Annotated in this window: 57 protein-coding genes and 1 tRNA gene (2 of these 58 cut by a window edge); 32 read left to right on the forward strand and 26 right to left on the reverse strand. The window is 53.3% G+C overall.

The window, feature by feature from the left end; all coding sequences use genetic code 11:
* Positions 1-660, forward strand: the 3' portion of a protein-coding gene (locus tag HB631_RS11370; protein WP_213991274.1) for an aldehyde dehydrogenase family protein. Its footprint begins 879 nt before the window's first position; the window shows 660 of its 1539 coding nt (coding positions 880-1539); the start codon falls outside the window, past its left edge; the stop codon is at positions 658-660.
* A 121-nt stretch (positions 661-781) separates the two neighbouring features.
* Here the strand turns inward: HB631_RS11370 and HB631_RS11375 are convergent, their stop codons facing one another.
* Positions 782-2026, reverse strand: a complete 1245-nt coding sequence (locus HB631_RS11375) for an MFS transporter (protein WP_213991275.1) — start codon at positions 2024-2026, stop codon at positions 782-784.
* A 271-nt stretch (positions 2027-2297) separates the two neighbouring features.
* Here HB631_RS11375 and HB631_RS11380 point away from each other — a divergent pair, with 271 nt between their 5' ends.
* Entirely contained in the window at positions 2298-3308 is a 1011-nt protein-coding gene (locus HB631_RS11380; protein WP_213991276.1) for an acyltransferase, read from the forward strand.
* Positions 3309-3319: 11 nt separating this feature from the next.
* Here HB631_RS11380 and HB631_RS11385 read toward each other — a convergent pair whose 3' ends face one another.
* From HB631_RS11385 to HB631_RS11395, 3 genes are all read right to left on the reverse strand, one after another.
* Positions 3320-4234 carry a helix-turn-helix domain-containing protein gene (locus HB631_RS11385; RefSeq protein WP_213991277.1) on the reverse strand — a complete coding sequence of 305 codons (915 nt, stop codon included), beginning with the start codon at positions 4232-4234 and terminating at the stop codon, positions 3320-3322.
* A 23-nt stretch (positions 4235-4257) separates the two neighbouring features.
* Positions 4258-4809, reverse strand: coding sequence for an isochorismatase family protein (locus HB631_RS11390; protein ID WP_213991278.1), 552 nt, complete (start codon positions 4807-4809; stop codon positions 4258-4260).
* A 304-nt stretch (positions 4810-5113) separates the two neighbouring features.
* Positions 5114-5470 (reverse strand): VOC family protein, encoded by a 357-nt coding sequence (locus tag HB631_RS11395; RefSeq protein ID WP_213991279.1) that lies wholly within the window; start codon positions 5468-5470, stop codon positions 5114-5116.
* 371 nt (positions 5471-5841) lie between these two features.
* Between HB631_RS11395 and HB631_RS11400 the strand changes: the two genes are divergently transcribed.
* Positions 5842-6237 (forward strand): hypothetical protein, encoded by a 396-nt coding sequence (locus HB631_RS11400; protein WP_213991280.1) that lies wholly within the window; start codon positions 5842-5844, stop codon positions 6235-6237.
* Positions 6238-6738: 501 nt separating this feature from the next.
* Positions 6739-7596, forward strand: a complete 858-nt coding sequence (locus HB631_RS11405; protein ID WP_213991281.1) for a hypothetical protein — start codon at positions 6739-6741, stop codon at positions 7594-7596.
* Between the two features lie 38 nt (positions 7597-7634).
* Here HB631_RS11405 and HB631_RS11410 read toward each other — a convergent pair whose 3' ends face one another.
* The 3 genes from HB631_RS11410 to HB631_RS11420 form a co-directional block, all read right to left on the reverse strand.
* Positions 7635-7964: a hypothetical protein gene (locus tag HB631_RS11410; protein WP_213991282.1), complete on the reverse strand. Its 330-nt coding sequence runs from the start codon at positions 7962-7964 to the stop codon at positions 7635-7637.
* Positions 7965-8125: 161 nt separating this feature from the next.
* A complete protein-coding gene (locus HB631_RS11415) occupies positions 8126-8521 on the reverse strand; it encodes a VOC family protein (protein WP_213991283.1) in 396 nt (131 codons plus the stop codon).
* A 202-nt stretch (positions 8522-8723) separates the two neighbouring features.
* Positions 8724-9242, reverse strand: a complete 519-nt coding sequence (locus tag HB631_RS11420) for a cupin domain-containing protein (protein WP_345945708.1) — start codon at positions 9240-9242, stop codon at positions 8724-8726.
* 249 nt (positions 9243-9491) lie between these two features.
* Here HB631_RS11420 and HB631_RS11425 point away from each other — a divergent pair, with 249 nt between their 5' ends.
* Positions 9492-10091 (forward strand): nitroreductase family protein, encoded by a 600-nt coding sequence (locus HB631_RS11425; RefSeq protein ID WP_213991285.1) that lies wholly within the window; start codon positions 9492-9494, stop codon positions 10089-10091.
* A gap of 431 nt (positions 10092-10522) precedes the next feature.
* Here the strand turns inward: HB631_RS11425 and HB631_RS11430 are convergent, their stop codons facing one another.
* Entirely contained in the window at positions 10523-11722 is a 1200-nt protein-coding gene (locus HB631_RS11430; RefSeq protein WP_213991286.1) for a multidrug efflux MFS transporter, read from the reverse strand.
* A 368-nt stretch (positions 11723-12090) separates the two neighbouring features.
* Between HB631_RS11430 and HB631_RS11435 the strand changes: the two genes are divergently transcribed.
* The 5 genes from HB631_RS11435 to HB631_RS11455 all read left to right on the forward strand — a co-directional run bounded on the left by HB631_RS11435 (position 12091) and on the right by HB631_RS11455 (position 15972).
* Positions 12091-12522, forward strand: a complete 432-nt coding sequence (locus tag HB631_RS11435) for a MarR family transcriptional regulator (RefSeq protein ID WP_213991287.1) — start codon at positions 12091-12093, stop codon at positions 12520-12522.
* A 179-nt stretch (positions 12523-12701) separates the two neighbouring features.
* On the forward strand, positions 12702-13130 hold the full coding sequence (locus HB631_RS11440) for an organic hydroperoxide resistance protein (protein ID WP_213991288.1): 429 nt from the start codon (positions 12702-12704) through the stop codon (positions 13128-13130).
* A gap of 288 nt (positions 13131-13418) precedes the next feature.
* The gene (gene eptB, locus HB631_RS11445) at positions 13419-15104 is read left to right on the forward strand and encodes a kdo(2)-lipid A phosphoethanolamine 7''-transferase (protein WP_213991289.1); all 1686 of its coding nucleotides are present in this window, start codon (positions 13419-13421) and stop codon (positions 15102-15104) included.
* Between the two features lie 213 nt (positions 15105-15317).
* Positions 15318-15394 (forward strand) — tRNA-Pro (locus HB631_RS11450).
* A 431-nt stretch (positions 15395-15825) separates the two neighbouring features.
* Complete coding sequence (locus tag HB631_RS11455) at positions 15826-15972, forward strand: hypothetical protein (protein ID WP_213991290.1); 147 nt, start codon at positions 15826-15828, stop codon at positions 15970-15972.
* Between the two features lie 260 nt (positions 15973-16232).
* Here HB631_RS11455 and HB631_RS11460 read toward each other — a convergent pair whose 3' ends face one another.
* From HB631_RS11460 to HB631_RS11470, 3 genes are all read right to left on the reverse strand, one after another.
* Positions 16233-17000, reverse strand: a complete 768-nt coding sequence (locus HB631_RS11460) for a 3-oxoacyl-ACP reductase family protein (protein ID WP_213991291.1) — start codon at positions 16998-17000, stop codon at positions 16233-16235.
* 113 nt (positions 17001-17113) lie between these two features.
* Positions 17114-18739 carry an alpha,alpha-trehalase TreF gene (treF, locus tag HB631_RS11465; protein ID WP_345945709.1) on the reverse strand — a complete coding sequence of 542 codons (1626 nt, stop codon included), beginning with the start codon at positions 18737-18739 and terminating at the stop codon, positions 17114-17116.
* 442 nt (positions 18740-19181) lie between these two features.
* Positions 19182-19610: an AraC family transcriptional regulator gene (locus HB631_RS11470; protein WP_213991293.1), complete on the reverse strand. Its 429-nt coding sequence runs from the start codon at positions 19608-19610 to the stop codon at positions 19182-19184.
* Here HB631_RS11470 and HB631_RS11475 point away from each other — a divergent pair.
* The 4 genes from HB631_RS11475 (at position 19542) to HB631_RS11490 (ending at position 20986) form a co-directional block, all read left to right on the forward strand.
* Entirely contained in the window at positions 19542-19817 is a 276-nt protein-coding gene (locus tag HB631_RS11475) for a TonB family protein (protein ID WP_213991470.1), read from the forward strand. The two genes, HB631_RS11470 and HB631_RS11475, sit on opposite strands and share 69 nt — an antisense overlap.
* 204 nt (positions 19818-20021) lie before the next feature.
* The gene (locus tag HB631_RS27000; protein ID WP_255556936.1) at positions 20022-20171 is read left to right on the forward strand and encodes a hypothetical protein; all 150 of its coding nucleotides are present in this window, start codon (positions 20022-20024) and stop codon (positions 20169-20171) included.
* Positions 20172-20364: 193 nt separating this feature from the next.
* Positions 20365-20757 (forward strand): hypothetical protein, encoded by a 393-nt coding sequence (locus HB631_RS11485; RefSeq protein ID WP_213991295.1) that lies wholly within the window; start codon positions 20365-20367, stop codon positions 20755-20757.
* Positions 20699-20986 carry a hypothetical protein gene (locus tag HB631_RS11490; RefSeq protein WP_213991296.1) on the forward strand — a complete coding sequence of 96 codons (288 nt, stop codon included), beginning with the start codon at positions 20699-20701 and terminating at the stop codon, positions 20984-20986. The genes HB631_RS11485 and HB631_RS11490 overlap by 59 nt, the downstream gene beginning before the upstream one ends.
* A gap of 121 nt (positions 20987-21107) precedes the next feature.
* Here HB631_RS11490 and HB631_RS11495 read toward each other — a convergent pair whose 3' ends face one another.
* Complete coding sequence (locus tag HB631_RS11495; protein WP_255556937.1) at positions 21108-21386, reverse strand: hypothetical protein; 279 nt, start codon at positions 21384-21386, stop codon at positions 21108-21110.
* Between the two features lie 480 nt (positions 21387-21866).
* Here HB631_RS11495 and kdpF point away from each other — a divergent pair, with 480 nt between their 5' ends.
* The 5 genes from kdpF to kdpD are packed head-to-tail and all read left to right on the forward strand — an operon-like array spanning position 21867 to position 29037.
* The gene (gene kdpF / locus HB631_RS27295; RefSeq protein WP_213991297.1) at positions 21867-21956 is read left to right on the forward strand and encodes a K(+)-transporting ATPase subunit F; all 90 of its coding nucleotides are present in this window, start codon (positions 21867-21869) and stop codon (positions 21954-21956) included.
* Positions 21956-23641: a potassium-transporting ATPase subunit KdpA gene (gene kdpA, locus HB631_RS11505; protein WP_213991298.1), complete on the forward strand. Its 1686-nt coding sequence runs from the start codon at positions 21956-21958 to the stop codon at positions 23639-23641. The genes kdpF and kdpA overlap by 1 nt, the downstream gene beginning before the upstream one ends.
* An 18-nt stretch (positions 23642-23659) precedes the next feature.
* Complete coding sequence (gene kdpB, locus HB631_RS11510; protein WP_213991299.1) at positions 23660-25708, forward strand: potassium-transporting ATPase subunit KdpB; 2049 nt, start codon at positions 23660-23662, stop codon at positions 25706-25708.
* Between the two features lie 14 nt (positions 25709-25722).
* Complete coding sequence (gene kdpC / locus HB631_RS11515) at positions 25723-26298, forward strand: potassium-transporting ATPase subunit KdpC (RefSeq protein WP_213991456.1); 576 nt, start codon at positions 25723-25725, stop codon at positions 26296-26298.
* A 39-nt stretch (positions 26299-26337) separates the two neighbouring features.
* Positions 26338-29037, forward strand: coding sequence for a two-component system sensor histidine kinase KdpD (gene kdpD / locus HB631_RS11520; protein WP_213991300.1), 2700 nt, complete (start codon positions 26338-26340; stop codon positions 29035-29037).
* 97 nt (positions 29038-29134) lie between these two features.
* Here kdpD and malZ read toward each other — a convergent pair whose 3' ends face one another.
* Complete coding sequence (gene malZ / locus HB631_RS11525; protein WP_255556939.1) at positions 29135-31243, reverse strand: maltodextrin glucosidase; 2109 nt, start codon at positions 31241-31243, stop codon at positions 29135-29137.
* Positions 31244-31385: 142 nt separating this feature from the next.
* On the opposite strand from malZ, the gene HB631_RS11530 reads away from it, so the two are divergent.
* Positions 31386-31823 (forward strand): hypothetical protein, encoded by a 438-nt coding sequence (locus HB631_RS11530; protein ID WP_213991301.1) that lies wholly within the window; start codon positions 31386-31388, stop codon positions 31821-31823.
* Here the strand turns inward: HB631_RS11530 and HB631_RS11535 are convergent.
* From HB631_RS11535 to HB631_RS11585, 11 genes are all read right to left on the reverse strand, one after another.
* The gene (locus tag HB631_RS11535; RefSeq protein WP_213991302.1) at positions 31820-32803 is read right to left on the reverse strand and encodes a spore coat U domain-containing protein; all 984 of its coding nucleotides are present in this window, start codon (positions 32801-32803) and stop codon (positions 31820-31822) included. The genes HB631_RS11530 and HB631_RS11535 overlap by 4 nt on opposite strands.
* A gap of 10 nt (positions 32804-32813) precedes the next feature.
* Positions 32814-35216 (reverse strand): fimbria/pilus outer membrane usher protein, encoded by a 2403-nt coding sequence (locus HB631_RS11540; protein ID WP_213991303.1) that lies wholly within the window; start codon positions 35214-35216, stop codon positions 32814-32816.
* 3 nt (positions 35217-35219) lie between these two features.
* Positions 35220-35948, reverse strand: coding sequence for a molecular chaperone (locus tag HB631_RS11545; RefSeq protein ID WP_255556940.1), 729 nt, complete (start codon positions 35946-35948; stop codon positions 35220-35222).
* A 20-nt stretch (positions 35949-35968) separates the two neighbouring features.
* Complete coding sequence (locus tag HB631_RS11550; RefSeq protein WP_213991304.1) at positions 35969-36502, reverse strand: spore coat U domain-containing protein; 534 nt, start codon at positions 36500-36502, stop codon at positions 35969-35971.
* 18 nt (positions 36503-36520) lie between these two features.
* The gene (locus HB631_RS11555; protein ID WP_213991305.1) at positions 36521-37087 is read right to left on the reverse strand and encodes a spore coat protein U domain-containing protein; all 567 of its coding nucleotides are present in this window, start codon (positions 37085-37087) and stop codon (positions 36521-36523) included.
* Positions 37088-37479: 392 nt separating this feature from the next.
* Complete coding sequence (locus HB631_RS11560) at positions 37480-39132, reverse strand: amino acid adenylation domain-containing protein (RefSeq protein WP_213991306.1); 1653 nt, start codon at positions 39130-39132, stop codon at positions 37480-37482.
* Positions 39133-39207: 75 nt separating this feature from the next.
* On the reverse strand, positions 39208-39795 hold the full coding sequence (locus HB631_RS11565) for a hypothetical protein (RefSeq protein WP_213991307.1): 588 nt from the start codon (positions 39793-39795) through the stop codon (positions 39208-39210).
* Positions 39796-39807: 12 nt separating this feature from the next.
* Positions 39808-40239, reverse strand: a complete 432-nt coding sequence (locus HB631_RS11570; protein WP_213991308.1) for a GNAT family N-acetyltransferase — start codon at positions 40237-40239, stop codon at positions 39808-39810.
* A gap of 23 nt (positions 40240-40262) precedes the next feature.
* Complete coding sequence (locus tag HB631_RS11575) at positions 40263-41486, reverse strand: pyridoxal phosphate-dependent aminotransferase family protein (protein ID WP_213991309.1); 1224 nt, start codon at positions 41484-41486, stop codon at positions 40263-40265.
* Positions 41487-41770: 284 nt separating this feature from the next.
* Complete coding sequence (locus tag HB631_RS11580; protein ID WP_213991310.1) at positions 41771-42523, reverse strand: ABC transporter permease subunit; 753 nt, start codon at positions 42521-42523, stop codon at positions 41771-41773.
* A 20-nt stretch (positions 42524-42543) separates the two neighbouring features.
* Positions 42544-43452 carry an extracellular solute-binding protein gene (locus tag HB631_RS11585; protein WP_255556956.1) on the reverse strand — a complete coding sequence of 303 codons (909 nt, stop codon included), beginning with the start codon at positions 43450-43452 and terminating at the stop codon, positions 42544-42546.
* A 261-nt stretch (positions 43453-43713) separates the two neighbouring features.
* Between HB631_RS11585 and HB631_RS11590 the strand changes: the two genes are divergently transcribed.
* Positions 43714-44142 (forward strand): TOBE domain-containing protein, encoded by a 429-nt coding sequence (locus HB631_RS11590; protein WP_213991312.1) that lies wholly within the window; start codon positions 43714-43716, stop codon positions 44140-44142.
* Positions 44143-44201: 59 nt separating this feature from the next.
* On the opposite strand, the gene modD is transcribed toward HB631_RS11590, so the two are convergent.
* Complete coding sequence (gene modD, locus HB631_RS11595; RefSeq protein ID WP_213991313.1) at positions 44202-45050, reverse strand: ModD protein; 849 nt, start codon at positions 45048-45050, stop codon at positions 44202-44204.
* A 709-nt stretch (positions 45051-45759) separates the two neighbouring features.
* Here modD and nifH point away from each other — a divergent pair.
* The 10 genes from nifH to HB631_RS11645 all read left to right on the forward strand — a co-directional run bounded on the left by nifH (position 45760) and on the right by HB631_RS11645 (position 54773).
* Positions 45760-46587 (forward strand): nitrogenase iron protein, encoded by an 828-nt coding sequence (gene nifH / locus HB631_RS11600; RefSeq protein ID WP_213991459.1) that lies wholly within the window; start codon positions 45760-45762, stop codon positions 46585-46587.
* 79 nt (positions 46588-46666) lie between these two features.
* Positions 46667-48232 (forward strand): nitrogenase iron-iron protein, alpha chain, encoded by a 1566-nt coding sequence (gene anfD, locus HB631_RS11605; protein WP_213991314.1) that lies wholly within the window; start codon positions 46667-46669, stop codon positions 48230-48232.
* 13 nt (positions 48233-48245) lie between these two features.
* Positions 48246-48596: a Fe-only nitrogenase subunit delta gene (gene anfG, locus HB631_RS11610; protein WP_213991315.1), complete on the forward strand. Its 351-nt coding sequence runs from the start codon at positions 48246-48248 to the stop codon at positions 48594-48596.
* Positions 48597-48611: 15 nt separating this feature from the next.
* Positions 48612-50000, forward strand: a complete 1389-nt coding sequence (gene anfK, locus HB631_RS11615) for a Fe-only nitrogenase subunit beta (protein WP_213991316.1) — start codon at positions 48612-48614, stop codon at positions 49998-50000.
* Positions 50001-50108: 108 nt separating this feature from the next.
* A complete protein-coding gene (locus HB631_RS11620) occupies positions 50109-50528 on the forward strand; it encodes a hypothetical protein (protein ID WP_213991317.1) in 420 nt (139 codons plus the stop codon).
* An 11-nt stretch (positions 50529-50539) separates the two neighbouring features.
* Positions 50540-51046: a pyridoxamine 5'-phosphate oxidase family protein gene (locus tag HB631_RS11625; protein ID WP_255556941.1), complete on the forward strand. Its 507-nt coding sequence runs from the start codon at positions 50540-50542 to the stop codon at positions 51044-51046.
* A 12-nt stretch (positions 51047-51058) separates the two neighbouring features.
* Positions 51059-51676, forward strand: a complete 618-nt coding sequence (anfO, locus tag HB631_RS11630) for a Fe-only nitrogenase accessory protein AnfO (protein WP_213991318.1) — start codon at positions 51059-51061, stop codon at positions 51674-51676.
* Positions 51676-51870: a hypothetical protein gene (locus HB631_RS11635; RefSeq protein ID WP_213991319.1), complete on the forward strand. Its 195-nt coding sequence runs from the start codon at positions 51676-51678 to the stop codon at positions 51868-51870. Before anfO ends, HB631_RS11635 begins: the two co-directional genes overlap by 1 nt.
* 112 nt (positions 51871-51982) lie before the next feature.
* On the forward strand, positions 51983-53602 hold the full coding sequence (locus tag HB631_RS11640; protein ID WP_213991320.1) for a sigma 54-interacting transcriptional regulator: 1620 nt from the start codon (positions 51983-51985) through the stop codon (positions 53600-53602).
* A 1-nt stretch (position 53603) separates the two neighbouring features.
* Positions 53604-54773 (forward strand): sigma 54-interacting transcriptional regulator, encoded by a 1170-nt coding sequence (locus tag HB631_RS11645; protein ID WP_213991321.1) that lies wholly within the window; start codon positions 53604-53606, stop codon positions 54771-54773.
* 516 nt (positions 54774-55289) lie between these two features.
* On the opposite strand, the gene HB631_RS11650 is transcribed toward HB631_RS11645, so the two are convergent.
* On the reverse strand, positions 55290-56003 hold the full coding sequence (locus HB631_RS11650) for a glutamine amidotransferase (RefSeq protein ID WP_213991322.1): 714 nt from the start codon (positions 56001-56003) through the stop codon (positions 55290-55292).
* 840 nt (positions 56004-56843) lie between these two features.
* Between HB631_RS11650 and dppA the strand changes: the two genes are divergently transcribed.
* Positions 56844-57671 carry the 5' portion of a dipeptide ABC transporter periplasmic-binding protein DppA gene (gene dppA, locus HB631_RS11655; RefSeq protein ID WP_213991461.1) on the forward strand. 780 nt of this gene lie beyond the right edge of the window, so 828 of the gene's 1608 nt are visible here — the first part of the coding sequence; the start codon lies at positions 56844-56846; the stop codon falls past the right edge of the window.

The raw sequence follows: 57671 nt of genomic DNA on the forward strand, positions 1-57671 counted from the left end.
GAGGGATTCGCCCTGTTCGCGTTCAATCAGGGTGAAGTCTGTACCTGTCCAAGCCGGGCGCTGGTGCAGGAATCCATTTACGAACGCTTTATGGAGCGGGCGGTGAAACGGGTCGAGGCAATCCGCAGCGGCAACCCCCTTGATGCCCGTACCATGATGGGGGCGCAGGTTTCATTGGGGCAAATGGATACCATCCTGAATTATATCGCTATCGGTAAAAAAGAGGGGGCGGAAGTCCTGACCGGTGGCCGGCGTAAAGCCATGGACGGGGATCTGGCCGAAGGCTATTACCTTGAACCCACCATTCTGTTTGGTAAAAACAGCATGCGGGTATTCCAGGAGGAAATCTTCGGGCCGGTACTGTCGGTCACCACCTTCAAGGATATGGACGAGGCGCTGGCGCTGGCCAATGATACCGATTACGGGCTGGGTGCCGGCGTATGGAGCCGCGACGGCAATATCGCTTATAAGATGGGCCGCGGGATCCAGGCCGGCCGGGTCTGGACCAATTGCTATCATGCCTATCCCGCCCATGCCGCCTTCGGCGGTTATAAACAATCCGGTATCGGCCGCGAGACCCATAAAATGATGCTGGAGCACTATCAGCAGACCAAATGCCTGCTGGTAAGCTACTCCGATCAGCCTATGGGGCTGTTTTAGCAATAATGAGTAATGTGGGTTGCTGACAAACAGTCTGGGGGCTCAAGAGGTGGGGCAGGATGATAGAGGATCAAACCGTCCGCGCCAGGGATGGCGCGGATCGAGCCTCCATGGACGGCATCTAATGCGCCGCGGTGGGCAATGACGTCAGCGTCGAGGCGCGGTGGCGAATAAAGACCCGCACCAGCACATACCAGCCCAGCACGCTCAGCAGATTGAACAGATTGAATAATCTGCTGCCGCCCTGTTCATAAAGGGCTCTAGCCAGCTCAATGCCCAAGGTATACACCACCATATTCAACATGCCCACCGCCGCCGAGACGGTGCCTTTGCTCATGGAGCTGGAGAAAAGCGTCAGACGATACAGACCGGCATTGGCGATGCCGATACCGAACGCATACAGGCTCAAACCGGCGGTCATCCAGAGATAGGCGTCAGGGGACCACAGGGTCGCCATGGCAGCCAGCGCAAGCCCGCCGATAATCGGCGCGACGCCAAGTTTGATAAGCCTGTCCACGGTACGCCCGCCGCTTAACCGGGCCAAGGTGAGGTTACCGAGAATCAGCGCGCCGAATATCGGCATTTGCAGCATGCCGTATTCCATCGGCGTCAGCCCCTGATCCGCCATTAATATCACCGGCGACTGCGCCAGCCAGGCGAGCAGCGGCAGGCAGGCCAAACCGATGGCCATGGCGCCATAGAGGAATTGGCGGTTGGTCAGTACCCTTTTATAATCCTGCCACAGGCCCGCGGGAGATAACGATTCGCCAATGCGTGAAGCGGTTTCCGGCATCGCGCGCCATAGCCCCGCCAGGGCAATAGCCGCCAGCACGGCGAATAAGATGAACATCATCTGCCAGGAGGCGAACCGGATAATGAGGGAACCGGCCAGCGGGCCCAGCAAAGGTGCTATCAGCGCGACATTGGCCATCAGCGCGGTGATTTTGATGCAAACCGACTCCTCATAAGACTCCTGAATCGTTGCATAACCTACCGCGCCGATAAAACACAGACCAATGCCCTGCAAAAAACGCAGCGCCATAAATTGTTCAATGGTGTTCACCAGCAGGATGCCCAGGCAGGCGGCGATAAAAAACAGCACGCCCGCCAGCATGACCGGACGGCGTCCGCGACGATCCGACAGCGGTCCTAATAGCCATTGCAGCACTATACCGCCGGCCAGATAGGCCGTCATTGAGGTGGGAACCCACTCACGTCCGGCATTAAATGACCCGATCACCGCCATCATACCGGGTTGAATCATGTCGTTGGCGATATAAACCGCAAATTCGAACAGTACGAGGCATAACGGGAACAACAACGCCCGCCGGCCGAGACGGGTGGCAGGGGAAAATGCTTTTTGCATAAACTAACCAATTGTATTTAAACTAAAAAATAAATAATCCCAGCAGCATGAAGGTATCTGGCTGGCTATTTTGCAGACAATTTATGCCATAAGCAACCCTAAGATGGTGTATCAGCACAATCCGGCCGTGGTTTACACCCTTCATCTTTCGAGCTTGCCGCCGTGCTGCAACTCGAAATCTATTGGGTATATATTGTGTAATGTCGCTGAGTTTTATAGCCTATTTTTAATATAACAGGTCAAATGCAATGAATGCCGAACGGGGAAAAGGATGATAACCGAGAACAGTGTAGAAAGATTCCATTGGATTGATAACCTCCGTGCCACGGCCTGTCTTATGGTGATAATGATTCATACCACCTCTTTTTATGTCACCCATGGCCTGAGGGTAGGTGAATATAATTGGTTAATGGCTAATGTGCTGAATTCAGCCTCGCGGGTGTCCGTTCCGCTTTTTTTTATGATTTCCGGGTTTCTTTTTTTTGGTGAGAGGCATGCCGGTAAAAAGCACTTTCTTCGCATCCTATGCTGCGTGCTGTTTTATAGCATTATTTCTCTGATTTATATGCATTTTTTTACGTCAATCAATGCCCCTGAGGCGTTGAGGGGGATGTTTCAGAAGCCGATATTTTTTCATCTGTGGTTTTTTTATGCCTTGATCATCATCTATCTTCTCTCACCTCTTGTTCGTATAAAGCCCGTCTCGGCGGGATGTTTAATCGCGGTTATCCTGCTGTTGGGCGTGCTGGCCAATCCCAATACCGATGCGGTTAATATAGGCAAGGTGAACGTATTGCCGCTCAACCTCTATATCAGCGGTGATGCGTTTTATTATGTTTTGTATGCCATGTTAGGGCGCGCCATCGGCATGATGGACATTCAGTGTAAATTTATTTCCTATGCGATGGCGCTGCTCTTTTTGCTGGCGGTAGCTTTAATAGCCCTAGGCACGAAAAGGCAATTGATCATTAACGGAGAATACGCCGAGACCTATTATGTTTATTGCGGACCCCTGGTGTTTATTGCCGCCGCCAGCCTGTTCATTTTTTTCAAGCAGGTTTTCAACCACCCGCCGGTTCTGCCGTTACGATTGATTTCACACTACTCGCTGGGCATTTATGGTTTCCACGCGTTTTTTATTAATTTTGCCCGTACTCATAACGTCGATAACAAGGCGTTTCCGCTGTTCGATATTCCGGTGCTGTTTGCCGTGACCCTGGGGTGCAGCTTGTTATTGGCGGCGGGATTGGGGAAAATCGATAAACACCGCTGGGTGAGCTGATTTATCCCGCCTCAGGTGTTCCAGCGCAGCTGTGCCCGGCGCAGCTGCCGGCTGGATGAGAACCCGGCGGCCAGAGCCGATTTCTCTATCCCCATGCCCTGTTGCAAGCGCTGCCGCGCCACCGCTAATTTCAACTGCTCGTGGTATTCCCTGACGCTAAGTCCCAAATGCTCGCGGAATAAACGAGTCAGGTGGCGGCTGCTCATAAACACCTGCCGGGCCAAATCTTCCAGCTGCCATTCGGCTTCCGGCTCATGGGCCAGGATATCCTGCGCCCGATGCACCGCCGGATGAAGGTGATTGCGATAGCGCAGCCAGGGGGACAGTTGCGGATCGTCGCCGCCGCGGCGGAAAAAAACCACCATTTCACGGGCGACCGACATCGCCTGCTGCGCACTCACGTACTTACTCACCAGATAAAGGGCCAAATCAATGCCGGCGGTAATGCCGGCGCTGGTGAAGATGCCGCGATCCTCGACATAAATCCGGTTATCTTTCACCAATGCGGCGGGTGCCTGCTGTCGCAGCCGCTCCAGGACGTCATGATGGGTGGTACAGCGATAGCCGTCCAACAATCCTGCCCGGCCGGCCAGCAATGCGCCGGAGCAAACGCAAACCAGCGACCAGCGTCGGGACACAACCTGCTGCCGGTTCGCCTGCAGCCATTGTTGAGCTTCCAGGGCGGGCGCGCTGTCCAACTGGTGTCGGGAATCCGTCACGCCGGGTATCAGCAAGATACTGTCGGCGGGCAAATCCGCCGGTATGGGCGCGATGTGCCCCACCGTCAGACCCACCGATGTCACAGCCTCTTCCCGCGGGCCGATATAATGCAATCTAAAGGCGCCGGATAGGGCCAACACCTCCGCCGGCCCGGTCAGATCCAGCGCCATGGTTTGCGGTAATACCAGAAAATAGACATGGCGCATGTGTGTTCCCTCGGTGGCCGGCGCTAACCTTCCGCGGCTAAATCCGCCAGGCATCCGGATACGTCGCGGATAGCGGCGAAACGATCTATCAATACGGTTTCGGTATGAAATTTAAGCTCGGCGCTGCTGACGGTCCGACCGGCATGGGTCATGGGGAATGTCAGGGTTGCCTCGGTCACGAAGGTGACCCGATACCCCAGATCGGAGGCAACCCGCGTGGTGGTCTCGCAACATTGTTCGGTGCGCAGCCCGGCGATAATGAGATGTTCAACCTGCCGTTCCTGTAGCCAGGCATGTAAACCCGACTCGGTAAGGGCATTATGCACATGTTTATAGACCGTGACATCTGCCGTATGGGTTAAAAAAGGGAGTCGGGTCACTAAACCTGACTCCAGATTGAAAGGCCACTCGCCGTCGTCGTGAAAAATATCCACCAACAGCGCGCCCTGCCGGCGGCAACCCTCTATCAGCGCCGTCAGCGCCTGTTTAAAAGGGGGTAAATCCGCCTCGGACCAAAAGGGACGGTGCAGGAAAGATGCCTGGACATCGATGATCAATAATGCGCTCTGTGCCATTTCCGGACTCCTCTGGTTAACTGTGGAGTCATAGTGCTCCGGGGCCTGGTGAAATGACAGGTCAAAACAGGACATCATTAGGGCGATTTGGGACAGTTTCAGACAAGTCTGTCAGGGCGAGATGATTGATTTAGGGTAAATCCGGTAAGGATGATATGAGCGGAGTTGGGGTAATTCTGGCAAGGTGATATGAGAGAGGCGAAAAAAAGCCTGTCGGGTTCATGTGGGGCAGGCAAAGTAAAGCCCGGTTTGCCCCTGATAGCCGGACGTCGCCGGCCATCAGGGGCGGGGCCCTTCATCAGGTTTAGGTTTCTGTCCAGACTCCCAGAATATAGCCTTCGGGATCTTTGAAATGCAGCCGCTGCCCGCCGGGAAAGGCGAATATAGGCTTAACGATTTCAGCCCCGGCAGCCTGTAGCTTTTTCTGGGTTTCCACGAGATCCTTGGCATAAAAAATCACCAAGGGTCCTCCTGCCGGGGTTATGGCCTCAGTACTGGTAAATCCGCCGGTAATGCGGCCGTCGGAAAATTCGGTATAGGTTGGGCCGTAATCGGTAAAGAGCCAGCCAAACACCGCGCCGTAGAATTTTTTAGCGCGAGGTATGTCGCTGACATTGAATTCAACGTAGTCCACCTGCCCGTTGGCGCCGATCTCTTTCATTGTCGTCTCCTCTGTTGCATTGCCATGCCATAAGTATGGTCCACCGGAGCTCAGTTAGCCGGTCAGTAAAACAAAAAAGCATTTCCTGGCGCTGCAAGCCGTGTTCTTAAGCTGCAAACATATGCATGAGGGCAGATTGATAAAAATTAAGTTAATAACCGTATTATTTAAAATAAAAGTAATTAGTTAGTTGCTTAAGAATATAAATACTTAATGTAGATTGATCATTAACTTTATAATGTTTTATTATCGATAGTCGTCCAACTGCCAGTCCTAGCCTATACTTTTAGCCAACGGCGTTTTTTGGAAGCGTTTTTTTCAAGGTAACAAAAATTTCCCACGAGGTTAGCTGAAATTTGATAGGAGCTACTATGCTGAGCGTCACTGAGGTAGTGGACCGTTTGTCCGCTTGTTTTAAATGTCAATCGGAAGGCAAACCGGCCGCGGACAGCGGGCAAAAAATCAAACCGGCCAACGTGAATAAAGTGGTGAATATTACTATTTCACCTTCTTCCCCCGCCATATCCCCTTCGCCTTCCCAGCATGATGCAGCGGTTAATTCCGATTATAGCGAAATCACCGTGCAGGGTCGCAAATCGACGCGAAATCATTCCGTCAGTTTTGCAAATGAGGTGGTGGTTGATCAGCCTCTACGCCCTGCGCGGCTTCAGCTAAAAAAAGTCACCTGCGTTGTTAATCGAGAAGTCGCGAGACCACAGACGCCTTTGCCGGAAAGGAAGAATAATTTATCGCTGAGTAAAGAATAAATAATTTGAGTATATATTAAATTGGTGATAGCCCAGGCTGATGCCTTTGTCTTAGGGTATTTAATATGATTGAGACGAAGAGCCTGCTAAATTGAGACAAAACAACATACCTAATAGCATCATATAAAACATTATGGTTATAAATATATCGAAATCTTTAATCTAAACTAAATATCCGCCTTGAAGTGGCAGCAATGTCTATTGCACATCCTTTAAGTCAGTGTTAATATAACTTTCAAAGGTAACATATATTTAACAAGTGGCTCCGTGGTCATGAAATCTAAATTATTAATGTGCAAGACGATTGTTATCATTCTCATTTTATAACATCCGTTTGCATGGTAGGGAGCCATTATTGGCATATAAATCAATGGTGAATAATAAATAATGATTAATGAAAAGCATATCATGGTTATAGATAATAAAATAATAGATTAATATTTATTACACCGCTATTAATGAAATTAAAATACTATGTTATAGTAAACAGGAGATTGAGATATGCCACCTTTTTGGGGCAATAAGATTTCTCGTTATCTACCTTTGGTTAATGCGTCGGTTGATAGTAATAATAATTCAAAGTATCTCTCTAACATAAAAAAGGTCTCAAATTGCTGTAACGAATATTATGAATATTCACCAGAAAAAAAAGGTAAAAAAAGAGGTGTAGCACTGCCAATCACGATGGTTCCCATAGCGGGTAGATTGTCGCCACAGTCGTTTAAGCAATTATTTGTCGAACATTGTCTTGGCGATTTTTTTACTTTATATCGAGGGAATAAGAGATATGCTCAAGAAAAATTTTTGGATGAAAAAGGAGTATGGACACAAAATACTATTAAGCTATATGCCTGTTCTAACTATATCGTAAGCCACTATATGGAAATTTGCGCAATTCAACAGGAAGCCAATGCTAAAAAATTTCATAAACATATGAAGAAATTGAGCAATCTTGTGATAGGAGGTGATTTTTACAAAGTCTCCAAATGTTCATATGTTATTGATGAAACTCATGAGGATTATCCGCGCGTTAGGAAGCTTTTAGAAAAAATAGGCGGAGAAATAGTCGAGATTTTTGATAACAGCAATGGCCCGAGCGATCAGGTCATCGGCCTTCTATTGAATAACCACAGTGTTCAGATTGTCAAAAATTCATATGGTAATATCGTTGTAAACCATACACTGGATGCTCAAATAAAAAATGCGCGGAAGATAATTAATGAAAGAAACCATAGGATCAGGCAGAGAAATTCATCCTCAATGTCATATACCGGAGAGCATTTAATCCGCTTGATTGGCATACGGACCCAGAATCAATGCCTGAAAATTGGTGAAAATGGAGGAAGCGGTTTTAATTAGACAATAAATCTAATGTTATCGGTTAAATCTATTTGCGTTTATGACGCCTGAAATTCCATGTGAGCAATCGAGTTATCCTTTTTAAGCAGATTATCAGGAGATGCCATAATGGACGGAGCCGTATCATGTTTAGACATCGTCTTCCCTTGCTGCCGGTTACCACAACAAACCGAGGCAAACAAAAGCGGGGAGGACTTCGCGGGAATAGCGGCAGCCTCTGTGGCTGCTAATAGACCCGTTTTTCCCGCTTTCATGGACAGGCCGACGTTAATCAAGCCGGATTTGAGCCCTTCAATCAAATGTCTGCATTTATTCAACTGTGGGAATTTTGCCGGACCGTTAGATTTTTCCGCACCCTCCCCCCCCATCGCGATTCATCATATTGTGGTTACGTCGCAGATTCCCCATACCCTTACCGCGGCAACCACCATAACCCAGCAGCCCACATTCATGCTATATCCGCTTGTCATGTCCACAGAGAAGGATGCCGTTCCGATTTCGCTGAATCATATATAGAAACAGCCTGTCATTATTCGCCGTAATGCATACCCTCCAGCTTCATGCCGTCGGGATCGAGAAAGAATACGGCATAATAATCATCATAATACTCACCGGCGGGATCGACGATTTCAGCGCCGCTTTGTTCCAGCCAGGTCTGCAACTCATCCACATCCTTACGGCTGTTAAGCGACCAGGCATAGTGATGAAAGCCAACATCGCCTTTTCGATATGGGTGGGCCTTGCCCTGCGGGTCCGCCTGATATATCCAAAAGCGGGTATTGCCATTGCTCCAGCCCATGGCGGCGGGCATTTCATTCATGATCTCAAAACCCAGGAACGCAAATAAACCGCTGTAAAAATTCTTGGAAACCGCAAAGTCACTTACGCTGACCACTAAATGGTCCACTGCCTGTACACGAGACATAGCCTTTACCTCTATTACATGAAAGCGGGACGGCATGGTTTAGTACCGCTATATCACACCGCGTCGTTTGCTCAATAAACCCTACTCGCGTTAAACGTACAGTTTGAGCTTGCCGACAACGTGCCGGGTCGGGATAGCATCCTATCCCGCCTGTTTAAGCGCCGGGACAGCGTGTCAGCAGTTTAGCGATCTAAGTATAGCTTCAGGCCTGTTCGGGGTTATGCCACAGCGTGGTTATCCCTCCCCGATCGCCGGTGATGGGATCGATGGCGGGCAGGGGAACCTTGGCGATACGCCGCCGGACAGCCGCCAGCCTGGCGGGATCATCACGGCATAAATCGGCGCTCATTCCCGGCGGATAAGCCCCTACCACCATGAAATCATTTTCGGACCTAACGGCTTTATGGCCGACTCCGGCCGGGATAAGGACCACATCCCCCGCCGTTAAGGGTATAACCGGTCCGTTTTCCCCGCCAAACTGAACCTGGGCCTGTCCGGCATAGACCCCCAGCAGCTCATGGGTATCGGCATGAAAATGGGTAAATGGATAGATAATATAACGCCATTGGGGGGGCCAGTGATGAGCGGCGAAACGTTGCTCAAGCCATTGAGCCGGATCTTTTGTTGCGGGTGGGATGACATTACGGTAAATGACCAAGGGTAGCGGACTGTTCGGCACGCCCCCCTCCGCCTCGTTTAGGTTCAGGGTTTCTATTGTCACGTCGACGTCTCCTCTATGCATATGACTAACCGCTAAAAAGCCGCGGTCTGCCATTAAGGCCCCGGCTAAACGCAGCGGGCGATTTGACAGTGATTGTTCTGAATAAATGAAACAAGTCATATCAGCATAGTTAATCATTACAATGTCGCGAGTGATTTACAGACCCTGCTCCCAAGGCATAAGCTATCCGACGAATTGTATATGACTGATAACACTGTTTTCTCATTCGTTTTTAACAGGAGTCTTCTTATGAGCAACGCTTTTTTGGACGCTATTACGGCTCGTCGATCGATTTATGCCATCGGAAAAAATGTCAGGCTGTCGGAGGACCAGATCACTACCCTGGTCAAACAGGCAGTGAAACAGAGCCCTTCGTCCTTTAATTCTCAAAGCTCGCGTGTTGTCGTGCTTTTTGGCGCACAGCACGACAATTTATGGAATATCATCAAAGAGACCTTGCGAAAAATTGTTCCCGCCGAGGCTTTTGGCGCCACGGAAAAGAAACTCGCTTCTTTTGCCGCGGGCAAGGGCACGGTACTGTTTTTTGAGGACACACAGGTCATCAATGTTCTGCAAAAGCAGTTCGCGGCCTATGCCGATAACTTTCCCATCTGGTCGGAACACTCCACCGGAATCGCTCAATTTGCCGTTTGGTCGACGCTGGCCCAGGAGCGTATCGGCGCCACCGTACAGCATTACAATCCGTTGATTGATGATGAAGTCAAAAGCACTTGGCGTTTGCCGGACAGCTGGAAGCTGCGGGCGCAAATGCCGTTTGGCTCGATAGAGCAACCGGCGGGAGAAAAAACGTTCATTTCCGACGAAGAACGCTTCCGGGTATTTAAATAGTTAAAGGATGAGAGAGGCCCATCCTTTTAGTAAGGACCGATATGCCGTGGGTATCGGTCTTTTAGCATTGCCGGAAAAAACGATTGTGTTCCCCCAAGAAAATCATAAGCGGCTATAGTTAATGAGCTGCATGGTTAAAAAATGAGCGATCGGGCCGGCATGGGCAACAGCAGATGAGCCTATATCGGGATATAAACGTAGTGAAGCAGAGGAGCATGGCGATGGCCAGGATATTGATAGTGTTTCTATTTTTTGTAGCGATTTGCGCCGGAATTATGGTGGTACAAATGGGCGGTCGCTATCCTTGGATATGATCCCCGCGCGGTAAACAGTGATTCACTTTTCTCTGGTTGACTGAAACGGCCATGACCCGATGTTTTGCACTGGCTAGGTTTGCGCCGGGCTTTGTGCCAACGGAAAAAAGGGCCATTTCAGGATTTCTCAGGCGGGCGGACTTTATGTAAACCCGACCAAAGCTGCAGAGTGTTGATCAATACCATGAGCGCGGTGAAGACAAACACCCAGCGGAACCCCAGTACCGCCGATACGCTGGAACCGATAAGGGGACCCACCACATTGCCCATATACATAAATGACTGGTTATAACCGAAAATCCGTCCGGTCACGCGTTCGCTGGAGTATTTCACCAGCAGAGTCTGTACCGCGGGCATCAGGGCACCGTCCGCAAAACCCAGCAGAAAGCGCAATATTCCCAATTGCAGGGGTGTTTGGACAAACGCCATAATACAAAACAGCAGAATGCTGCCTATCATGGCGGTCATCAGGATACGGCCGGTGCCGATACGATCTCCCAACTGTCCCAGGCGGGGGGCGGCAATGAGCGCGGACACCCCCGGAACGGCGGCAATGGCGCCGCTGATAAACGCCAGGTTGCCGCTGCTGCCGGCGAGATCTTTGATAAACAGGGTCAAGATAGGACTGATGGAGCTGTTGGTCAATTGGATCATCATCGTGGTGATAAACAGGCTGAAGATCAGTGTGGGATAGGGCAGGGACTCGAAAACCGCCTTTCCTTTCAGCATGTTGGCCTTGGTGACCTTGGCGGCATTCTCTTTAATCAAAAACAGCGTTATCAGGAAGCTGACGAACATCAGCAGCGAGGTGACCAGAAACACCGTGCGCAATCCTAGATGATCCGCCATAAACCCCCCCAGCAGCGGGCCGACGATAACGCCGGCCACCTGGCCGGTGGAAAGGGTGCCCAGCGCCCAGCCGCTTTTATCGCGCGGGACCTGTGAGGCCACCAGCGCCATGGCGTTGGGAATATAGCCTGAGGTCAGACCCATCAGGGCGCGGAGCAGGAAGAGTTGATAGACATTCTGCGCAAACCCCTGTAACGCGATAACCACCGCCATGCCTAATGATGCTCGCAGCAGCATCAGTTTGCGTCCTTTGCGGTCCGCCAGGCTTCCCCAGAGGGGGGCTACGACCGACGAAATCAAAAAAGTGGCGCTGAAGACCAGGCCTGACCAGATACTGAGTGCTTCATGGGAATGAACGCCCAACTGTTCAACGTACAGCGGTAAAAATGGGAGAATTTGGCTCATTGCAAGTCCGGTAAAGAAGCAACCTAACCAGACGGAGATAATATTGACCTTCCAGGCTTCCATGTTTATACGCTTTCGTTAATTAATTGATTAATATACCCTAAATAGTTCGAGTTGCAGGAAGGCGGCGACGCAGCGAATCCCCAGGAGCTTACCCAAGTAAGTGACTGGGGTGAGCGAGGAAAGCCAACGCAACTGCAACTTGAAGTATGACGGGTATAGCTTATCCAGCAATAGTAACAGCCAAGCGCGACAAGACTCTATGTCGTTCTATTATAATATGTAGCAAAATTATGGAGCATTGACATCATTAACTGGATCTTGGTAAAGGCCGTTAAGCCGCCATGGCAGGAAAATCAAAAATAATTTGCTATTCTATAGCGCACTATATAAAATAAAACCATGCATTCACAACTTATGGCAACATCCCGATGGCTATGTCAATGTCGCTGGATCAACAGTTCTGCTTTGCCCTTTACTCCGCTAACCTGTCGATGAACAAAGTGTATCGCAAATTATTGGCGAAACTGAACCTCACTTATCCCCAATACCTGGTGATGCTGGTCTTATGGGAACGTGATGAAGTCATGGTGTCGGAAATCGGCGAGCACCTGTTTTTGGATTCCGCCACCCTGACCCCCCTGCTGAAGCGTCTGGAAGCCGCCGGTTTATTGCTGCGGTCGCGTTCCGCCGATGACGAGCGCCAGGTGATTATCCGTTTAACCGATCAGGGCCGGGCGTTGCAGGACGTTGCCAAGTCGGTGCCGGACGACGTGCTGTGCGCCACGGCCTGTAGCGAAGAAAAATTAACCGATTTGAAAAAACAGCTTGAATCCCTGCGCGCGCAGCTGGCGCAGTGGTGACTCTTGTCGCCACCTCTAACGGAACGCCATAACGGAGCCATGGGGATCAACTATAATTAATTGAGCTGGCTGTTTTATATTGCAAACGATTTAATCGTGAGTGAGCGCCCTCCTATAAATGGAGATTACCTCTCGCAACGAAAATCACAACGAAAGCCACAACGAAAGAGGAAAAACCGATGTCTATTGAAAAAGTTATTTATCGTGCAAAAGCCAAGGCTACCGGTGGACGTGATGGCCGAGCAACTTCATCCGACGGCGTACTGGATGTGAAATTAGGCATACCCAAAGAAATGGGCGGTCCCGGCGGGGCATTCACCAACCCCGAACAATTATTTGCCGCCGGCTACTCGGCCTGCTTCCTTGGCGCCCTGAAGCATGTCGCCTCCCAGGAAAAAGTGAAATTACCGGCGGATGCGTTTATCGAAGGCACCGTGGGCATCGGCCCGGTGCCCACCGGCTTTGCCATTGAAGCCCAGCTGGATATCCATTTAGCGGGTATGGATCGTAACGTGGCGGAAGAATTAGTCAAAAAAGCCCATGTGGTGTGCCCCTATTCCAACGCGACTCGCAATAACATTGATGTTAAGCTCAACGTCATTAACTAGTTTTGAATGAGATCGGTCAGGCGCTTTCCCAGACCACCGATAGCGTTTAAAAATAAAACCGCCTGGGGTTCAATGTCTTAGGCGGTTATTTTTTTCCGTTGGTTTAATAATAACGTTGTTAGGCTGCGCATAAAACTTTTTAATGTAAAACGTGTCAAAAAGTATCTATTGTCAGAATTTTTTAAGATTTTGTTAGCGCTGATTAGCCTTCCCGGCTGCATGTACCAAAAGAACTGTAATAACAGCGACTAAAAAAATTATCACAAATGCGCCAGGACTTTCTCATTGATGACTTTTGCAAAACACGTTTCACAGCATAAATTTTCAATATTTCTTGCTGTCTATATCGGATTTTTTCTCAATCTTTCGGTTTTTATTCGCCGTTTTGATTTGTTACATCCAAGCGCTACTCCGGCCAATATGCTGGTCGCTTTAACGGAGATTACCGCCGCGGTACTTTCCACTTTTTTCCTGATGCGGCTTATTTCACTGGGTGGCCGCTACTTTTACCGTACCGTAGCTTCATTATTGCTGCTGATCTCGGTTGCCGCCAGTTATTACATGACTTATTTCAATGTGGTGATCGGTTACGGTATTATCGCGTCGGTAATGACCACCGATATTGATTTATCAAAAGAAGTAGTCGGTTACCATTTTATTATCTGGATGGTAGTGGTCAGCATTATCCCATTGTTTTTCATCTGGAAAAACGCTGTCAGCGGTACGCTTATCCAACAACTGAGGATGCCGGGACATCGTGTCAAACCTCTCGTGGGCATGTTGGTGATTTTTGCCTTGATCTGGCTGCCGGTCCGCTATCAGGAAAAATTGCAAAACCTGCACGAAAAATTAACCAATACCGATCTGCCCAGTTACGGCGGGGTGATTGCGCACTCCTATCTGCCCATTAACTGGATGGCGGCGCTGGGGCTGTTTACCTATACCCAGCTGGATGAGCGTCAGGATAACGCCTCGCTGTTCGATCCCTCCAAACATTTTACCTACATCCCGCCGGCCGGAATTGACGACACTTATGTGATATTTATCATCGGTGAAACCACCCGCTGGGATCATATGGGCATCCTCGGTTATCCGCGAGACACCACGCCCCTGCTGTCGAACGAAAAAAACCTGGTGGCCTTCCGCGGTCGTTCCTGCGATACCTCCACCAAGCTTTCGCTGCGCTGCATGTTCGTCAGGGAGGGCGGCACATCGGATAATCAGCAGCGTACACTAAAAGAACAGAATATTTTCGCCGTTTTGCACTCTCTGGGCTTTACCTCCGAGCTGTTCGCCATGCAAAGCGAGGTGTGGTTTTATAATAATACCGATGCCGATAACTTCTCTTTCCGCGAAATGATTGGCGCTGAAAAACGTAATGACGGTAAAAACGTGGACGATATGCTGTTGGTGAATGAGATGAAGGAGTCGATGAAGCGATATCCTAAAGGAAAGCATCTGATTATATTGCATACCAAAGGTTCCCATTACCTCTATTCACAACGCTATCCCCGCAGCTATGCCCGTTATCAGCCGGAGTGCATCGGCGTCGATCAGGCTTGCAGCAAGGAGCAGTTGATCAATGCCTATGACAACAGCGTGCTGTATACCGATAGCTTTATCGATAGGGTTATCGATCAGGTGCGCGGCAAGAAAGCGCTGGTCTTCTATGCCTCCGACCACGGCGAATCCATTGATACGAACTATCATTTCCACGGTACGCCGCGCGATATGGCACCGCCGGAGCAGTTCCGCGTGCCCATGATGGTCTGGGCATCGGACTCATTTCTGGCCGATCCGACCCATCGGGATGGGTTTGAGCGCCTACAGGCGCAGCAGCGCATCGGCGTTACCCATCGCCATGTGGAGCTTTTCGATACGATTCTTGGTTGCCTGGGGTATACCTCGCCGGACGGCGGTATCAAGGCGGATAATAACTGGTGTCAAAAACCGCAGCCGGAATCGGCGCTGTAGGTCGTGCCATAAATCGTCAAGCCATGAATCGCCCTGACCCAGGGAGTGTTTTAAACGGGGGTTGTTTGCACGACTCAATCCATTAAGGAATCGCGGGTTTTGCTATCTCGGTTAAGCATAGCCTGCATAATGAATGCTTTGTAGGCAATTGGCTTGATTAGTAAAAAAAGGGATTGACGCAAAAAGGCGGTCGCAGTAATATGCGCCCGCATTCGGTGAGTGGCGCAGCCTGGTAGCGCAATACGTTCGGGACGTATGGGTCGGAGGTTCAAATCCTCTCTCACCGACCAATTTTCTCCCGAGTTTTGTCTCACGAATTTCAGGCAAGGCCGGTAAGATACGAGAAAACAGCACGTTATCATGACGCGCTGTTTTTTTTCGTCTGCGGCAAACCCCTGACATGTTTTTGTTTTTTGGTCATGCGGGGGAAACGCGCCGATGGAGTTGCCAAATGTCGATGTTGAATAAACCCGCCCCGTTATGCCCTGTCTGAACTGAAGAATAATCCTAATGTTGACCGAATGTTAATGCTGCCCATCAGCGTCATTTTCGCTTTTCTATTGATTTTAATGAGAAAATGGGTCTTTGATAAAGTAATTCAGTTATTTTGAATGTGTTAAACAAAAATATTTTCTGGACTATTTTATTAATGAGCATTAATATTAATTTATCGAAAGCGAAGAGCTTTCACACTCATAACGATTAACACAGGACATACATCATGAAAAAGACAATCGCAGCACTTGCACTCATCGCAGCTATGGTCGCACCGGCAGTTTCAATGGCCGCTCAGAATGATTACCAGGACTATGCCCATACTTATCCGGTAAGCCAAGGTAACGCAAATCACGTTAATACCGCTGAGTAATAACGTAAAAAACTGATACAAATAATTTCATCATGTCGCCGGCCCCTTGGAGATCTACTTCAAGGGGCCGGTGCTTTTGTGCGTCCGCCCGATCTTTATTGCATTGCGCCCAGCCGATTCAGCATTCCGGCCTCTGCTTCATGCCTTATCGGTGATAGCCGGCGACAGTTGGTCGCCGCCGTTCATTGAGCATGAAGGGCGGCCGGGATGCCGAATAGAGGGTTCAGTCATTACCCTCCCTCACCCGTCAGTTCTCTCACTCATTGCTCGGAATAATTCCACAGCAGTCCCCCGTCGATAACCAGGGTGGAACCGGTGACATAGGCGGAATCCGGTCCGGCAAGGTATGCCACCATGCCGGCCACGTCTTCCGGTTTACCCAGTCGGCCCAGTGGGATATTGCCGATAAGCGCGGTGAGCAGTTCAGGACTGTTCAGCAGCTTGGTGTTAATGGGCGTTTCGATGGCGCCGGGGGCAATGTTATTCACCTGGATGCCATGGGGCGCCAGTTCGATTGCCAGGTTGCGCATCAACATCTTGAGACCGCCTTTGCTGGCGCAATAGGTGCTGAAATGAGGAAACGGCAGCTCCTCATGCACGGAACTGATGTTGATAATTCTCCCCGGACGGTCGGTATCCCGCAGATGCTGCACGAACGCCTGGGTAATAAAGAACGTTCCCTTGAGATCGACGTTGAGCACCGCGTTGTAATCCTCTTCGGTGATGTCCAGAAACGGCGCGTTGTGCTCTATGCCCGCATTGTTCACCAGAATATCGATTTGGCCCATTTGCGCGACGCTATCCTTGATAATGCGTTTGTTGTCGGCCACATCGGCGATATTCCCCGCGTCAATAATGACCCGGCGCCCTAATGCCCTGATTTCCGACAACACTTCTTCAGCGCGACTATCATCGGATCGGTCGACAATAATGATATCGGCGCCTTCACGGGCCAGGCGCACCGCGATGGCTTTACCAATACCCTGGGCGCTGCCGGTTACCAGCGCGACTTTTCCATCAAGACTCATAGTGCTCTCCCATTCACATTGATCGTTTGCCAAAGAATATTCATGCTCTGTTATTACTTGGACGCGCGCTCCCGGCGCGGGTCCGGGGCCATGACGTTATTTTCATTGACCGCTCATCCGTTGACCGGCGGGTCGGCTCTGGCCTGTGCCTGATGGGTATCGTGACCGTCATAGAGGGTGAGCAGCATACGTACGACGCCGTTGGTCCAGCCGAAACCGTCCTGGAGCGGATATTCACCGCCGCCGCCGCCCTTGGCGCCCGCCGCGCCGGAAATATCATATTTTTCAACCAGCTTGCAGTGCTGCCGGTAATGATCCCCCACGGTATCAAGCCAGCGGGTGGCGATGAGGTTTGCCAGGTCATTTTCGCCGTATCGGCGCAGACCCTGAATGGCCATCCATTGCAACGGCGCCCAACCGTTGGGGTTGTCCCACTGCTGTCCGTTTGCCGACAGGGTGGTCATGATGCCGCCGTCGAACAACAGCCGGGCCGCCAGCGCTTTTGCCATCGCCGCGGCCTGCCTCGGGCTGGCCATGCCGACGAACAGCGGCGCGGCGCAGGCGGCGCAAAGGGCGCAAGGTTGTGACAAACCCCAGTCGTAATCGCGATAGGTTCCGCTTTCGCTATCCCATAACAGACGGTCTATGGCCTCGCGCCGACGGTCGGCCCGGTCGCTGAAGCGCTGCGCCGTCGCCGGATCGCTGGTGTTTTTCGCCAGCTCGGCGATGGTGGTTTCGAGCTTGTACATAAAAGCGTTGAGATCGATGGGCAGTATCGACGTCGTGCGAATGCTGCTGATATCGTCGGCGTCGCCGAACCAGCGAGATGAATAATCCCAGCCGGAGGCGGCCCCTGCCCGCAGTTCACGGTAAACTTCATTGGCCGGCCGGGAGGATTTGCGCGCGGTTTCCACATCTTCAAGGTAGGATTCGTCCCGCGGCGTATCGCGATCGTCCCAATAGCGGTTCAACACGGCGCCGTCGGCCAATTTCACCACATGCCGTTTGGCTTCGCCGGGCATAAGCGCGTCGGCGTCTCCCATCCAGTAGTGGTATTCCCGCAGCAACTGCGGCAGATAATGCTCGGCGAAGTGTAATTCTTCTTTCTCGAACAGCTCCACCATCAAGGCGAATACCGGCGGCTGGGAGCGACTGAGATAATAGGTGCGGTTACCATTGGGAATATGGCCGTAATGATCGATCAGGTAGGCAAAATTATTCGCCATATTGCGCAGCAGATCCCCTCGTCCGCTGGCGGCAAGTCCGAGCATGGTGAAATAGGAATCCCAATAATACATTTCGCCAAAACGCCCTCCCGGCACTACGTAGGGTTCCGGCAGCGGCAACAGCGAAGATTGGGAAGGGTGGTCTTCCGGCCGGCGGATTAATACTTCCCATAAGCCATCAATATGCTCGAGAATATTTTGTTTCGGGTCCGCGATATAGTGACTGGCCTGTATCTCGGGCGGTGCAAAATAGGCTTTGACGAAATCGGCGAGGTTGAAACCGGGATCGGAAGATTGCCGGCGGTAACGCGCCAGAATCTCTTCAGGATCGATTTTAGGCGCACAGTCGACGAAGGTCTTGCTGTCCGGGAAGATGCGTGACATTTGCACCGCCTCAAACAGTTCCCGGTAGCGATCCGCCGGGCTTAATTCATCGGATTTCGGCAGCCCGCTGATATGCGCCGGTTTGGGCTCTTGATGGGCGGTCCGGGGTGAAATGGCATGGCTCGGCACGGCATGGGCCGCGGTGTCTTGCGCTCCGGCTTGATAGGTTGATTTATTAATAATGAATCCCCTTTCTTGCAGGTGAAAATTGACAAAATACGTATATTGGTTCGGCGATGCGGGCATTAATTCAAACGAAGGTTGCCAAACTTTTTAATAGTTCAGCCTGAAGATAATGTCTTTAAAGAATAGTCTGATAAAAAACAATGTAATGACATTTCCTAAAAAATAGATCTTTATCTAACAGGAAAATATATTATTTCCTGAATCAGCTTGACCTGATAAGTATAGTGGGAACTGCGCTCTTTGCCGCAGTCTGGGCACATTATTCGCATTGAGACAAACATACTGCGGGTCTTTTACCTTTAGCGTAATGCGTTGGCAATCTTATATTCAAAAAGTATCTGGGTGTAACTAAACCTATTAATCACTTATCAATGTCATGGTTATTTTAATCCGCCAAATAACGCCGCGGTGTTTCCCCAAGGGTCTTTTTAAACATGGCGATAAAAGCGCTGGGGCTTTGATAACCCAGCGAGTTGGCCAGCACATTGATCGGGCGTCCCTGGGCCAGAGGGGAAATGGCTTCCGCCAGGCGTAACTGTTGACGCCATTGGGAAAAGCCCATGCCGGTTTCGTCGCGGAACAGTCGTGCCAGGGTGCGGGCACTGGCACCGACGGGGTTTCCCCAGTTTTCCAGCGTGTCGTTATTTTCCGGTTCCCCTAACAGTATTTCGCAGACGCCGAGGACCCGCCGATCCCTGCTTCGGACGTACCGGCAATACCGCCGCCGGAACCCGCCGTACCGCCGGTGAAAGCGCCCACGCCCTTGCCTCCGGACACGCCGCCGGACTATCCGCGCCTGGCGCGGCGCAGCCATCAGCAGGGCACGGTCATGCTTAACGTGCCGGTGACCGTCGACGGCGCCGCCAGCGAGGTGAATATCGCGCAAAGCAGCGGCAGCGATGCGCTGGACGACGCGGCGCGGCAGGCGGTGAGACGCTGGCGTTTCATTCCGGCGAAACGCGGCGGCGAGCCGGTTGCCGGCTGGGTGCGCGTGCCTGTGGTATTCCGTCTCGAGGGCTAGTCAGCAACTTTATACATTTTCTTATCACGAGAAGTTATCCTAAGGTGGAATGTTTTATGGATGCTGAGGTGATAGTGAATGGAAGCGCGACGTGTACCAACCGGCTTTAGGATACTGATAGGTATAAGTATATTTGTGCTAACGTTTCTTATGTCTCGACCCTCCACGCCGGTAACTGACGCTGAATATGCTTTTTGGAATACAGTGGCCAGCTACTATGGTGAACATGATGTGGAAGGCTTTGTGGGACTGGCACTGCTGATTGCCTGTCCCATCCTCGCCATCATTGTCTATCAAATTGTCATCAGGCTGGCGGAACGGCTTATTAACGTGTTGATAACGAGTAGGCGGTAATTGATGGTTTTATTGGACGGAACATCGCCTGACGGACAGTTACTGTCATTACTGCATATTTCCGGGCGTAATCCCTCATAGCTGACAGGGGAATGAGTGACGCGGGCCCAGAGGGAATTACAATGGCCGACTTGGATCGCAAGATGTTTTTCAGCCGCTGTTCTGCAAGCCGGCCGCTGTCTGGAGTGTGGTTATGCGTACCTTAATGCAGTTGGCCCGTGATGCCGGAGGGTTATTATTGCTGGCATTGATTGCCAGTGTGGTCAGCGGTTTCAGCAATGCGTCGCTTATCGCTCTGATAAACAAAACCCTCACCGTTGAGGCCGATGGCCTGGCGCTGCTGGGGCGGACCTTTATTGCGCTGACCCTGCTGATGCTTATCACCCGGGTGCTTTCCGAAACGGTATTCATGTATCTCGGCCAGCGCGCCAAAGCCCGGCTGCGTAACGAGGTGGTGGCCCGTATAGGGGAAAATCGCCTTGGGTTCGCTGGGATTTTTACTGATTCATGGCCGGGCGCTGACGTTATTGCGCAGCTCGCGGCGGCGCGAGGATACCCTGCTGCAGCTTTTTCGCGCGCTGTTTGACGGCGTCAAGGAGCTCAAGCTCAATCCTGTGCGCCGCCGGCGTTTTATCAATGGCGACCTGGCGAAAAATATCGAAGCGGTCCGCGTCGAACGTACCCATGATGACGCTTATTTCCCCTTGGCGGACCGGCTAATCAAGCTGGACGCCGGTCAAATAGTATCGGATATCCGCCAGGAGGGTCCGGTATGGGATAACGGCCGGCTCCGCGCCGGGCAGTCCGAAGGTTAACGACGCATGCCCGGCAATAAACCGATATGACTTAGCAATGCCCCGCGCAGGCAGGTCTGGTCAGCCCATGGCGCCATTATTCCCCGTCGCCGCAGGCGCATGAGCGGCTGATGGCCCTGTTTTATTTCATCGATTGCTGAGTGCCTTTTACCGGCGCGCAGTGAGGTGATTGTTTTAACACTTTACCGTCCTGCAATTTACTGTTTAACTCCGCCAGAATTTCCGGATGCGCCAATATATAATTGGCGGCGATTTTGCCTATTTGCGTCTGTTGTTCGGGTGAAAGATCGGTTGTGTAATCGGGAAATTCCGGTGCCGGCACAGGCGATAAAGCCAGTGCCGCCTCGGTGGTCATCAAGCACATTACTATCAAACATGTCTTAATAAACAGGTTTTTCATTTTCGTCGTCCTCAAGGACCTGACGCCGGCATAGACCGGAAGAGCGTCCGCCGCATTCATTTATTTCACCGATGGCAGCGGATAACCCTTTACGTATGGTTTATTACCATCACGCCCGCCCGCCACAGGCTTCTTCTAATTTATATTAAAATAACGAGTCATATTCATTTTTTTTATATTTCTTAAATCACCGATATTTTATGGTGATAAAATAGATATTCCCCCGCGAGGAATATTTTCCATCAACGCATTATGATAAACATAATCGGTGTGAAATAAAAAAGTCGTAAAAATTGCCCTTGGGAGTATAAATTTTTTGTATATGAGGTGCAGGCTGAATAAAAGACATCTTAATCGATGCTATTGGGAATAGAGACTATTTTTATATTATTTTTACACGCCGCGCCATTAATTTTACACGGCCTTTTCATACAAAACTTTACACTTAGTCCTACTTCAATTCCCTTGTGGAGACGCACTGTGAATCTTTCTCTGATAACCGGCATTGTGCTGGTTTTTTTATTGCTGGGCTATTTGGTTTATGCCCTGGTTAAGGCGGAGGAGTTCTGATGGCTGCCAGCGCATTTTTATTGCTTGCCGGTTATATGGTGGTGTTGATGATCCTGGCCCGTCCTTTGGGCCGGGGACTGACGGGATTGATTAATGACAGGCCGGCGCCGGGTTTCGCCGGCGTTGAGCGGCTGTTATGGCGCGTATGCGGCGTCGGCACCAACAGTATGCGGTGGCGCGGATATTTAACCGCCGTGCTGTTGTTTAACGCACTGGGCATTCTGATCCTGTTCGCCCTCTTGATGTTTCAGGGTGTCTTGCCGTTAAACCCCCAGCACTTGCCCGGCCTGTCCTGGGATTTGGCGCTCAATACCGCCATTAGTTTTGCCACCAATACCGACTGGCAATCCTATGGCGGTGAAAGCACCATGAGTTATTTCAGCCAGATGGCGGGATTAACGGTGCAGAACTTTTTTTCCGCGGCCACCGGTATCGCCGTCGCCTTCGCCTTGATCCGGGGGTTCGCCAATCGTTCAATGGCGACACTGGGCAACGCCTGGCGGGATATGTTCCGTATCACCCTCTATGTGCTGTTGCCGATTTCGCTGATTATCGCCCTGATATTCATCAGCCAGGGCAGCCCGCAGAATTGGGCGGATTACCTGCAGATACACACCCTTGAAGGCGTGAAGCAAACCCTGCCCATGGGGCCGGTGGCCTCGCAGGAAGCCATCAAGATGCTGGGCACCAACGGCGGCGGCTTTTTTAATGTGAATTCCGCTCATCCGTTCGAAAACCCCAATGCCCTGACCAATTTTGTTCAAATGATCGCCATCTTCCTGATTCCCGCCGCGCTCTGCTTCGCTTTTGGCGATGGGGTCCGCGATCGGCGCCAGGGACACGCGCTGCTGTGGGCCATGTCGGTGATGTTTATCGTGGCGGCGGCGGCGGTGATGTGGGCTGAAGTAAACGGTAATCCGCATTTGCTGGCCCTCGGCGCCGACAGCGCCCTCAATATGGAGGGCAAGGAGACCCGGTTCGGTATCCTCAATTCCAGCCTGTTTGCCACCATCACGACGGCGGCGTCCTGCGGGGCGGTGAACGCCATGCACGACTCCTTTACTGCCCTGGGCGGTATGGTGCCGATGTGGCTGATTCAATTGGGGGAAGTGATATTCGGCGGCGTGGGCTCCGGCTTATACGGCATGCTGCTGTTCGTGCTGCTGGCGGTGTTTATCGCCGGGCTGATGATTGGCCGTACGCCGGAATATCTCGGTAAAAAAATCAACGTGTGGGAAATGAAAATGACCGCCCTGGCGATCCTTATCACCCCGTCGCTGGCACTGCTGGGCACGGCGCTGGCCATGATGACCGCCGCCGGCCGCGCCGGAATGTCGAATCCCGGCACCCATGGTTTTAGCGAAGTGCTCTATGCCGTCTCCTCCGCCGCCAATAATAACGGCAGCGCCTTTGCCGGCCTGAGCACCAACACGCCGTTCTGGAACATGCTGTTGGCGGTGTGCATGCTGCTGGGCCGCTATGCGTTCATCGTGCCGGTGATGGCTATTGCCGGTTCGCTGGCGGTGAAAAAAATACAGCCGGTGGGCAACGGAACCTTGCCGACGCACGGTGTGCTGTTTATTTCGCTGCTGATCGGTACGGTGATGCTGGTGGGCGCGCTGACCTTTATCCCCGCCCTGGCGCTCGGCCCGATCGCGGAACATCTGCAACTGTTTGGTCATTAATCGCCGGAGAAACTTTCCATGAGTCGTAATCAAAAGACCTTGTTTGACGCGGCGTTAGTGCGTGTCGCCATTGTAGATGCCTTTAAAAAGCTGGATCCGCGGGTGCAGTTCCGCAATCCGGTGATGTTTGTGGTGTACCTGGGCAGTATTTTGACCACGCTGCTGGCCATGGCGATGGCGGCGAAGCTGACCGCCGGATCCGCCGGTTTTTCGGCGGCCATCTCCGTTTGGCTGTGGTTTACCGTGCTGTTCGCCAATTTTGCCGAAGCGCTGGCGGAAGGACGCAGTAAGGCCCAGGCGGAAAGCCTGCGAGGGGTACAAAAAAGCAGTTGGGCCAAAAAGCTCGCCAGCCCCCATTACAATGCCGAACAGCAGAAAGTGGCGGCGGATTCACTGCGCAAAGGGGACGTGGTGCTGTCGGAAGCGGGGGATATCATCCCTTGCGACGGTGAGGTACTGGAAGGGGGAGCTTCAGTGGATGAGAGCGCCATCACCGGTGAATCCGCACCGGTGATCCGCGAGGCGGGGGGGGATTTTGCCTCCGTTACCGGCGGGACGCGTATTTTGTCCGACTGGCTGGTGATTCGCTGCAGCGTTAACCCCGGCGAGACCTTCCTTGACCGTATGATTGCCATGGTGGAGGGGGCCAAGCGCCGCAAAACCCCCAATGAGATCGCCCTGACCATCTTGCTGGTGGCGCTGACTATTGTGTTATTCCTGGCTACCGCCACCCTTTGGCCTTTTTCAGCCTGGGGCGGCGAACCGGTAAGCGTCACGGTGCTGGTGGCTCTGGTGGTGTGCCTGATCCCCACCACCATCGGCGGTTTGCTGTCCGCCATCGGCGTGGCCGGGATGAGCCGGATGCTGGGGGCCAATGTGATTGCCACCAGCGGCCGCGCCGTCGAGGCGGCGGGTGATATCGATGTTTTGCTGCTGGACAAAACCGGCACCATCACCCTGGGGAATCGCCAGGCCACCCGGTTCATCCCGGCGCCGGGGGTGAGTGAGCAACAGCTGGCCACCTCAGCGCAGCTGGCGTCCCTGGCGGATGAAACGCCGGAGGGCCGCAGTATCGTGGTGCTGGCGAAACAGAAATTCAATTTGCGGGAGCTTGATATACAACGTCTGGATGCCACCTTTGTCCCCTTCTCGGCCCAGACCCGCATGAGCGGGGTGAATTTACAGAAGCGCATGATCCGCAAAGGGGCGGTGGATTCCATTCGCCGGCATATCGAGTCCAACGGCGGCCGATTCCCCGCCGACGTGACCCGGATGGTGGAAGAGGTGGCGCGCGGCGGCGGCACGCCCCTGGTGGTGTCGGAAGATGCCCGGGTGATGGGGGTGGTGGCGCTGAAGGATATCGTCAAGGGCGGCATTAAAGAGCGTTTCGCCGAACTGCGCCGCATGGGCATCAAGACGGTGATGATAACCGGCGACAACCCGTTGACCGCGGCGGCAATCGCCGCCGAGGCGGGGGTGGATGATTTCCTGTCGGAAGCCACGCCGGAAGCCAAGCTGGCGCTGATCCGGCAATATCAGGCCGAGGGGCGGCTGGTGGCGATGACCGGCGACGGCACCAATGACGCCCCGGCCCTGGCCCAGGCGGACGTGGCGGTGGCCATGAACTCAGGTACCCAGGCGGCCAAGGAGGCGGGCAATATGGTGGATCTGGATTCAAATCCCACCAAATTGCTGGAAGTGGTGCACATCGGCAAACAGATGCTGATGACGCGCGGTTCGCTGACCACGTTCAGTATCGCCAATGACGTCGCCAAGTATTTCGCCATTATCCCGGCGGCATTTGCCGTGACCTATCCGGAGCTGAACCGGCTGAATGTGATGCACCTGCATTCCCCCGGTTCGGCGATATTGTCGGCGGTGATCTTTAACGCGCTGGTGATTGTGTTCCTGATCCCCCTGGCGCTAAAGGGAATAAGTTATCGCCCGATGAGCGCCGCCGCGCTGTTGCGCCGTAATTTGCTGATTTATGGCGTGGGCGGCCTGTTGGTGCCTTTCGTCGGCATCAAACTTATTGATATTGTGCTGACCGTCGCGGGCCTGGCCTAAAAAGAGGAATTATGATGAGTCAATTACGTCCCGCCGTGCTGTTGATGATTTTGCTGACGCTGATTACCGGCGCGGTTTACCCCCTGCTCACCGGCGCGCTGGGGCAGTGGTGGTTCCCCGACCAGGCGCAGGGGTCGCTGCTGGATATCGGCGGCGAAATACGCGGTTCTTCCCTGATCGGCCAATCATTTGTCCGTCCGGAATATTTTCAGGGCCGTCCGTCCGCCACGTCGGATGGCTCCTATAATGCATTGGCGTCCTCAGGCAGTAACCTGGCGGCAAGCAATCCGGCGTTGGATACGGCGATTAAGCAACGGGTAGCCGACCTGCGCGCCGCCAATCCCCTGGCCGCCCCGCCGGTCCCGGTGGATTTGGTTACCGCTTCCGGCAGCGGGCTCGACCCGGATATATCTCCCGCCGCCGCGCAGTGGCAGGCGCAGCGTGTGGCAACGGCGCGCCGTTTGCCCCTTGAACAGGTGCAACGGTTGATCGAAGAAAATACTTCCCGTCCGCCGCTGTATTTCCTCGGCGATCCGACGGTGAATGTACTGGAACTGAATATCGCGCTGGATTCCGTTCCGCGGCCATAATGGGATGCCCCCATTTCCATCAGCCAGCAAGGAGCCCGCATGAACGAGGAACAACAGCGTCCCGATCCCGATGCGCTGTTATTGCAAGCCGGCAATCAGCGCCGGGGTAAACTGAAAGTCTATTTCGGCGCCTGCGCCGGGGTGGGTAAAACCTGGGCGATGCTGCAGGAGGCTCGTCGTCTGCGTGCCCAGGGACTGGATGTTCTGGTGGGGGTAGTGGAAACCCACGGACGGGCGGAAACCGCGGCGCAGCTTGAAGGGCTTGCGGTTCTGCCCAGGCGGGCCGCCGGGCGTCACCAGCATCAGGAGTTCGATCTGGATGCGGCGCTGGCCCGCCGTCCGGCGGTGATCCTGATGGATGAACTGGCGCATACCAATGCCCGCGGTTCCCGTCATCCGAAGCGTTGGCAGGATGTTGACGAACTGCTGAACGCCGGTATCGATGTTATCACCACGGTTAATGTCCAGCATCTGGAAAGCCTGAACGATATCGTCAGCGGCGTTACCGGCATCCGGGTAAGGGAAACCGTGCCGGATCCCTTTTTTGATTCCGCCGATGAAGTGGTGCTGGTGGATTTGCCCCCCGACGATCTGCTGCAGCGGCTGAAAGAGGGCAAGGTGTATATCGGCGATCGCGCCGAACGGGCCATTGAGAATTTTTTCCGTAAAGGCAACCTGTTTGCCCTGCGGGAACTGGCGTTGCGCCGCACCGCCGATCGGGTCGACTTACAAATGCGCGCCTGGCGGGATGTTCAGGGCCGGGAAAAGGTCTGGCATACCCGGGACGCCATCTTGCTGTGCATCGGCAATAACGCCGGCAGCGAAAAACTGGTGCGCACCGCGGCCCGGCTGGCGGCCAAGCTCGGCAGCGTTTGGCACGCGGTGTATGTGGAAACCCCGGTTTCGCACCGTCTGTCTGAACCGCGCCGCCGCAATATCCTGCGTACCCTGCGTTTGGCCCAGGATCTCGGGGCGGAAACGGCCACCCTGTCGGATCCCGATGAAGTCAAGGCGGTGCTGCGTTACGCCCGGGAGCATAACCTCGGTAAAATCATCATCGGCCGACGACCGGTGCGGCGCTGGCGGCGGGACAGTTTCGCCGACAGGCTGGGGCGGCTCGGCCTGGACCTTGATCTGGTGATCGTTGCCCTGGACGAGCGGGTCGAAGCCGCCCCCGGTCCGCTGTTGGATAATCGGTCGTTTATCGATAAATGGCGAGTGCAGGTTCGGGGCTGCCTGGCGGCGGTGCTGCTGTGCGCGCTGATTACCCTCGGCGGCAAATGGCTGCTGCCCGGCGTGGATGCCGTTAACCTGGCGATGATTTATCTGCTGGGGGTGGTGCTGGTGGCCCTGCGCTACGGCCGCTGGCCTTCGGTGGTGGCGACGATGCTGAACATCGTGGTTTTCGACATGGTGTTTGTCGCCCCCACCGGCACCCTGGCGGTGTCGGACGTGCAGTATCTGGTCACCTTCGGCGTGATGCTGGCGGTGGGTATCATCATCGGCAATCTGACGGCGGGGGTCCGCTATCAGGCCCGGGTGGCACGCTATCGGGAACAGCGGGCCCGGCATCTGTACGAAATGTCCCGTGCGTTGAGCAGCGCACGGGGGATGAACGATATCGTCGCCACCTGCCAGCGGATTATCAATATTACCTTGCAGGCGCGCAGCGAGCTGTTATTACCCCAGGAAAACGGAGAACTCAGCACGGTGGGTGAAGCAAACCTCTCCTCGATTCCCGACCGCGCCATCGCCCGTTGGAGCTTTGACCGGGGCCTGCCCGCAGGCGCCGGTACGGATACGCTGCCGGGGGTTCCCTGGCAGATGCTGCCGCTCAAAATCTCCGGCGCCGCCCTCGGCCTGCTGGTGATTGAGCCGGCGAATCTGCGCCAGTTGATGATCCCCGAACAGCAACGCATGCTGGAAACCTTCACCGTGCTGCTTGCCGGGGCGCTGGAGCGTATGGAACTCACCCGGCGCGAAGAGCGCGCCCGGCTGTCCGCCGAACGTGAAGAGCTGCGCAATTCTCTGCTGGCGGCCTTGTCCCATGATTTGCGCACGCCGTTAACGGTGCTGTTCGGCCAGTCAGAGATACTGACGCTGGATTTGGCGGCGGACGGTTCGAAATATGCGCCGCAGGCCAGCCAGATTCGTCAGCAGACCCTGAGCACCATTCGTCTGGTGAATAATCTGCTGGATATGGCGCGGATTCAGTCGGGGGGCATTAACCTGCGCACGGAGTGGGTGGCGCTGGAAGAAGTGGTGGGCGGCACGTTGAAAATCATGGAACCGTTGCTGAACGGACGCCAGGTCCAGCTCGATCTGCCGGACCAACTGCTGCTGATTAACGCCGACGGCCCGTTGTTGGAACGGGTTTTCAACAACCTGCTGGAGAATGCCCTGAAATACGCCGGCGCGAATGCGCAGTTGGGTATCCGGGCCGAACAGCATCAGGATCGTCTGGACATTGAGGTTTGGGACAGCGGCCCCGGTATTCCGGAGGGACAGGAAACCGCCATTTTTGAAAAGTTCGCCCGCGGCAATAAAGAGTCGGCGGTCCCCGGCGTGGGATTGGGGCTGGCCATTTGCAAAGCCATCGTCGAAATGCACGGCGGGCATATCCGCGCCGGCAACCGGCCGGAAGGGGGCGCCTGTTTTTATATTCAATTGCCCATGGGACAACCGCCCGTCATGCCGGACGAGCCGGACGAGCCGGAGAAAGCGTCGACGGCGGAGTGATTAATTCCCGGAAGCGCGCCGGTATCGGTCCCGGGACGTAGCCCTCCATCGGGGGGGAAGTGTACGGCGAGAGTGGACCCGCATCCGGCCCGCGCGTCTAATGATTGTTCCCGGCAAGGCGGCGCCGGGGCACCGCCTTGCCCCGCCACAGGGTGACGCTGTCATCCGGCAGGACCAGCCCGTCGCAGGTCATGATGCCCTCCCCCTCCAGCCGTTGCCAAGCCACCCCGGACAGCAACGGCGACCAGGGCAACGCCGTTTGTCCGCCCTCGCCGCGCTGCATTGCCACCAGGATCCGTTCTTGTTGATAGACGCGGGCAAATACCAGCAGATCTTGCCGGGCCAGCACTATCTGGCATCCGCCGTAGCGTAGCGCCGGGCTGTCATGGCGCAGCCAGGCCAGGCGACGGTATAGCGCCAGCAGCTCCTGGTCCTGATCCGCCTCACGCCAGGGGAAGGGTTTACGGCAAAAGGGGTCGTTGCCGCCGTCCAATCCCACTTCATCACCGTAATAGATACAGGGCGCCCCCGGCCAGCAGAACAGCCAGACCACACCCAGCGGCAGGCGCCGGCGATGAGGGCCGAGCACCGTGATAAACCGGGGAGTATCGTGGCTGTCCAATTGATTGAACATACGCAGCTGCTGCTGATGGGACAAACCGGCGCGATACTCCTCCAGCCACTGGGCGCACTCCTGCGCCGTCAGGGATACCGGATGGCCGGCAATATCCTTGCCGGCCAGAAAGGCCCAGATCGGCAGGGTGAAGCCGCGATAGTTCATCGCGGCGTCCTCCGCGTCCGCCTGCAGCCAGGGGCGGGCGTCGCCGAAATGTTCCCCCACGATATAGGATTGCGGGTTTACCGATTTTGCCGCCCGGGTGATGCCGTCGATATGGTGCAAATTGTTTTTTGATCCGCCGGATTCTCCCAGCATATGCGCCACGTCCAGCCGCCAGCCGTCTATTTGCCAGGGGGGACGCAGCCAGTGGCGCACCACGCTGTCCCGGCCGCTGTAGATTTCGTGCACCAGCGGGGAAGCGGCGTAATCGAGCTTCGGCAGGTTGGCATGGCCTTTCCAGTCCAGCGCCTCGCCTTCGGCGGTAAAGCTGTACCATTGCCGGTGGAGTGAATCGGGGTGATGACAGGCGCCGCTATCCTCCTGGTCATGACGATCGAACCAGGGGTGGGTTTCGCCGGTATGGTTAAATACCCCGTCCAGGATCAGGCGCATTTTAAGCCGCTGGGTGGCCTTGCGCAGCCGCAGCAGCGCCCGATCGCCGCCAAACCGGTGATCCACATGCCGGTAATCGGCGGTATCGTACTTATGAACGCTGGGGGCGGAAAATATCGGGTTAAAATACAGGGCGGTCACGCCGAGCCGGGTCAGCCAGGGCAGCTTCGCCACCACGCCGGGCAGATCGCCGCCGAAAAAGGTTGCGGCGCTGCCTTGTTGGTCAAATTCTTGCCCCCAGCCGTGGGCGCATGCCGTCGACGGCTCCCCCGGCTGAAGATCGTTATCCACCGCCGCTACCGCCTGATGGAGACCGTGGCTATCCGTTGCAGCCAGCGCCTGATGGGGACCGTGGCTATCCGTTGCAGCCAGCGCCTGATGGAAACCCTGGTTATCGGCCGCTGCCATCGCTGGGTGGGATCTGTGATTGTCGGCCGCCGCTATCGTCTGATCGGAACCGTCGTTATCGCTTGGCGCCGCGGCTTGACGGACTGCTCCCGGCTCAGCTGGCCCTGAACGCGCTTCGGTGATCGGCATGCCCCGTTCATCGGGGCCGCCGTGATGTGCACCGGCGGCGAAGCGGTCGGTGAAAATCTGGTAGAACACCTGATCCGCCACCCATTGTGGTCCCTCATCGGGCAGATCAACGGCAAATTGCGACATCTGCCCCGGCGGCGCGGCGTTCCAACCCAGCGGCGTGAACCAGCGCTGGCTCTCTGGCCAGAGCAATTTGAAACAGTAACGCCGGCGCGGCTGCCCGGTGTCCAAGGGAATCTCGGTACGGTATCGCCGATAGCGGAGGCCGGACTGCTCCGGCAGAAGCTGCATGGGAAGGAGCCACTCTTCATTGTCCTGCTCATAACGCAACAGCGCGGCATCCGGCAGTTCATCTCCCGCCAGCCACAGAGTGAGGATAAGATGCCGGTTGCGCTTTTGAAGAAAAGGTGCCACCGGAAGATGCCAGGCCTGCAACATACATAACCCTCTTTTTGATGCCTAAAACAACCTACTTTGCCATATACCGATCGGTTCTCCCTCCTCTCCCCTGCTCGCAAACAGGGGGGAGCCGGGGGGATGAGGAGGGGCAGGCCCGCGATCACCGGAATCTGAACCGGGTGTGTTAAAGGGAGAGCATGCCGAAGGGGTCGAAGCGGGCATGGTTTTTCTGCCCGCCCGAGCGCCCCTTGGCATGATAGGCCCGCGATCACCGGAACCTGGACCGGGTGTGTTAAAGGGAGAGCATGCCGAAGGGGCCGAAGCGGGCATGGTTTTTCTGCCCGCCCGAGCGCCCCTTGGCATGGTAGGCCCGCGATCACCGGAACCTGAACCGGGCCTGGTAAAGGGAGAGCATGCCGAAGGGGTCGAAGCGGGCATGGTTTTTCTGCCCGCCCGAGCGCCCCTTGGCATGGTAGGCCCGCGATCACCGGAGCCTGAACCGGGTGTGTTAAAGGGAGAGCATGCCGAAGGGGTCGAAGCGGGCATGATTTTTCTGCCCGCCCGAGCGCCCCTTGGCATGGTAGGCCCGCCATCACCTAAGCTGGACCGAGCCTGTTAAAAGGAGAGATCCACCACCAGGTTATCGCTATAGGTGCCGGGGGGCGGCGTGGCCTGACCGGATAAAATTTCGGCCACATAGTTATAGGAGCGCAGGGTACCGTCGCTGCTGACGCCACTGGCCAGGCTGCTGGACCAGCGATCGCCCCCGGTGTCGCCCCAGCGGTTGCCGCCGCTGCCTTTAAAAATATCATAGCTGATAAGAGAACCGCCGTTGGCCATGTTCCGGACATTGTTCACCGCATTGTTGCCGTTATTCAGCCCAACGGTATAGTTGCTGCCTTTGGTGCAAATCACCGTAATCGTCTGGGATACGGTACTGAATGCGGTCACCAGGGGCGCGTTACCGAAGTTGATATTGGGGGCGGTAATGGTGATGCAGTCGTTGGTAATAGCAAGGCTGACGGTCATGGGCTCCACCGCGGAACCAGACTGAAGGCCGCCGGGCATGCACTGGCCCGCGGCGCCGATGCCGGTACAAATCGCATAACTGGTGAGCACGTTCAGGGTGCCGATATAGCTGCCGGCGGCCACGTTCTGGCCGGTAAGGGTGCGGATATAAAGCGGAAGGGAGAAATTTAATCCCCCCATCAGCCCGATCAGGTTTACCAATTGGCCCGAATTAAAGCTGACCGGCGGACCGTTCACCGTCAGCTCGGTCGAACAGTTGGCGGTGGAGCACAGCTGAATCGGGATGCCGTCGTTGCCGTTATCATGTTTTAACACCGCCCGGCCGCCGCTGATATTGGTGGCGCCGGTCAGCTGTAGCCGAATGTAATTATTGCCCAGCAGCGACAGGGTACTGCCTGAACCGCAGTTGAGATTGATATTGCCGCTGGTGGAGGAAACACTGCTGTTAACGGTAAAGGATGTCACCGTGCCCAGGCCGGCGGATGACGGCGGCAGTTGGCAGGCGCCCTGGGCGCGCCAGCACAGGACGATACAAAGCATCATCAGGGCGGATAACCCTAAGCGGGTCATAACGGGCTCCTCATAGGGTAGGGGAAAGAGTGCATGTCAGCGGTCCGTAGGTCCGTAAAGGTTGTGGTTTGCCGCCGGGCAGGGCCAGGCGGGTCGTACAACGGCGACCGTCCGGTGTGACGGCGCGCAGAGTGTTTTTCGCGCCGAGATTATCCACCCAGGCACTGCCGTCCCAGCCCACATAGTCTATGGGCTGGCCGTCGCGGAGTAGTTGACTGCCGGCCGGCAGCGGCTGACCCTGTTGATCGTGGAAGATGATAGTGGCGGCGCGCAGCGGTTCGATGGGGAAATGCAACAAATAGCCGCTTCTGCGGCGCACCGCCACGCGCTGCTCCACGTTTTCCGCCGACAGATCCAAAGGCAGCGCCCGGATATCGATATCGTATTTCGCAGGATAATAGGCGCTGATCCCCGGCACCAGCAGATAACCCTGTGCGTTGGTGCTTCCCACCAACTGATTCTCATAACGCACCGGAATATCGGGATAATCGGTTTTCACCAGGGTAAAGGCATTGCTTAATTGGTCCGCCGCCAGTAAATGGCTGTCCATCAATACCAGCGCGCCGTTCATATCTCCCCATAAGGTGCCGCTGCCACCATAACCGAACAACCCTGCGGAGGTTTTAAGCCGGGTATTGCGCCAGTTGAGGGTAGCCTGGCGATAATCGCTCTCACGCTGCTGACGGGCATAGGAGAGATCCCAACTGAAGCCGCCGTCGCTGGGCATGGCGCGGGTCACCGAGGCGCGCTGGGTGGTGCCGCCGGGGCGATCGCGCTCCAGGCCGACGCTGGCGCTGGTAAGCGAGCCGAAGGGAATCACCAACGAGACGGCGCCGGAATAGTCACGCTGCCCGGGATCGTAAGTGGCGGTGATAAACAGGCTGGATTCGCGCCAAACGGATTTACTCCAGGAGGCGTTCCACAGGCGGATGGTTTCTCCCGCCGCGCTGCGAATATCGATATAAGTCGCGCCTACGCTGCCGTAGGGCTCCAGCGACAGGCTGGCGTAATATTGCCCGCTGCGGCGATTAAGGGTCCACAGGGCATCGGACATGTGATGCGCACCGCTGTCCAGTATCGTCAGGTTGCCGAAATGGCCGCTGCGTAGCGTATGCCTCATGCCCAGACTGAAGTAACGGTTGTTATAGTCATAACCCCAGTCATATTGGCCGCCATTGTCGCCGTACATTCGGCTGCGGGTGACGGCGCCGTTCACCACCCCCCAGCGTCCCAGCTTATACAGACTGCCCGCTCCTCCCAGCGCCAGGGATTGCGCCCCTTCGCCATGGCTTTCCAGCGTCCATTCATCGTTAATACCCTGCCGGTAGGATCCGCTGGCCACCAGGGTAGCGTAGTCGGCGTTGCGTAATCCGTAGGACCGGCGCAGCGCGCCGACGGCAAGGGAGTAATCCGGCAGGCCCGGTTTCAATAAACTGCTGGAAACATAAAAGGGCTGCGTGGTGGTGACCCGGCGGCCCAAGGCGTCGGTGGTGACCACCACCGCTTCCCCCGCCCCGTTAATGAACGGCAGGTTGTTAAAGGCGAAGGGGCCGGGCCGGACCTCATTGCTGCCGGCCCGATAGCCGTCGACGAACAGATCAACCGCGGTAGGAACCGCCGCCCGGCCGGCAAACGAGGGCAACGGGTAGGTAACGAGATCCGGTCGCAGCGCAAAGTCCCTGGCTATTTGTATCCCACCAATACGCACGCTGCCGCTCCAGGATAAGGCGTTGGTGATGACATCCCCCGTTTTCCAGCTTAAGGAGCGTTCCTCGTCCTGATCGGCCCAGTAAGTATCATAACGTATGTAATCCTTGGCGGCGTTGCCGGCACCGGCACCGGCACGCTGCCATTCAATCACGCCGTCGGTGGAGAAATGACCGAATTGGCCAAACAATCGCCATTCATTCCAGGCGGAAACGCGCGTAGCGCCATGATTGATACGACTGCCGTAAATATCATAATTGAGCAGGGCGCCGGTACTGGTCATTGCTTCATGGCGCGGGCTTCCCGGCGCGCCGTAAAACGTTTGCTGCGGCAGCCATTCCGGCGGCACGGTTAATTTCAATAGCCGCCTTTGCCGGTCATAGACGACGTTCACTTGCGCCATGGTGGTGACGTCGGTTTCCACCGCCGCCAACTGATCGGTGGGTAATCCGGCCTGGGCCAAATCCGCCGAACTCAGCAGATAATGTCCGTTGTCGAACTCCACCGGCACAATCCGCCCGCTGTCGAATTCGTTGACCACCAGTTCCAGCATATGGCGCTGGCGCGTCTGCCCCGGGGCCACCGTTGGCGGCGGGGGCAGGGTATCGAAGGTTTCTGCGCCGCCGGCCAGGGGCGTGAGCAAACCGCAAAAGCCGGTAAGGGCCAAAGAGACACGGCTCAGTAAAGGGTGCGGGGGCCGGTCCATGGTTTAACGGGCGTCAGCCATACTGCGCCAGACGGTATTGCGGTTATCCACGCTGGTTTCCAGCGACGCCTGCGGGGGAACCTTGCTCTTGAGCGGCCAACGATGGCTGGAGCCGGCCAACACATAGCCCAGCAGCCCGTCGGTGAGAGTATATTTGCCCAGGCGTGTTTTACTGAGCCGGGCGTGTACGGGACCGCCGTTGGTAATTTCCAGGTAGGGGCTGCCCGACTCCGTAACCAGCCGCCAGCTCAATATCGGCGTCCCGCTATCGGGAGAACTTTGCCGGCCGTAGACAAACAGGGGGATGGAATAACGCATCTGGAAATTAAGCGCATGGGATTTTTCATCCGGATGACCATAAGGGGTCGGTATCTCATCCAACAGCACCCGGTAGGCCTGTTCTCGGTTCGCGGGGGGCGGCAAGCGCTTTATCAGGCGTATTATCCGTTTTTGCCCTGATTCGAGCCGGATCATGGTAGGGAGGGGCTGAATGTCTTGCTGAGCGGCATACTGTTCCCGCCCCGCCGTCTGGTGCCAGGCGTAGACCCTTATCTGCAACAGGGTAGTGGCTTCGCCGCGGTTCTGCACCCAAAGTTCGGCGCCCTGGCTATTTTCCGTGATGACGGGATCCACCGGCCAAATGAGCACCGAATGTCCGCCGAGGGCCGGCGCCGGCCATAACATGGATAACACAAAAGCCGGCATCCATCCGCCGGTTGGCAAGATTCTCATCCTCAGATCCCTCTGAAACATTACCAGGACAACACTACCGACAGGACATCGTTATAGGTCCCCCCCTGATGGGTGCCGTCCAGTTGCAGTTGGCCGTAAATCGGCAACGTGATATTAGCGGCATTGGCAAAAGCCACAGTAATAGACTGATTAACCGGGATCTCGCTGGCGGGCGAATAGACGGCGCTGGTGTAAAGCCGGTAAGCCACCCGGTCAGTGCCGTTCAGCAGCATGAGGTTCCTGGTGGTGGTGTAATGACTGCCGCCATCGATACTGATATTCAACGTGGTTCCCGGGGTACAGGCAATGGTTAACGCGGAGTTTTGCACGAAGCCGGTACCCACCTGCCGGGTATCTAGCGCCGAATAGACGCCGAAATCCAAGGTGCCCCATACCCCGCCGCCGCCCTGGATCTGGCAACCGGCCACCACCGAGGCCGATACCTGGAATGATTGGCTGGGCAATGCCTGAACCAGCCCGGCATACAGCGCAAGCAGGGCGGCGTAAAGGGAATAAAGCAAGGCGGGAGGAAACCGCTTTTTCGTGACCTGCATCTGGTCTGCTACCCGCGATTAATAAACCACCTGTACGTTAATGACATCGGTATAGGTTCCCGCCGGGATGGCGGTATTATTGCCGCCCTGGGTAATCCGGCCATATACCGGGAAGATTGTGCCGTTAACGGGATCGGCGGTGCCGGAGGGGATGAGATTGGCATTGTTGGTAATGGGATTGTTGTACGCCGCGTCGTTATACAGGGTATAGGCAATGCCTTGGGTGGTGTCATTATTTAACACCAGATAGCGCGGACTGGTGCTCTGGGCACCGTAAACCGTGCCGGGGGCGGCATTGCTGCCGGTGATTTGCACCGTATAGGTGGCGCCGTTACTGCAATGGATACGGATGCCGTTGCCGGTGGCGCCGGTCAGGGTGGCATTCAGAGTATCGAAAGTGGCGGGGGAAACACCGAAATCCAGCGTACCGAAATTGGCATTGTTAGAGGCGGGATTACCGTTTATCAGACAGCCATTGGTGAGCGTGAGGGTCGCGTTTATCGAACCGCTGGTGGTGACCGCCCGCACCGGATTGGTCAGCCAGAATACAAGGGCGCAGCCCATGACTAAAAGCTTTATATTCATCTTATTTCCTTTTAAAAATAATGAACGCGCTCTTCGCCTGATGCTGAAAATAGGTTAATAGGTTAATAATATATGGTTAATTATAGGGCAGTAAGGGATTTTTTTATGGTTATATAGAATATAGTTGAATAAAATATTAGTATAAAATTTCGGTAAATAAAAATCCGGATAAGTGCCCGCCAGCCTGTGGCATAGTGTAAATGACCATAGGGACATCAGCGCCTGGGAAGTTTCATCCCCGGACAAGGTAATGGGCATGCCGGCCGCATGGTGGGGCCTAACGCCAGGTTAGGTACTTTACAAAGCCGGCATTGCGTCAAGGCAAAGATTAATTTGCCTATCTGTGTCTGCAATGGCGCGAAGTGCGGTTTAGGTAAATATTCCTAAGGATGCTATGCGCTAAATTGATTTAGCAATACCCTATCAATTTTTCCAGATGAGGTTTTAGGCAATTCTTTGTATTCCAGGAAAACATTCGGCAGCATATAGGAAGGTATCAGGTTTTTCAGACGAGCCAGCGCGCTATCATCATTAAAACAAGCATTTTCTACCAGAGAAAAGTGGCAGATTATACCGTTTTTATCGCCAGATTTTGAAATTGTAATGCACAGTTCATGTATTTCCTCCAGGCTGGCCACGGCAGCTTCAATATCACCAATTTCTACACGGTAGCCATTGATTTTATACATATGATCTCTTCTGCCTTTGTAATGCAGCTCGCCATTATTGTCCAGGTAACCATAATCCCCGGTCCTCCAATATCTTACCGGGTAGGGATGAAACGGGCTAAGGATATAGTGCTTCGCCGTTAGCTCGGGCTGGTTGATATAACCATGGGTAACGGTCCCACCCCTGCACCATAATTCGCCTGTTTCGTTAGCATCGCAAATTTTGTTAGTGTCGACATTGACCACAATAATCTCGGTATCATCAACGACTTTTCCTAACGGGATACTATCACGCAGAAAATCATCTTCCTGTACCCAGTGATAGGTGATAATGTTGGTTTCAGTGGGGCCATAAATGTTCGCGAATGCAATATAAGGCGCACGTTTTTTTAGTTTTTCAAGCTTGGGCACCGGGAAGGGTTCACCGGCATACATGATGGTGCGCAGATGGTTTTTGCTTTTCAAAAACTGCCCTTTTTCCATCAATGTCAGTAGGGTTGATGGCGTGGTATAAAGCATTGTGGCTTTTTCATTTTCTAAAAGCGTGACATAGTCCCGGTGTTTAATACTGTCGTCCCGCCGTTTATTCCAATCATAACAAATTAATGTCGCACCCACACTCAAGGTATTAAAAATATCGAATACCGATAAATCAAATTTAAGCGGCGCTCGGGAAATGATGCGATCATTTTGGGTGAGCCTGAATTCTTTTTGCATCCAATCCACGAAAGTCATCGCATTCCTATGACTTAACATTATGCCTTTTGGCACCCCGGTTGACCCTGAAGTATGAAGAATATATGCCAGATCGTCCGAGACTTGATTAAGAGTAACCGTTGTATCAAGAGATTCATTAGGTTCCAAGCGCTCGATAGATTCAAAAGATCCGAAAGATGCATGGGTTGCCATCGCCTCCGCCGACAATTCGGCCATTGCTCCATCTTTAAAGGTATATAAGCGTGGGAAGGCATCGGCCTCGATAACGAGCACATATTTTAAATTGCAATGGGGTAATTGCTGTTGGAATTGTTCTAACAAAGGACGGTCGACGAGCAGGATATCAAGGTCCAAATTAGTTATTACTTTGATAAGCAATTGTGCCGGATAATAGGGGTCTATCGGCACATAGGTTTTTTTAGCCTTGAGAATGCCAAGAATGCTGGCGATACCATTAACATTTACATGAGACAATATGCCGATAAAGTTATTTTTTACAGCAAAGGTATTACTCAAATTACTTACGTGAGCGCTGATCAGATTGGCTTTACGATTAAGCAGCCGATAGGTAGTCCGATGTTGGTATTCATCCACAATGGCCGTTGTGTTTGGATAGTGATCAACGGACCGGTGAAATCCATCATGAAGAAGAGTAGACATACTAATTCCTTATGCTTTTTGATACTGCTTTGAGCTGAATATTAAATCTCGACTTAATGTTATCTGAATCATTAATTAAATTATTGCTACCTCGAATAAATTATTTTTTATTCTTTGCGTGCTAAAACTGCTGTCTTTTGCCAGCATGCCTTTGATTGACCTGTTTCTTGATAATATATGATCAACGTTGAAACTATTTTTTTGATCGTTTGGCAATATGCTTAAGTAATATTTCTCAAGCAATATTTTCGAGGTATTTTTTGTACTCCACGTGGAGTTAATGATTACGTCGCCTTTACGTATCCCACGGGACTTTTCGACTATATTCATATTCAAATGGCTTATCACATTAAACCAAAATATAAATATTTTACTTTCATCGTTGTTTCTCTGAGCGAGATATTCCTCAAAGGTGGTTTTGATCAATTGTGAACCCTCAACACTGGCGGCATAAGGGTCTATGCCGAGATAACTTATATTGGTTGATTCTATCAATTCATAATAATTGTAATCGCCACAGCCTACGACTACCGCCTGTTTGTAATTTTTGAAGAGATCTAGTTTGCATTTTAAAAAATCTTTTTCAGTATTTAAAAAGTCTCTTGCTATATTCATGCTATCTTCATTCAGCATTTTTTTATAGGTACTGTTGATAAATTTCATTTACTCTTCTAATTAATATTTTAATAATTCTGCGTAGGGCATATTCATGCCGGCACCTAATGAATTGGTTGGCCTGATGACAAAGCCCATTTTTTCATAAAAACGCTCGCGCCCTACTGCGGCCATACCTAATATATCAGCTTCCGGACAGGCGTTTTCTTTCAGATAATGGAATATATTGTGTAGAATATGTACTCCTATACCGTAACGATGTTGAAAATCAGGGTGAACCATAAGATCCATTATGCAGAAAATCAGTGAACCGTCTCCCACGACTCGACCGCTGCCAACAATCCGTTGATCTTGGTAAGCAGAGCAGATATATAATGAATGCTCAAGGGCTTGTTCAGAACGCCTGTGGTTTGGCTCGGACCACCCCACGCTGCTTCTTAACTCATTATATTCCATTGCCGTAATGAGCTTATCGGTATAAAAAATTGCCATTATGGGTTTAAGCCTTATTAATATTAGTAAAGTATCTCATCTTTATGATCCGAAAATGCCTGGATGATTTTTTTCAATTGCCAAGGTTCATTCATGGCGGTAATGGTCATGCGAATACATTCGCTGCCTTTGGGCATGGTGGGGTAAGGGCATGAAGTCACATAAAGCCCATAGTCCGAATAAAGAATTTTCGAAAAAGTGGTCAGCATTTCGGTATTAGGTATCTTAACCGATACAATGGGGAAATTATTTTGACAGAAGGTTTCAAAACCAAGCTGTGCCAATCCGGCTAACAATTCTTTGACCATGCCATGAATTTTTAATTTAATGGCATCACCTTCTTGCGCCAGCAGGTCCAGCCCGGCATTAAGCAAGCCAAAGGCAAAGGGAATGGGCTGCTGGGAGTAGTCCAATGGTTTTGAGAACGCAAGCAGGGTATTTTTCAATTTTTTCGATACGCCGGCAAACGCCATGGCGCAACCCATATTTTTGGCGGTACCGGCAATATAAAGAATATTATCATAGGAAAGGTCGAGGAAATTGACGATACCCGACCCGTCTCCATAGGGGTTCTGACTGCTTTGCGTCTTGCCGAGCATGCCGAAGCCATGGGCATCATCAACAAATAATATAGCATTATATTTATGGGCAAGCGCCTGTATTTCCGCCAATCTGACATAGTTACCGGTAATGCTGTAGACGCCATCCAGGCAAATCAACTTATGCCGTGCATGCCGATGGGATTTTAGCAGCGTTTCGAGCTCATCCAGGTCGTCGTGGGGGTAGCTTTTTAATATAGCGCCTTTATCCCTTGCCAACTGCGCACCGTGGAACATGATGGCATGGGCGGCTTTATCCATTATCACCAGGTCATTTTCCTCCAAAAGCGCGGGGATAATCCCTATGCTGCCGAGAAACGTGTTGGTGACTATCAGCGCATCTTCGGCCTGGATAAAGCGAGCTAAACGCGCTTCAAGCTCCAGGCATAAGCCATAGTGCCCCGTCAGCCTTGCCCTGCCGGTATGCAAGCCATAGTCTTTTACCGCCTGTATGGCCGACGGCAGCAACTCTTCTTGCCTTTTGTCGAAGCCGAGATAGTTGCCCGAAGCGAAATCAATGATTTCGTGGCCGTTTTTGTCAATGAATACCCGATTTTGAGATTTTGAAATAGTGACATCATATTGTGAGCTTTCATTCAGCAATTTAAACAAATCTTTCCTGCCGCCGGATTTAATGTTATCACTCATTTCATTTAATAATTCATACATATAATAGCGCCATTATTATTTTTGCAATTGTTTTCGATAACGATTCACGTTACCGCCGAACGTAGTTTTATATAATGGCAAAACAAAAATCAAATGCATTTTTAATTTTTTTAAAAAACATTGTTATTTAACAAATATAGATATTAAGGGATCAATAATTTAGTATTTTTTATTTTTTATATGAAGGAGGCTAAGAATGTAATGGGACATTTTATTACACAGACAATGTCGCATCATTGATACTGTCTCTAAATGACATAATTTTAGGGTAGTTGTTTAAGCCTGCGGCGGGAACTGACCAGGCACCAGAGCGGGAAAGGCAGCGTGACCAGCAACAGCAGCCACAATAAGGAATATACCGCATCGATACCGTCGTTTTGCAAATTGATGTAGAGCTTCACCGGTATGCCCTGCGGGAAATAGGAGAATACCAAGACAATACCGAATTCACCCACTACCCTGACCCAGGCGATGGCCAGGCCGGTGGCTAATCCCTGACGGGCCAGGGGCAAGGTTAAGCGTATCAGGATCTGCCATGGCGGCGCGCCGAGGACTTTTGCCGCTTCTTCCACCGTCGTCGGCACACCTTCGAAAGCTACTCGGGCCGACATGACATAATAGGGCAGTGCGCCGTAGACCTGCGCCAGCACAAAAGCGCCGGCATTGTTGGTCAACGACAGGCCCAGGCGGGCGATGATGCCGCCCAGCGCGCCATAGGGGCCGTAGACCGATATCAGTAAAATCCCCAATGCCAGGGGCGGTGTCAGCAGGGGTATCAGCACCATTATTTCCACCCAATGGCGCATGAATGACGTGGTGCGCGCCAGCCAAAGCGCCAGCGGCGTTCCCAAAAGAACGATAAGGGGAATGGAAATACAGCTTAATCCCAGCGACGTGGCGACGGAATCCCAGTCGCCATAAGCGAGATGGAACCCGTGCCAGGGCGTGACGCCGATAAGCGTGAGAAAGGGCAGCGCCAGCAACAGTAATGCCGGCACCGCAAGCCAGCGGGACACTCGCTTAGGCCGTTGTGCGCTTATTGATAAAGCACCCCGCCCTTCGGCTGGCCGTAACCGTTTTTCTTAAGCTCCGCCTGACCGGCCGGGCTTTGCAGAAAAGCGATAAACTTGCGTCCAAGGGCGGCGTCGGGTGCGTTCTTCAGCACGGCGGCATAAAATACCAGCGGCTGGGTTTGCAGGGTCTTTTCCTGCCCCTTGGAATCAGTCACCTTGAAGCTCACTTTGTTATACCAGTCCTTGGCCATGGCGGGGTTGCTGAGATTGATTTGATCGGGCAAGGTGATATAGGGCAGTTTTGACGATAGGGTCGCACTCTCATACCCTGAAGCCGCATCCACTTGCCCGGCTTCCATACGGGTCAGCAAACCGCCTTCGGCAAATACCTGCTGCGGATTTTGAATATCGCCCAATACCTTGTGGGTTAACCCGGGCTGTTGATAATATTTTTCCGCCAGCAGCATGGTGAAGATAATATTTTGTCCCTGCGGGTCATTGATAGGATCCGTACGGCCGAATTTCAACCCCGGGGATTCCAAAACTTTCCACCAGGGCGCGGCGCCCGGTTTGGCGTTTTTAATGGCTTCAAAGGCGGGGGCGAATTTGCTTTTGGGATTATAGGTTATCACCATGCTGGTACTGGCAACCGGCACGGCTTCATCAACCAATCCAGCCTGCTTGAGGATATCCATGGGTCCGGGGGTGATGGAAACAAAGACATCCGCCACGACTTTCTTGGATTCCAGCAAGTGCGCCATGCCATACGCGCCCTGTCCCTGTCCTTGATAAACGGCATGCTCATTATTGGCAAAGGTCGGGCCGAGAAATTTATCCATCACCACGCCCATTGAACCGGCATAGGTGACCCGGATATCCTGCGCCGCCTCTACGGACAGGCTGGATATAGTACCCAGCGCGCACAGCACCATGGCCGGCAAATATTTTTTCTTTATCATTTTTGGTTACCGTTATATATAAAATTATATAACAATATCGGCTGCTTTATTTAAAAAGCAAGCTAAAAAAACTGTCAAATTATTAATGACGCTTCTGAATTATATGAGAGGATAGGGTAGAGAGTAATCAAGAGGAACGGAGCGCAATAAAGCGAAATTATTTATTTGCCGCCGCGGGGTGAGACCGCCCTCGGTGAAATGTCGTGAGCTTTCTATACCGAACAGAGGTACTAAATGATTACATCAGCCAGAAATCAGCTTACGGGAACAGTATCCGTCATCACAGCCGGTGCGGTTAATGATGAAATTGAAATTACCCTGCCCAACGGCAAGGCGCTGATCGCCACCATTACCCACAGCAGCGTGCAATACCTGGATTTAAAGCAGGGCGGTGAGGCCATCGCTTTTATCAAAGCGCCCTGGGTGATCCTTACCGCCGCCGATACCGGCCTGCGTTTCTCGGCGCGTAATCAATTCGCCGGCAGGGTGAAGTCTGTCGTCAAAGGGGCGGTTAACAGTGAAGTAACGGTGGAGATCGATCCCACCATGTCCCTGGTTTCAGTGATAACCAACGAAAGCGTCAACGGAATGAAGCTCAAGGAAGGGGAGGCGGTAACCGCGCTGGTCAAAGCCTCCAGTATCGTTATCGCCACCCGCGCCTGAAAACTTCCGCGCCGATGCGGCGGGATTTTCCGTCCGCGCGTGGCCGGCGGTATATTCCGTCAACCGGCGGGGGACAAGACAACTTCTATATCCGCCGGTTTGGCGTAATAGGGCGTTGAGGTAACCGCCAACGTGATGCCGGTGCGGGCGTAGTCGGCAATATTGTTCCCGTTGATGCCGCCGGCCGCGGCCAGCCGGCAATGGGGGGCGTGGACGGCGCAGAGGGCCAGCATTTTTTGTACCGAGGCGGGGGTAAATTTATCCAGCTGGATCAGATCCGGCGCGGCGTGCATGGCCGCTTCGGCCTCTAGTTCATTATCCGCTTCAACCGCAATCAGCCGATCGGGGGCGGCGCCGCGTAAAGTGGCGATGTGCGCTGCCCAATCCGCCGGGTCGCTACAGAAATGGCGATGGTTGGCAAACAGCAACAGGCTGTCCGCCGTGCCGATCCGGTGCAGGGTGGCGCCGCCGTCCAGTACCGCGCTCAATGCCAGGGTCTTGGTGCCGGGAATATTTTTTCGGGTACAGGCTATTTGCATATGCGGGTTGATGGATCGGGCGATGCTTACCATGTCATGGGTGGCCTGCGCCACGCCGCTGCACCATTCAATAATATTCTGCGCCACTTTCCAGCCTTGATGCAGCCGTTCGGCCGGTCCGGCGGCGGTTAACACGATTTCTCCCGCCGACGCCTGCCGGCCGTCGATTGCCCTCAGGCCCACATCCAGCGCCAGCCGTTGCAAAAGACGGGCGGCGGCTTCCAGGCCGCTGATTTTACCCGGCTGGCGACGGCTGAAGGTCATTAAACCCGGCCGGGAGCCGATACCCAGGGCGCGGGTGGTGATATCGCCGTAGCGCACATCCTCCAGCAGCAACGCATCCAATTCCTGATCCGAAAGATAAATCATCACCTGCCCTCAGTGGTTATGCTCCGGGAACGGCCCGGGGTAAAATGAACCGAACCATCATAATGCCTTTTACCGTGAAAAATAACGGTGGCGGTTTTTTTACCGAGAGCGGGCATACGAAGAGTAGGCATATACCCTAAATAATTCGAGTTGCAGGAAGGCGGCAACGCAGCGACAAATCTGTCTGGAACAGATTTGAACAGCGCTTGCGCTGGCCCGCAGGGTGAACCTCAGGGAAGAGGTTCATTCATCCCCAGGAGCTTACTCAGGTAAGTGACTGGGGTGAGCGAGGAAAGCCAACGCACCTGCAAATTGAAGTATGACGGGTATAGACGCTCTCTTCGCCGCATCGGTACATTAATGTACATTGTGGGGGATATACGTACCCGAATGTATTTTGTCCGGAAATGAGTTTTTTTATTAAATAAACATCAGAGAACTTTTCTTCGAAAAAAAGTACCTGGATGTACGAAATACCGAAAATCCCCCAATGAGGTTACAGTTTAGCGTTTAGTGGCTGTCATTGCCGCAAGAATAACAATAACAAATAAACCCTGTTAATACAGACGTTAAAGTCTTTTTTATGAAAATAGACGGTGTTTTAATGTAGATTTAAAACTTCATGACGGGTTATTGGCACGGGGTTTGCTCTATTCATATGGCAAGCAATATCATCAGCAGTTTTTATTCATCAGAGGAGTTATTCATTGTGACTCGCAAACTGGCAATTTATGGTAAGGGTGGTATCGGTAAATCTACCACCACGCAAAACACCGCGGCCGCATTAGCCCACTTTCATCACCAAAAGATTTTTATCCATGGTTGTGATCCGAAGGCTGACTCAACCCGTCTTATTCTCGGCGGCATGCATCAGGAAACATTGATGGATGTGTTGCGGGATCAAGGGGCGGAAAAAATCACCAATGAGATGGTGGTGAAAACCGGCGTATTCGGCATCAGCTGCGTTGAGTCCGGTGGTCCGGAACCGGGTGTAGGCTGCGCGGGACGCGGCGTCATCACCGCTATCGATCTGATGGAAAACAACAAAGCCTATTCCGAAGATCTTGATTTCATTTTCTTCGATGTATTGGGCGACGTGGTTTGCGGCGGTTTCGCCATGCCAATCCGCGAAGGTAAAGCCCAGGAAGTGTATATAGTCGCTTCCGGCGAAATGATGGCAATTTACGCTGCGAATAATATCTGCAAAGGTTTGGTTAAATATGCCAAGCAGAGCGGTGTTCGCCTCGGCGGCATTATTTGCAACAGTCGTAAGGTTGATGGTGAAAGAGAATTCGTTGAAGAATTCACCGCGGCCATCGGTACACAAATGATTCATTTTGTACCCCGTGACAATATTGTGCAAAAAGCCGAGTTCAATAAAAAGACCGTTACTGAATTTGACCCTGAATCTGCTCAGGCCCATGAATACAGTGAACTTGGTCGTAAGATTATTGAAAATAAAAACTTTGTCATTCCCAAGCCTATGACGATGGATGCTTTGGAAGCCATGGTGGTTAAATACGGTTTGGCGGATTAATTCTGACCTTGCCTTAAAGTTAAGGGCCAGGATAACGCTGGCTGCTTAGTGTATTACCGATAAAATCGGGGATTGAATTATGCCACATCATGAGTTTGACGTTAGCAAATGTATTCCTGAGCGGAAGCTGCATGCTGTCGTGAAAGGGGCTGAAGAAGATTTATCGTCGGTGCTCCCGTTGGGCTATCTGAACACCATCCCGGGAACACTTTCCGAACGCGGCTGCGCCTATTGCGGTGCCAAGCATGTGATTGGCACCCCGATGAAGGATGTTATCCATATCAGTCACGGGCCGGTAGGCTGTACTTACGATACCTGGCAGACCAAACGCTATATCAGCGATAACGATAACTTCCAGCTTAAATATACCTTTGCCACCGATATGAAAGAAAAACATATCGTGTTCGGCGCCGAAAAGGTGCTGAAGCAGAATATCCTGGAAGCGTTTAAATCCCAGCCCACCATCAAGCGTATGACGATTTACCAAACCTGCGCATCGGCGCTGATCGGCGACGATATCGCCGCGGTGGCCCAAGATGTAATGGATGAAATGCCGGATGTGGACATTTTTGTCTGCAACTCCCCGGGTTTCGCCGGCCCGAGCCAGTCCGGCGGGCACCATAAGATCAATATCGCCTGGATCAACCAGAAAGTCGGTACCGTTGAACCGAAGATCACCAGCGATCATGTAATTAACTATGTGGGTGAATACAACATCCAGGGCGATCAGGAAGTGATGGTGGACTATTTCAAGCGCATGGGTATCCAGGTGCTGTCTACCTTTACCGGCAATGGCTCCTATGATGATTTGCGCTCCATGCAAGGCGCACATCTGAATGTGCTGGAGTGCGCCCGCTCGGCGGAATATATCTGCAACGAATTACGGGTACGGTACGGCATCCCGCGTTTGGATATCGACGGTTTCGGTTTTGGACCGCTGTCGGATTCCCTGCGTAAAATCGGGCTGTTTTTCGGTATCGAAGATCGCGCCCAGGCCATTATCGATGAAGAAACCGCACGTTGGAAGCCGGAATTGGATTGGTACCTGGCCCGCCTGAAAGGCAAAAAAGTCTGCTTATGGCCCGGCGGCTCCAAGCTGTGGCACTGGGCGCACGTTATCCATGAGGAAATGGGCGTCGAAGTGGTGTCGGTATATACCAAATTCGGTCACCAAGGGGATATGGAAAAGGGTATTGCCCGCTGTGAATCCGGCGCGATGGCCATTGACGATCCCAACGAACTGGAAACCCTGGAAGCCATGTACCAGCTTAAGCCGGATGTGATCTTTACCGGTAAACGGCCTGGCGAAGTGGCCAAGAAAATCCGGGTGCCTTACCTCAATGCCCATGCCTACCACAACGGGCCTTATAAAGGTTATGAAGGTTGGGTGCGATTTGCCCGGGATATCTACAACGCCATTTATTCGCCGATTCATCAACTCGCCCTGCTGGATATCAGCAAAGACGAGATCCCCACCGACAATGGCTTTGTGACCCAAAAGATGCTCTCCAGCTCCGTGGTGAGTGAAGAGGTCAGTTCATCCACTACCTTGCGTCAATATACCGGCGGGTTCGACAGCGTTACGAAATTACGTGAACGTGTTTATCCCACTTTCGCCAGACAGACTGCGAACACCGAGGAATAAAGAGGACAACACCATGGCAAGCACGCTTGAAAACCAGATTGAACCGCTGGTGGATTACATCATGAAAAATTGCCTCTGGCAGTTCCACTCCCGCGCCTGGGATCGGGAAAAGCAGAACGAGGGCATTTTATCCATCGCCGAACAGTTGCTGTGCGACGAACCGGTGGAGTTGAGTACCCCGGCCGCACGGTGCTACTGGGCGGATGCCGTGGTGCTGGTTGATGCCTATAAGACACATTTTTCCTGGTTGGCCGCCATGTCAAAGGCGGACATCAAGCAACTCATCGCGGCACTGCATGAGCGGCTGAACTACCTGACGATTACCGGATCGTTGAACAAAGAACTCACCGATCAGCGTTACTAGATAGAGGGCAATATCATGTCGTGTGAATTAAAAGCCAAAGACCGTGCCGGTGTGATCAACCCGATATTCACCTGTCAACCGGCGGGAGCGCAGTATGTCAGCATCGGTATCAAGGATTGTATCGGTATCGTTCATGGCGGCCAGGGATGCGTAATGTTTGTGCGCCTGCTGATTTCCCAGCATTTGAAAGAGAGTTTCGAAATCGCTTCCTCCTCGGTGCATGAAGACGGCGCGGTATTCGGCGCCCTGGATCGCGTTGAGCAGGCAGTCGATGTATTGTTGATGCGTTATCCCCATGTCAAGGTCATTCCCATTATCACCACCTGCTCCACTGAGGTGATCGGCGATGATGTGGATGGGGTGGTAAGGAAGCTGAACGAGGAATTGTTGCAGGAAAAATTCCCCGGCCGTGAAGTTTATCTGATCCCCATCCACACGCCGAGCTTCGTCGGCAGCATGGTGAGCGGTTACGACGTGGCGGTGCGGGATTTTGTGAAATACTTTGCCAAGAAAACCGAACCCAACGGCAAGCTGAATGTGGTTACCGGCTGGGTGAATCCCGGGGACGTCACGGCGCTGAAACATCTGCTGTCGGAAATGCAGATTGACGCCACCGTGCTGTTTGAAATTGAAGATTTCGATTCGCCGGTCATGCCCAGCGGGAATACCGTTTCCCACGGCAATACCACCATTGAGGATTTGAGGGGAACGGCCAACGCGCTGGGAACCATCGCCCTTAATCGCTATGAAGGCCGTAAGGCCGCCGATTGGCTGGCGGAGGAATTCGATATTCCGACGATTATCGGACCCACGCCCATCGGCATCCGTAATACGGATACCTTCTTGCAGAACCTGAAAAAACTTACCGGCAAACCGATCCCGGAATCGCTGGTACGGGAACGCGGCATCGCCATCGACGCCCTGACGGATCTGGTGCATATGTTCCTGGCCGATAAACGCGTTGCGATTTACGGCAATCCGGATTTGGTGATAGGCCTGGCGGAGTTCTGCCTGGATCTGGAAATGAAGCCGGTATTGGTTCTGCTGGGGGATGATAACGCCCATTACGATACCGATCCCCGCATTACGGCGCTTCAGGAAAAAGTCGATTTCGATATGGAAATCGTGACCAACGCGGATCTCTGGGATCTGGAAAAGCGCATCACCCAGGACGGCCTGAAACTTGATCTTATCCTCGGACATTCCAAGGGACGTTTCACCGCCATTGACAACCAGATCCCCATGGTGCGGGTGGGTTTCCCCACCTACGATCGGGCAGGATCCTACCGTCATCCGGTGGTGGGTTACGCCGGCGCCATCTGGCTGGCGGAACAAATCGCCAACGCGCTGTTTACCGATATGGAATATAAGAAAAACAAGGAATGGTTGTTGAACGTTTGGTAAGGCGTTGCCCATGATGCCGCAATCCGGCGGCACCTGGGGCGTTGCGTCCATTGGCTTATTACCGGATGGCGAATCGGTGTCCGGTAACACCTCCCGAGGATAAACCCGATGTCCAAATTGATTTTCGAAACCGAACAGAAAAAGTTTACCCGCCTTTCCACGGATGCCCGGGGCTATCACCGCCGCGCGGTGCTGTTTTTCGAACAGGCGCAATCGCCAGGGCTGATATTCAACGTGGGGTCCATAGCGGTTGAATGCTACCTTATCGCCTTATGCGCCTATTACGGCAGTATGGCGTTTAATCATAACTATTCCAGCCTGATGGATACCGCGGAAGAGGTGATTAACTTCCCGGCGGAATTAAGCCTAAAAATCCGGGCGCTGGACGAAATTTTCGGTATCTGTTCCCTTGATAATTATCATCACGGCACGCCCACCGAGACGGATGCCGCAGGGATTGTCGAGATTTGCCAGGCGTTGTCGGTGATGCTGGACGCCTTGGCGGTAAATAAAATCCCTTCTGAATAAACGAGGATATTATGCAGTCTATGACAGGCGTTGCGCCCCATGGGCACCCTCATGGCGAGATGCGCCGGGATGATAGGGAGATAACCGATCCGGCGGAAATCAATGAAATCCTGAATGCCTCCAAGGTGATGTATATCTCCCTGGCGGATAACAACATCCCTTTTATGGTGCCGGTATTTTACGCCTGGGACGGAGTGTCTTTATATTTTCACTCGGCCCGATCCGGCAGCAAAATAGATATTTTAAAAAGAAACAATGCGATCTGCTTTGCCATTTCCATCGAGCAAGGCGTAGTGGAAGACGAGATTATCTGTAATTTTGAGGCAAAACATCGCACGGTGATTGGCCTGGGTAACGCGGTTTTTATTGAAGACGATCAGGAAAAGATCGCCGCCCTTAACCGGATTGTCGCCCGGTTCAGCGATAAAGCCTGGAGCTTTCCGCAGGCCAATGTGCGTTCCACTCTGGTATTGCGCATTGATGTTGTGTCCATGAAAGGTAAAAAACACGGTTTTTAGCCGGAGGACAAAATGAAAATAGCGGTATTTGTCGATACCGAAGGCAATACGGCGTCTTTGTATCAACAGGGTACGATTCGGGTGTACGAATCTTCGCCGTCAGGCTGGCAGCCGGTGCGGGAAATCCCGTTTGGTTTGAGCGAAGAAATGGGGCTGGCGGAAATCCGGACCCATATCCTGGCCATGCTCGCCGGCCTGGATGGGTGCCGTCATTTTGTCGCCCGCGCCATTAACGGTGCGATGTTGTCCTATTTTGACGGTATGGGCATTGTGATGTGGAAGCTGGCCGGGGACCCGGTGGGTTTTTTACCGCAGATACAGCATATCGTCGAGGACAAAGCGCGTCAGGAGCAGGCCGCGCAGGCGGCGTCCGCCGCCACGTTTATCGAACCCGGCAACGCGGCGGGGGAATATCGGCTCAATCTTATCGACGCCTTGAAGAGCGATAGCGCATTAACCTCCAAACAGGTTATACAGCCTTTTTTGCGCCGGTTGGATTTTACCAAACTCGAGATCGTTTGCGATCATTTGCCCAAATGGTTCGACAGGGAGCTGCCGGCGCTGGAGTTGACCCTGGCGTCGGAGAAAAAGCCGGACGGCCGCTGTTATGCCGTGATCAGCCGGGCCTGATGACAACCGGTTCCGCCATGGCTTCCATCAGTCCAGCGATGTCCGGCTCAGCAAGGGACGCCAGCCATCGGGCCTGTGAGGTTTTCTGGCGCCGGACGGCCGTCCGCCGTGCTAAAACGGACAATGCCGCCGAAGGATTGTCGTTTATGGTACAAAATGCCGCCAACGGCGTAACGCCTCCGGCGGCAATATGATTTCAAATCATATCGTTATATATTTTACAACATAGCGAGTTTTGGCGTCCATCTTGCAACATCCTCTGCTCAAGCCAGTAATTTTCCGGCTGACACTGCTGAGGAAAGGGTCATGAATGAAGTCGTTAACCCGCTGACAAACCCCGTCGCCACCCACTCTTTATTGACGGAGTCGTTATCCTTTTCCTGCCACTTGGGGGAGTGCCGTTCCGAACTGCTGCCCCTGCTGTCGGAAGTGAGCAAAGTGGTCAGCCGCGAGGGATCGTTATCCAAGACATTGAAGCTGGTCCTGGAATTGATGCAAAAACACCTCCAGGTCACCCGCGCGATGATTTCCCTGTACGATGCCAGCTGCGATCAGATTTTTATCCATGAAAGCTTCGGGCTGTCGCCTGAGGAGAGCGAAAAAGGCGTTTATTACCCCGGCGAAGGCATTACCGGCAAAGTCGTGGAAACCAGACAGCCGATTATCGTGCCGATCATCGCCGACGAGCCTTTATTTCTCAATCGTACCGGCAGTTGGGATAGAAACCAGGATGGCCGTCTCTCCTTTATCTGCGTGCCCATCATGCGCGGTATGAAAGTCATGGGCACCATCGGGGTAGAGCGTTTATACAATAACCGGCAACTGCTGCACCTCGATTTGGAAGTGCTGGGGATTATCGCCACCACCATCGCCCAGGCGGTAGAGCTGCATCTGCTGGAGCGGGCTCACAAGCAGGTGTTGCAAGCGCAAAACGCCCGGCTGAACAGTGAATTAAAAGAAAAATTCAAGCCCTCGAACATTATCGGCAATTCCAAAGCCATGCAGTCCGTTTACCTGATGATTGATAAGGTCAGCCATGCCCGCACCACGGTGCTGATCCTGGGTGAAAGCGGCGTGGGCAAAGAGCGGGTGGCCAGCGCCATTCACTACAACAGCAGCTGTGCCCACGGGCCTTTTATCAAATTCAACTGCGCCTCGCTGCCGGAAAGCGTTATTGAAAGCGAGCTGTTCGGCCATGAAAAAGGCGCGTTCACCGGCGCGGTGGCGCGCCGTGCCGGCCGGTTCGAAGAGGCTCATGGCGGCACCCTGTTCCTGGATGAAGTCGGGGAGCTCTCTCCGGCGGTACAGGCAAAACTGTTGCGGGTAATACAGGAGCGCTGTTTCGAACGGCTCGGCAGCAATGAATCCATCAAGGTTAATGTACGGATTCTGGCGGCCACCCATTGCGATCTGACTGAAATGGTGGAAAAAGGGACCTTCCGCGAGGATCTGTTTTATCGGCTGAATGTTTTCCCGATTACCATCCCGCCGCTGCGGGAACGGGGTAACGATATTTTGCTGCTCGCCGAGCATTTCAACGCCTATTTTGCCAAAGAACAGCAGGTGGACGTTCCCACCATCGCCACGCCGGCCCTGAATTTGCTCCTGAGCTACGATTGGCCGGGCAATGTGCGGGAATTGGAAAACCTGATGGAGAGGGCGGTACTGTTGGCGGAAGGCGGAGTGATTCACAGTTACAATCTGCCAAACGGCCTGCAGCCCGCCGTGCTGGGCGAACTTGGCAGCCAGACGGGACTGGAGGCGCGATTATCCTTGATGGAATACGAGATTATCGTCGAGTCCCTGTCTCGGCATCAGGGGAATATGTCCAAAGCGGCGGCGCAATTGGGCCTGACCAGGCGCATGCTCGGCCTGCGCATGGCAAAGTACCGGCTCAATTATAAAGATTACCGGTGCGGAGACTAAAATGAGCACAGAGACAGATCTCGGTAAAACCGAACAGGACCGAATATCCGTCCCGCGATTCAATCCCGCTTCGGGCGGGCCGACCGGCGGACGGTCCCGCAAGCCCCACTCCAGGCACGAGGTGGACCACATCATTGCCCGCTCCCCGGCCATGAAAAATATCATGGCGATCATCGCGCGGATAGCGCCGACCCGCTCGGCGGTGCTGCTGCGCGGCGAGCCGGGCACCGGCAAGGACGTGATTGCCCGGGCGATACATAATTTGTCGCCGAACCGCGGGGGACCTTTTATCAAAGTCTGCTGCGATTACCTTAATAATGAAGAGACCCTGCTGGAGCTGTTCGGTTGCGACGCCGGTTATTCCCCGAGCGCCGGTCGCTACCCCGGCGATATCTCCCTGGCGGCGGGCGGCACACTGTTTATCAGCGAGATCGGTCATTTTTCCCTGGCGCTGCAAAAACGGCTGCTGCGGATGATCCAGGAACAGCTCTATCGCCCCTTGGGCAGCACCGAAACCTTGCCAAGCGACGTGCGGATTATCTGCGCCTCGGAAAAGAACCTGGAGGGGATGATGGTACAGGGGGAGTTTTTGCCGGAGCTCTATTACCGCATCCATATCGCCACCGTTAACCTGCCGCCGCTGCGGGAAAGAAAAGAAGACATCCCCGCCCTGGCGGCCTATTTTTTTGAACGCTACAACCGGGTAAACGGCCTGCGGCTATCCATCACCGAGGCGGCATTGGCGCCTCTGTATTTATGTCATTGGCCCGGTAATGTACGGGATCTGGAGAATTGCCTGGAACATGCCGCCCTGCTCGCCGGGGGCGATGTCATCCGGCAGTTGCCCTGCCTGGCGGGACGGTGTTTCAGGCAGCGGCTGAACCAGAAAATCAGCCGCCAGGAAGATGTACCGGCGGCCCGTGAAGGTAACGACGGCGTATTTGCCCCGGCGGCGGCTTGGCGGCCCGTATCCCCCGTGGACCAAGGCACTTTATCGGCCCCGGCTCACGGCATCGCATTTGTGGACGAAGATGACACCCGTTACCGATTAATCAGCGCGCTGGAGAAAAGCGGCGGCGTCAAAGCCAAAGCGGCCCGTTTGCTGAACATCACGCCGCGACAGCTCTATTACGCCCTTAAGAAACTGCAAATAGAGGTGAAGAAATTCTAGCGACTGCGTCGGGCTAAAACCGTGTCCGCGAGCACTGCACTTTGAACCGTGCCCGGTCGGAGCAGGATGCTAGATCGTAAACACGCCGTGAATCCATCCATGGAGGCTCGATCCGCGCCGTCCTGGCGCGGACGGTTTACTCTCCTAGCATCCTGCCCCGCCTCATAAACTCCGAGTACGTTTACCAGTGCCCCTATGCAGGCCAGGTCCGCTATCACCCAACACCGCAACGAGCATGTCAGAGGGGGCGCGTGTTAAAGGGAGAGCGCGCCAATGTGGCCGAAGCGGGCGTGGTTTTTCCGCCCGCGGAGCGCCGCATGGTACGCTAGGCCCGCCACCACCGACCGTGCCACGAAAGTGTTAAAGGGAAACCGTGCTGATGGGGTCGAATCGGGCATGGTTTTTCTGCCCGACAGAGCGCCCCACAGCGCGGTAAGCCCGCGTTCACCGAATCTGAACCGAACGTGTTAAAGGGCCCCCATGCCAAGGCCGGGTTTCAGCGCGCCCCGCGCGCAATTATTTAGCAAAGACCCCATCCAGCCAAGCCTGCCAAAACTGCCCCGCCGCCTGCGCCAGCAATGGCGCGTAGCGGCGGCTCTGCTCCCGCAGCTGCGGCACGCTCAGCCCGGCGCCGGACAGTTCGGCGGCGTGGCCGACATACCACGATTCCAGACCCGCCGCGGTCACCTCCAGGTGGCATTGAAATCCCAACGCATAGTCACCCAAGGCAAAGGCCTGATTGGCATACCTATCCGAGCCGGCTAAATGCAATGCCCCGGCCGGCAGATCAAAGGTATCCCCATGCCAATGCAACACCTTCACCTGCCGGTCCAGCAGCGCGGACAACGCCTGCAGCCGTGAAGCGTCCCCGCCGGCATGCAACGGCCCCCAGCCAATTTCCTTACCCGCGGTGCCGGGATAGACCTTTGCCCCCGCCGCCGCCGCCATGAGCTGCCCTCCCAGGCAAATCCCGAGCGTCGGTCGCCGCTGCGCCAGCCGGGCGCGTATCAGCTCGATTTCCGGCACCAAAAACGGATAGGCCTCCTGTTCATACACCCCGATAGGACCCCCCAGAACGATCACCAGGTCGTATGCCAGGGAATCCACCTGGGACCACTCCAGCGTACAGGCGTCGGCCATGGTGATGTTAAACCCGTTCCGGGTTAATATCCCCGCAAGGGATCCCAGGTCCTCAAAAGAGACATGGTAAATGGCCAACGCATTACGCATTATATTCTTCCGGTAAAAGAGTTATTAATGACAATGGGAATAAATACTTTTATCAGTTTAAATCCTTCGCGAAATAAAAATCTTTTATTTAATTGATCTTGTCAGTGCCAATTGCTTAAAAAAATTCTTGGGCCGCCGATCTATAGCCGCGGTAAAGGCGTAAGGGAACCGCAATAAAATATCAGATAAAGCCCCCTTGGCGCAGGGCATATTTCAGGTGAATATAGCGTTTCTATGGCGTTCGGTCGCCGGCGGTCCTCTGTTATTCTTATGGATAGTCATATTGTTTTAATATAGTAGGCGGATAGTATGGCAATGAGAGCGGCAGAGTTGAGGATCCGCTAATTAACCTAATTGATGACAGCATTTTAACCTGCTTTTAACCCACATTCTTGAAACAACCGTTCATATATTAGCCATTCGGAAAGAAAGTTTTTTAGTTTTTAATTAGAATCTATGACCAGGAATTTCCATTAATCAAGTGCAATACTTCAGTTAATTAACTATTATCCAAATGATCGTGCTGGTTTAATGAGCAAAAGCCTGTCGTTTATGTTCGTTTGGCTCGACCCGCAAAATGTGTAAATCCCTATTGGTTATATTGACGTCATGGCAAACTGTTGCCAAATTGGGAGCCTCGGAAGTCAGGGGGGCAAAGGATTGTTTGAATGTGTGTTGCATTCGACGGGTCGGTCGACGCTTTTCATCGGACAGTCCGGTATATTCTTTCCCTTCTTTCGTTCGATTGCCGCAAGGCGCACAGCACAGACCGCAGCCTAAAAAAAACAGCGTCTGGCCGTATACAACACACAACATCACATCACGTAATGGAGCATAATGATGACAATTTCCTTGACCAAATCAGGGATACTGAAGGTCGGCATTAGCCTGGCTGCTTTAGCTGTGGCTGCCAGCGTTCAGGCAAAAACCCTGGTGTATTGCTCAGAGGGTTCCCCTGAAGGGTTTAATCCGCAGCTATTTACCTCTGGTACCAGCTTTGACGCCAGTTCCGTTCCAATCTACAACCGACTGGTGGATTTTAAACTGGGCACTACGGAAGTGATTCCGAGCCTGGCGGAAAAATGGGATATCAGCGCCGATGGCAAAACCTATACTTTCCATTTGCGTCACGGCGTTAAGTGGCAAGATAGCAAGGATTTCAAACCGACCCGCGATCTCAACGCCGATGACGTGGTGTTCTCCTTTACGCGCATGAAAGATACCAATGCTCCCTACCATAAAGTGTCAGGCGGTAGCTATGAATACTTTGACGGCATGGGCATGGGTGATTTGATCAGCAGCGTGGAAAAAGTCGACGATTATACCGTCCGCTTTAATCTGACCCGTGCAGAGGCGCCTTTCCTGGCCGATATGGGCATGGACTTCGCTTCCATCATGTCCGCTCAGTACGCGGATCAGATGATGAAAGCGGGCACGCCGGAAAAAATCGACCTGAACCCCATCGGTACCGGTCCGTTCCAACTGCTGCAATACCAGAAAGATTCACGCATTCTGTATAAAGCGTTTGAAAACTATTGGGGCACCAAACCGAAAATCGATCGTCTGGTCTTCTCCATTACTCCTGACGCTTCGGTACGTTATGCCAAACTGCAGAAAAACGAATGCCAGGTTATGCCGTACCCGAATCCGGCCGATATCGCCCGCATG

This window comes from Sodalis sp. dw_96, from assembly GCF_018449575.1.
Taxonomy (GTDB): domain Bacteria; phylum Pseudomonadota; class Gammaproteobacteria; order Enterobacterales; family Enterobacteriaceae; genus Acerihabitans.

Excerpts from the sequence above, each read along its gene's own strand:
- HB631_RS11375 (WP_213991275.1), bottom strand. The coding sequence starts at position 2,026 with ATGCAAAAAGCATTTTCCCCTGCCACCCGTCTCGGCCGGCGGGCGTTG.
- HB631_RS11380 (WP_213991276.1), top strand. The coding sequence starts at position 2,298 with ATGATAACCGAGAACAGTGTAGAAAGATTCCATTGGATTGATAACCTC.
- HB631_RS11385 (WP_213991277.1), bottom strand. The coding sequence starts at position 4,234 with ATGCGCCATGTCTATTTTCTGGTATTACCGCAAACCATGGCGCTGGAT.
- HB631_RS11390 (WP_213991278.1), bottom strand. The coding sequence starts at position 4,809 with ATGGCACAGAGCGCATTATTGATCATCGATGTCCAGGCATCTTTCCTG.
- HB631_RS11395 (WP_213991279.1), bottom strand. The coding sequence starts at position 5,470 with ATGAAAGAGATCGGCGCCAACGGGCAGGTGGACTACGTTGAATTCAAT.
- HB631_RS11400 (WP_213991280.1), top strand. The coding sequence starts at position 5,842 with ATGCTGAGCGTCACTGAGGTAGTGGACCGTTTGTCCGCTTGTTTTAAA.
- HB631_RS11405 (WP_213991281.1), top strand. The coding sequence starts at position 6,739 with ATGCCACCTTTTTGGGGCAATAAGATTTCTCGTTATCTACCTTTGGTT.
- HB631_RS11410 (WP_213991282.1), bottom strand. The coding sequence starts at position 7,964 with ATGGGGGGGGAGGGTGCGGAAAAATCTAACGGTCCGGCAAAATTCCCA.
- HB631_RS11415 (WP_213991283.1), bottom strand. The coding sequence starts at position 8,521 with ATGTCTCGTGTACAGGCAGTGGACCATTTAGTGGTCAGCGTAAGTGAC.
- HB631_RS11425 (WP_213991285.1), top strand. The coding sequence starts at position 9,492 with ATGAGCAACGCTTTTTTGGACGCTATTACGGCTCGTCGATCGATTTAT.
- HB631_RS11430 (WP_213991286.1), bottom strand. The coding sequence starts at position 11,722 with ATGGAAGCCTGGAAGGTCAATATTATCTCCGTCTGGTTAGGTTGCTTC.
- HB631_RS11435 (WP_213991287.1), top strand. The coding sequence starts at position 12,091 with ATGGCTATGTCAATGTCGCTGGATCAACAGTTCTGCTTTGCCCTTTAC.
- HB631_RS11440 (WP_213991288.1), top strand. The coding sequence starts at position 12,702 with ATGTCTATTGAAAAAGTTATTTATCGTGCAAAAGCCAAGGCTACCGGT.
- eptB (WP_213991289.1), top strand. The coding sequence starts at position 13,419 with ATGACTTTTGCAAAACACGTTTCACAGCATAAATTTTCAATATTTCTT.
- HB631_RS11455 (WP_213991290.1), top strand. The coding sequence starts at position 15,826 with ATGAAAAAGACAATCGCAGCACTTGCACTCATCGCAGCTATGGTCGCA.
- HB631_RS11460 (WP_213991291.1), bottom strand. The coding sequence starts at position 17,000 with ATGAGTCTTGATGGAAAAGTCGCGCTGGTAACCGGCAGCGCCCAGGGT.
- HB631_RS11470 (WP_213991293.1), bottom strand. The coding sequence starts at position 19,610 with ATGGCTGCGCCGCGCCAGGCGCGGATAGTCCGGCGGCGTGTCCGGAGG.
- HB631_RS11485 (WP_213991295.1), top strand. The coding sequence starts at position 20,365 with ATGCGTACCTTAATGCAGTTGGCCCGTGATGCCGGAGGGTTATTATTG.
- HB631_RS11495 (WP_255556937.1), bottom strand. The coding sequence starts at position 21,386 with ATGAAAAACCTGTTTATTAAGACATGTTTGATAGTAATGTGCTTGATG.
- kdpA (WP_213991298.1), top strand. The coding sequence starts at position 21,956 with ATGGCTGCCAGCGCATTTTTATTGCTTGCCGGTTATATGGTGGTGTTG.
- kdpB (WP_213991299.1), top strand. The coding sequence starts at position 23,660 with ATGAGTCGTAATCAAAAGACCTTGTTTGACGCGGCGTTAGTGCGTGTC.
- kdpC (WP_213991456.1), top strand. The coding sequence starts at position 25,723 with ATGAGTCAATTACGTCCCGCCGTGCTGTTGATGATTTTGCTGACGCTG.
- kdpD (WP_213991300.1), top strand. The coding sequence starts at position 26,338 with ATGAACGAGGAACAACAGCGTCCCGATCCCGATGCGCTGTTATTGCAA.
- malZ (WP_255556939.1), bottom strand. The coding sequence starts at position 31,243 with ATGTTGCAGGCCTGGCATCTTCCGGTGGCACCTTTTCTTCAAAAGCGC.
- HB631_RS11535 (WP_213991302.1), bottom strand. The coding sequence starts at position 32,803 with ATGACCCGCTTAGGGTTATCCGCCCTGATGATGCTTTGTATCGTCCTG.
- HB631_RS11540 (WP_213991303.1), bottom strand. The coding sequence starts at position 35,216 with ATGGACCGGCCCCCGCACCCTTTACTGAGCCGTGTCTCTTTGGCCCTT.
- HB631_RS11545 (WP_255556940.1), bottom strand. The coding sequence starts at position 35,948 with ATGAGAATCTTGCCAACCGGCGGATGGATGCCGGCTTTTGTGTTATCC.
- HB631_RS11550 (WP_213991304.1), bottom strand. The coding sequence starts at position 36,502 with ATGCAGGTCACGAAAAAGCGGTTTCCTCCCGCCTTGCTTTATTCCCTT.
- HB631_RS11555 (WP_213991305.1), bottom strand. The coding sequence starts at position 37,087 with ATGAATATAAAGCTTTTAGTCATGGGCTGCGCCCTTGTATTCTGGCTG.
- HB631_RS11560 (WP_213991306.1), bottom strand. The coding sequence starts at position 39,132 with ATGTCTACTCTTCTTCATGATGGATTTCACCGGTCCGTTGATCACTAT.
- HB631_RS11565 (WP_213991307.1), bottom strand. The coding sequence starts at position 39,795 with ATGAAATTTATCAACAGTACCTATAAAAAAATGCTGAATGAAGATAGC.
- HB631_RS11570 (WP_213991308.1), bottom strand. The coding sequence starts at position 40,239 with ATGGCAATTTTTTATACCGATAAGCTCATTACGGCAATGGAATATAAT.
- HB631_RS11575 (WP_213991309.1), bottom strand. The coding sequence starts at position 41,486 with ATGAGTGATAACATTAAATCCGGCGGCAGGAAAGATTTGTTTAAATTG.
- HB631_RS11585 (WP_255556956.1), bottom strand. The coding sequence starts at position 43,452 with ATGGTGCTGTGCGCGCTGGGTACTATATCCAGCCTGTCCGTAGAGGCG.
- HB631_RS11590 (WP_213991312.1), top strand. The coding sequence starts at position 43,714 with ATGATTACATCAGCCAGAAATCAGCTTACGGGAACAGTATCCGTCATC.
- modD (WP_213991313.1), bottom strand. The coding sequence starts at position 45,050 with ATGATTTATCTTTCGGATCAGGAATTGGATGCGTTGCTGCTGGAGGAT.
- anfD (WP_213991314.1), top strand. The coding sequence starts at position 46,667 with ATGCCACATCATGAGTTTGACGTTAGCAAATGTATTCCTGAGCGGAAG.
- anfG (WP_213991315.1), top strand. The coding sequence starts at position 48,246 with ATGGCAAGCACGCTTGAAAACCAGATTGAACCGCTGGTGGATTACATC.
- anfK (WP_213991316.1), top strand. The coding sequence starts at position 48,612 with ATGTCGTGTGAATTAAAAGCCAAAGACCGTGCCGGTGTGATCAACCCG.
- HB631_RS11620 (WP_213991317.1), top strand. The coding sequence starts at position 50,109 with ATGTCCAAATTGATTTTCGAAACCGAACAGAAAAAGTTTACCCGCCTT.
- HB631_RS11625 (WP_255556941.1), top strand. The coding sequence starts at position 50,540 with ATGCAGTCTATGACAGGCGTTGCGCCCCATGGGCACCCTCATGGCGAG.
- anfO (WP_213991318.1), top strand. The coding sequence starts at position 51,059 with ATGAAAATAGCGGTATTTGTCGATACCGAAGGCAATACGGCGTCTTTG.
- HB631_RS11635 (WP_213991319.1), top strand. The coding sequence starts at position 51,676 with ATGACAACCGGTTCCGCCATGGCTTCCATCAGTCCAGCGATGTCCGGC.
- HB631_RS11640 (WP_213991320.1), top strand. The coding sequence starts at position 51,983 with ATGAATGAAGTCGTTAACCCGCTGACAAACCCCGTCGCCACCCACTCT.
- HB631_RS11645 (WP_213991321.1), top strand. The coding sequence starts at position 53,604 with ATGAGCACAGAGACAGATCTCGGTAAAACCGAACAGGACCGAATATCC.
- HB631_RS11650 (WP_213991322.1), bottom strand. The coding sequence starts at position 56,003 with ATGCGTAATGCGTTGGCCATTTACCATGTCTCTTTTGAGGACCTGGGA.